The organism is Leifsonia sp. AK011, from assembly GCF_013410945.1.
Lineage (GTDB): Bacteria > Actinomycetota > Actinomycetes > Actinomycetales > Microbacteriaceae > Rhodoglobus.
In genome coordinates this window covers 226738-283866 of record NZ_JACCCH010000001.1, presented here as the reverse complement: position 1 = coordinate 283866, position 57129 = coordinate 226738, and the positions used below count along the sequence as shown (strand labels likewise).

Sequence of the window (57129 nt, the reverse complement as noted above, 5' to 3'; positions counted from 1 at the left end):
CTCCCGGGGCCGGCAGCGGAAGCGCGTGACCTGCTCGCCGAGAAACTCGATGCAGCCGCGGCAGCGGGCCTCCTCCTCATGCCGGTCGCCGCCGCCGCGGAGATCATCCTCGCCGCCAACGTGGGTCTCACGCTCCAACTGATCCGTCAGCCCGCGCTGGATGCCGCGACGCTGAGCCCACTCGCCCGTGAGACGGTCTTCGCCTCCGTGCTCGTGCTCGACCGGGACCGCGCAGCCGACGGAATCGGGCACGCCGCCATCACCCTCCAGGCGGCGCTCGCGGCCGCTCCGCCCACGAATCTGGATCCCGCGGAACGAGCGCTGCTAGACAGCTGGCTCGGCAGGCTGGCCATAAACTCATGACCATGCCCGCCGACGAGACCTACTCCTACCTCGGCCCCGCTGGTACCTTCACCGAGGCTGCACTCAAGCAGGTCCCCGAGGCGGTCGGAAAGCCGTGGCGCGCGGTGAACAACGTCGGCGAGGCCCTCGACGATGTGGTCTCAGGGCGCAGCGTCGCGGCCATGATCGCGATCGAGAACTCCATCGAGGGTGGAGTCAGTGCCACCCAGGATGCGCTCGCGACGATCCCCGGCCTGCGCATCATCGGCGAGTACCTCGTGCCGGTGAACTTCGTGCTCGTCGCCCGGCACGGCACGACCCTCGCCGATGTGAAGGTCGTCAACGCGCATCCGGTCGCGTACTCCCAGACCCACAAGTGGCTGGAGGCCAATTTGGTGGGGCACGGGCACATTCCGTCGACGTCGAATGTGGCTGCCGCGGCATCCCTTCTCGACGGTTCGCTCGCGGATGCCGCGGTCGCGCCCCCCGGAATCACCGACTACCACGACCTCACCGTGCTCGCCGAGGGGATCGGCGACAACCCCAACGCGGTCACGCGCTTCGTTCTCGTCTCGCTCGTGTCGGACGCGACCGCGCTGCCGAGGCCGACGGGCTCCGACAAGACGTCGATCATCGCGGAACTGCCGGATGACACGGCCGGACGCCTCCTCGAGATGCTCGAGCAGTTCGCCACCCGGGGCGTCAACATGTCGCTCCTCGAGTCGCGGCCCATCGGTGACGCGCTGGGACGGTACCGCTTCGTGATCGACCTGGACGGCCACATCCTGGACGAACGCGTCGCTGACGCTCTGCTCGGTCTGAAGCGCTTCTCACCCAACGTGATCTTCTTGGGCAGCTACCCGCGTGCCGACAAGCAGCCCATCACCGTGTCGCCGCGCTACGGCAACGACTCCTTCGTCGACGCCCGCGACTGGCTGCGCGGCCTCCTCTCCGGCGAGCCGGACTAGCACGGGCGCCACCTGCCACCCTTGCTCTGGTGTCACCCCCCCCGCCGAGTGTTCCGATATGGCTGTCATTTGAGCTGAAATAGCAGCCATATCGGAACACTCAGCGTCGGAAGAGCGCCCGGATGCGCGCCAGGAGCTCGGCGGGATCGTGGAGGTCGTCCGCATTGAGCTCCATGACCTTCCAGCCCTGAGCCTCCAGCCTCGCCCGACGCGTCATGTCCTTGCGCCACTGTGACCGCGTGCGGTGGTAATCGCCCTGGTACTCGAGGATCACCATCTGGTCGCGGAACAGGAAATCCGGCCGAACCTGGCGCCCCGTCTCCGTGTTGACGAGGGGGTGGTTGATCTCCGGAGCGGGCAGTCCCGACGTCACGAGCAGCACCCTCAAACGTGACTCCGGCCGTGATTCCGCCCGCTCGCTGAGCAAGCCGAGCGCTTCGCGGGCTGCGCGGATGCCCCGGTGCCCCTCTGATCGCGCCAGGAGGCGAGCAAGCTCGACCCGATCGACGAAGGGTGCGGCTCGATTGATGAGGTAGTCCCCGACAGCTACCAGGTCGTCGAGGCGGAGGATGCTCGCCAGGTCGAACCACGTGCGAGCCGGGGATGTCACGGGCACGCCTCCCCACTCCGTGACGTCGTACGGCTCGATGTGCATCTGATGCCCCACAACGCCGCGCGAGTGCAAGCGCGCCGACGGCGCCGGGACGCCGATGTGGATGCGACGGTCCGCTTCGAGTGTCCACGGCAATGGCGCGCCCCAGACGAGCGCGGCGGTCGAGTGGCTGAGGAAGGCGTGCCCGGGCGCACGCCGGAGAAGCATCCGGCAATGGTCGAGGAACGTGGCATCCTCAATGGCTGACCGCCGCACGCCGTGGACTGAGACATCCAGGTCACGGGACCGCAATCGACCCCGGGTTGCGCCAGCCTGGTAACCCTCTCCCGTCGTGAAGATGCCACCCACCGCAGGGGGAAGTGGCCGGGGTTCGTGCATCCCGAAACCATGCCTGAACCTGCGAGTGCCCCTGCTGAAACTCTCCACAGAGACGCCGAGTGTTCCGATATGGCTGCTATTTCAGCTCAAATGACAGCCATATCGGAACACTCGGCGTCAGTGGGGTGGAAGGAGCACTGGGGGGCGCCGGGCTAGGAGCCCGCGGGCACTCGCACCGTGAGGGCACCCGGGTCCACCGAGACGTGCACGGTGAGGGCCTCGCCGAACTCGTCGCCGTCGAGCTGGAACTCCTGCGGGTGCTCCACGGTCATCGTCATGTCGCGGGTGGTGAAGTACGCGACATCCTTCACGTCGGCGGAGAGGTCGATGATCTTGCGGCCGACCTTGGACTTTCGCAGCACGCCGTTCTCCCACGCGACCTTGCGCCACACCTGGGCCCAGCCGAACGGGCCACGCGGGCGCAGCGCAGCAACGTCGAGGATGCCGTCGTCTGGTTTGGCCTCCGGCATGAGGAGCAGTCCGCCGGGGAGCACGCCGCAGTTGCCGATGAGAATGGTGTGGACGCTCATGGTGCGAGTGGGCTTGCCGTCAAGCGAGTAGGTGAGGCGCACCGGCTTGAGCTCGGGGAGTGACCGCGCGATGCCGTCGATGTAGGCGAGCCAGCCGACGGCCTTCTTGAGCTTCGTCGAGGTGTTCTTGATCATCTTGGCGTCGAGGCCGAGGCCCGCCATCACGAGAAACGCGTGCTCCTCCGTCGACCCGTCCGCTCGCGTGATCTCCGAGATGCCGAGATCGATGACGCGGTCCTTGCCCGTGAAGGCGGCGGCCACCGCAGTCTCCATGTCGGTGAGCGGCAGCTCGAGGTTGCGCGCCAGCAGGTTGCCGGTGCCGGACGCGACGATGACGAGCGGGATGCCCGTGTCACGCAGCGCCTCGGCGACGGCTCGCACCGTGCCATCCCCACCCGCTGCGAGCACCACGGACGCACCACGGCGCAGCGCGGAACCGGTCACACCCTGGCCGGTGTCCTCTTCCGTCGTCTCGAACCACAGCGTGTTGCCCCACCCTGCGGCTGTCGCGGCGTCGATGACGGCGGTCTTGAGCTTCTCGGCATCCACCTTGATCGGGTTGTAGATGACTGCAGCGATGGGCTTGGCATCTGGTTTCCCGGGGTTCGTCACGTGCTAACGCTAGTGCCTCGCTGGGTAGGCTGGGGTGGTGATCGACCCCCAGTTGTTGCGCGAGAATCCGGATGCCGTTCGCCGTTCGCAGGCCTCACGAGGCGCGTCCGTCGACCTTGTGGACAAGGCGGTGGCCGCCGATGCATCCCGACGAGCGTCGATCAACGAATTCGAGACCCTCCGCGCGGAGCAGAATCTCTTCGGCAAGACGGTGGCTGCGGCCCCTAAGGAGGAGAAGAAGGAGCTCGTCGCGCAGGCCCAGGAGCTCGCCGCCCGCGTGAAGGCCGCGCAGCAGGCGGCGACGGATGCAGAACTCGAGTTCACGAAGCTCGCGGGCTCGATCGGCAACGTCACCATCGACGGCGTCCCGGCCGGCGGCGAGGATGACTGGGTGCTCCTGCGTGAGCACGGCACCCCGGCGCAGTTCGACTTCGAGCCGCGGGACCACGCCGAGATCGGCGAGCTCCTCGACGCGATCGACATCGCCCGCGGTGTGAAGGTCTCCGGCAGTCGCTTCTACTTCTTGAAGGGCCTAGGCGCGCGCCTCGAGATCGCGCTCATGAACCTCGGTCTCGATACGGCCCTCAAGCACGACTTCACGCCGCTCATCACCCCGACGCTCGTGCGCCCGGAGATCATGGCGGGCACCGGGTTCCTGGGTGAGCACGCCGACGAGGTCTACCACCTCGACAAGGACGACGACCTCTACCTCACGGGCACGAGCGAGGTGGCGCTCGCCGGTTACCACTCCGACGAGATCCTCGACCTGAGCGACGGCCCCCTGCGCTACGCCGGGTGGTCGACCTGCTACCGCCGCGAGGCTGGCTCTGCGGGCAAGGACAACCGCGGCATCCTTCGTGTGCACCAGTTCAACAAGCTCGAGATGTTCAGCTACGTGCTCCCGGAGGATGCCGAGACCGAGCACGAGCGTCTGCTGAGCTTCCAGGAGTCGATGCTGCAGGCGTGCGGGCTCAGCTACCGCGTGATCGACGTTGCCGCGGGCGACCTCGGCTCGAGTGCTGCCCGCAAGTTCGACGTCGAGGCGTGGGTTCCCACCCAGGGCACCTACCGCGAGCTCACGAGCACAAGCAACTGCACCACGTACCAGGCGCGTCGCCTCGACATCCGGTACCGCACCGAGTCGGGCAAGACGGCTCCGGTCGCGACCCTCAACGGAACGCTCGCGACGACCCGCTGGCTCGTCGCCATTCTCGAGACGCACCAGCAGGCCGATGGTTCGGTTGTGGTTCCGGATGCCCTGCGCCCCTACCTCGGAGGCCTCGAGGTTCTCACGCCGTGAACCAGTCCTCCCCCGACGGCGGACGCTGGCTCGTCGCGCTCGACATCGACGGCACCGTGCTCCACGAGAACGGCCACCTGAGCGACGCCGTCGTATCAGCGGTGCGAGCCGCGCGGGATGCCGGCCACGAGGTCACACTTGCTACGGGTCGCTCCGTCGCGATGACCCTGCCGATCCTCGAGCGCCTCGCCATCGAGCCGGAGTACGTCGTCTGTTCCAACGGCGCGATCACCCTTCGCCGCGACCCGGATGCCGTGCTCGGCTACTCGCGCTTCCACGTCGAGTCGTTCGACCCGAGCGAGGTGCTCGACACCATCCGCGAGAACCTCGGCTCGGCCAACTACGCGGTCGAGGACGAGGACGGGCACTACAAGTACACGGGCTGGTTCCCGGATGGCACGCTCGGAGCGGTCTCGGAGGCGGTCGAGTTCGAGCAGCTCGGCGCGGGCCTCGCGACTCGCGTCGTGGTGATCTCACCCGGTCACGCCATCGAGGACTTCCTCTCCGTCGTTGAGCGGATGGGCCTCCACAAGGTGAGCTACAACGTCGGCTGGACCGCCTGGCTCGACATCGCACCCGACGGCGTGAACAAGTCGACCGCCCTCGAGCGCGTGCGGGCGCTGCTCGATATCCCGCGCTCCCGTGTGCTCGCGGTCGGCGACGGACGCAACGACATCGACATGCTCGAGTGGGCGGGTGCAGAGGGGCGCGGGGTGGCGATGGGGCAGGCGCCGGACGAAGTGGTCGCGGCATCCACCGAGGTCACGGGCACGGATGTCGAGGACGGCGTGGCGACAGCGCTGGGCGGTCTTGCGAAGGATTCCCAGCTTCGCTGAGGCCAGCGCAGGTAGTGTTCCGGCCCTATGAGTGAATTGCGTCCCCGGTCCGAGCTGCGTTCGGCCACTCCCGGAATCGCGCGGCACGGCCGGTTGAAGCGGTCACGGGCCTGGCCCACCGTGCTGGCCATTGTCGCGGCATCCCTCGCGACGGTGCTTGTGAGCACTGCGGCCGTGGGCGCGGTCGTTCTGAACAGCCTCACCTCGGAGATCGAGACGGTGGAATTCGGGGAGCCTGACGCGCCGCCCATCCCGGCCATCGGCGCGATCGAGGGTGGCTTCAACATCCTCATCGTCGGCAGTGACACCCGCCTCGGACAGAACGGCATCGGCGGCAGCTACGACGATGAATCGGGCAACCTCAACGACGTCAACATCCTCATGCACGTCTCCCAGGACCAGACCAACGCCGTGGTGATCTCGTTCCCCCGCGACATGGTCGTGGATATCCCCGAGTGCCCGGCTGACGACGGATCGGTCAAGGGATACACGACCCAGCCCCTCAACGAGGCACTGTCGGCTGGCGGCCTCAATTGCGTGGCGATGACGATCACGGAACTCACGGGCCTGCCGATCCAGTTCGCGGGCACAATCGACTTCACCGGCGTCATCGCGATGGGCGACGCGATCGGCGGCGTTCCGGTGTGTGTCGACGGCCCCATCCACGACGACAACACGGGGCTCGTGATCGACCAGGCCGGCACGTACACGCTGCTGGGTGTGGATGCCCTGGCCTTCCTGCGCACTCGGGAGCACGTGGGTGACGGATCCGACCTCACCCGCATCTCCTCGCAGCAGGTCTACCTGTCGTCGCTCGTTCGTACCCTCAAGAGCGCGGGCACGCTGGGTGATCTCGGCAAGGTCTACAACCTGTCGAAGGCCGCGCTGCAGAGCATGCAGCTCTCGCCGAGCCTTGCCTCGCTCGACACGATGGCGTCCATTGCTCTGGCGTTGAAGGACATCCCCATCGAGAACGTCACGTTCGTGCAGTACCCGGGCTTCACGGGAGGCGACGGGGTCTACGCGGGAAAGGTGGAGCCGGATCGTGCGCTGGGGGATGAACTGATCTCCTACGTGGCGGCTGACCAACCGTTCAAGCCGGACCCCGAGGTTGCGCACGGGACCGTGGCCGACCCGACGGCGCCCGTCGAGACACCGGATCCGACAGCCGAGACGCCCGATCCGACCGTCGAGACCACCGATCGTCCCACTCTCACCGGCCTTTCCGGGGTGACCGCGGACGAGTACCGCTGCTCCGTGTCGAACGACTACTAGCGCGCCTCTGGCCGGATTGTCAGGGTCGACGAGAGCCTTTCGGCTAAACTCGGGCTCTGGTCATGCCGGGAGGGCTGTCCGAGTGGCCGATGGAGCCAGTCTTGAAAACTGGTGGGCAGAAATGTCTCGTGGGTTCGAATCCCACGCCCTCCGCTCTACGTCTACTTCCTGTTGGGTCTGCGTTCTAGCCCCGACAGGATCGTGTGAAGCCCGTTAATGGGCACGAAGGGATAAGTGATGAGCGAGTTGCGACCGAGGGCCGAACTGCGTTCAGCGACGCCCGGCATTGCCCGTCACGGTCAGTTGAAGCGCAACCGCGCGTGGCCGTTGGTGCTCCAGATCGTCGGAGCAGCACTCGCGGTCGTGCTCATCTCCGCGGCATCCGTCAGCGCCGTCGTCGTGAACTCCCTCACCTCGAAGATTGCGCCCACGATCGAGCTCACGCAGCCGACCGAGGGTCCGCTGCCGCAGATCGGTGCCATCGAGGGTGGCTTCAACATCCTCATCGTCGGTAGCGACACCCGCCAGGGGCAGAACGGTATCGGCGGAAGCGAGGAGGAGGAGACGGGTCAGCTCAACGACGTCAACATGCTCCTGCACGTCTCGCAGGACCAGACGAACGCCGTGGCCATCTCCTTCCCGCGCGACATGGTCGTGGACATCCCGGAGTGTGTGGATTCGGATGGCGACACCAAGGGCTTCTCGACCGAACCCATCAACGTCGCCCTGTACTACGGCGGTCTCGACTGTGTCGCACAGACCGTGTCACTCCTCACCGGTCTTCCCATCCAGTTCGCCGGCATGATCACGTTCAGCGGCGTCATCGCCATGGGTGATGCCGTCGGCGGTGTGCCTGTCTGTGTCACCGGCCCGATCGACGACCCCAACACCGGTCTCTACATCGAGCAGGCCGGCACGTACGAGCTGCGTGGTCTGGATGCTCTCGCCTTCCTCCGTTCGCGTGAGGGTGTCGGCGACGGCAGCGACCTGACCCGCATCTCGTCGCAGCAGGTGTACCTGTCATCCCTCGTGCGCAAGCTGCAGGGGGAGGAGACGCTCTCCGACCCGAAGAAGGTCTATGACCTCGCGACGGCGGCCCTGTCGAACATGCAACTCTCGTCGAGCCTGGGAAGCCTCGACACGATGGTCTCGATTGCCCTCGCACTGAAGGACATCCCGCCGGCAAACGTCACGTTCGTGCAGTACCCGGGCACGACCGGCGGTAGCGGTGTCTACACCGGCAAGGTGCAGCCCGACTTCGCCGCGGGCCAGCAGCTCATGGACTACGTCATGGCGGACCAGCCGTTCGCGCTCACCGAGGCAGGGGATGGTCGTGGTTCGGTCACCGACCCGAACGCCCCGGCGCCTGAGCCGACAACACCGGAGACGACGCCCGAGACCGATCCGAGTGCGGCGCCTCCCGCTGAGCCCGTGGAGAAGCCGGTTCTCGAGGGCGTCGACGGGCAGACCGCCGCGGATTACACCTGCTCGGTCGCCAACGAGTAGCTCGAATATTCCGTGTCGCTCGGCCCCTGCCGTGCGGCTATGATTGCTCGAGTACTGGAGACGTCGCATAGTCCGGCCGAGTGCACCACCCTGCTAAGGTGGAGTCCCCTTAATGGGGACCGAGGGTTCAAATCCCTCCGTCTCCGCAGAACGAAAAGACCGCCCTCCGGGGCGGTCTTTTCGTTCTGCTCAGTCGGGTGGACGCGAACCCTCTCGTGGGCCCCCGCCGCGCAGTCCAGACCAACCGCAGGTTGGGCTGGCGGCTCGGTGGGGAGTCAAATCCCTCCGTCTCCGCAGTCGGGTGGACGCGAACCCTCTCGCGGGCCCCTGCCGAGAGTGCACTTGTGCGCGGCAGGGCCGAACGCGACTAGGAGCAACTGCGTAGTCGCGGCGTTGCCCCACGAGCACCCGTCCCTACACGGGGATCGCGACGCCGGCGAGCTGCTGCGACACCTCCCACACACGCGCGGCTTCCTCGGTGCTCCGCAGGGGCTTGTACAGGGCGTGCTCGGCGGGGGCGCCGCCCAGGTTGCCGGGGCCGCTGGGTCCATACAGCACGCCCGGCTTGGCTGCCGGGTCGGTCGCCGCCATGAGCGCTGGGAGACCGGCGCTCTCGACGGTGCCGAGCAGGATGCCCCGAGCCGACAGCCAGCGGATGGCTCGGACCGCAGTCGTGTCGCCCTCCCTGCTGATCTCGGGACGCGCAGCGAGCAGGCTCGTGGGCGCGACACCGGGGTGGGAGAGGTTGCTCGTGATGCCCCATCCTCCGGCCGCACTGCGACGCTGGAGTTCGAGCCCGAACAGTCCGAACGCGATCTTCGACTGGGAGTAGGCGCGCTGGCCGTTGTAGTTTCGCTCCCAGTTCAGGTCGTCCCAGTTGATGGCTCCGCTGCGCGCCGCGATGCTGATCTGCGACGTGACACGTGCGTTCCCCTCCTTGAGGAGCGGCAGGAGCTGGCCGACGAGGGCCACGTGCCCGAGGTGGTTGGTTCCGAACTGCAACTCGAAGCCGTCCGCTGTGGTCTGGCGCGAGGGCGGTGTCATGATGCCCGCGTTGTTGATCAGCAGGTGAATCGGCTTGCCCTCACCGCGCAGGGTCTCTCCGAGGGCGGCGACCGAGTCGAGCGACGAGAGGTCGAGGCTTCTGAGAGACACCGAGGCATCCGGTGCAACCTGGCGGATGGTGGCGAGAGCCTTCTCGCCCTTCACGGGGTTGCGCACGGGTAACACCAGCTCGGCCCCGGCCGCGGCCAGGCGGGCGGCGATGCGCAGTCCCATTCCGTCGCTGGCTCCCGTGACAACTGCGCGGGTGCCGGTGAGGTTGGGGATGGTGATGTCGATGGTGGTACGAGGCATGATGTTCTCCTTCATGGGGTTCTGAGACCACTGTCCGCGCCTTCTCGAAGGTGATCCACGGCCCGCTCATCCGGGGATCGGTAGTCCGTGGCTACGCTGGGCAGCGCCGGGTAGACAGGAGTTGTCCCAGAGAGAGGCAAGTAGGTGATCGACCGCACAGCACTCGCCGAGTTCCTCCGCACGCGCCGCGAGGCGTTGCAGCCGGAGGATGTCGGGCTGCCGCGAGGCGCGCGGCGACGCACCTCCGGGCTGCGGCGGGAGGAGGTCGCGCTGCTGTGCCACATGTCCACCGACTACTACTCGCGGCTGGAGCGTGAGCGCGGCCCACAGCCTTCGGAGCAGATGCTGTCCTCGATCGCTCAGGGACTTCACCTGAGCCGCGCCGAGCGCGACCATCTGTTCCTGCTCGCCGGCCACACACCCCCGGCAACAGGCGTCTCGGGTGAGCACATCAGCCCCGGCCTGCTTCGCATCCTCGACCGACTCGACGACACCCCTGCCGAGATCGTGTCCGAGCTCGGGGAGACCCTCAAGCAGACGCGACTCGGTGTCGCGCTCACCGGAGACACCGCGGGACTCTCCGGGCCAGAACGCAGCCTCGGCTATCGCTGGTTCACCGACGAGGGAACTCGCAGTTTCTACCATCCTGACGACCACAACCATCTGAGTCGCATGTACGTTTCCGGCCTTCGCGAGGTGGTCGCACGCCGTGGCCCGGACTCACGGGCCGCCCAGCTGGTGGGGCTCCTGCGTGACCAGAGCGGCGAGTTCCGTGATCTGTGGGCAGAGCATGTGGTCGGTGTCCGCCCGAACGATGTGAAGCGGTTCATCCATCCCGAGGTGGGCGAGCTGGACTTGCAGTGCCAGACGCTCATCGACCCTGAGCAGTCGCACTACCTCCTCGTGTACACGGCCGTGCCCGGGAGCGAGAGCTACGAGAGGCTGGGGCTGCTGTCGGTCATCGGTGCGCAGACGCTCGGGCGATAGCTCGACGACTGTCACCCGCAGCGAGTACAACGGATGCATGAGTATCCGCGTAGGCAACTGGGTTGACGGCTATCGCAGGGCGTGGGAGTCGAACGATCCCGAGGACATCCGTGCCCTGTTCACCGACGACGCCGTGTACGAGTATCGCCCGAACGATCCGGAGGCGGAGCGCGGCATCGAGGCGATCGTGGCCGGGTGGCTGGATTCGGCGGATTCCCCGGGTGAGACGACGTGGGAGTGGCATCCGCTCGCCGAGGAGGGTGATGTCGCCACCATTCAGGGTCGAACGGTCTACCTCGACGCGGACGGAAATCCCCGAGCCACGTACGACAACCTCTGGGTGATCACGTTCGCGCCCGATGGTCGTGCACGCCACTTCACGGAGTGGTACATGGAGCCGGGTAAGGACTGACTCCTAGCCGAGTGGCGTGTAGTCGATCTCGCGGAAGGCCGCGACCTCCGGCACCCACCGATCGGCCACGAAGGCCGTGTGGTCGGGATGCCCGTTGTATCCGTCGTACGCGACCTGATCGGCGAAGTCCATCGAGAAGGCGTAGTCGAAGTCCTCGGCGTCCAGCACGCGCAGCTGCGCAAAGTTGGTGACGCCGGGGATGTTGGCGAGGGCCAGCGCGTTCTCGAGGAAGGCGGCTTCCGCCTCCGACCCGGCATCGTGGCGGAGTCGGAAGAGCACGGTGTGGCGGATCATCCCTGCAGCGTATCCGGGCGACGACCGAGAGTGCAGTTGCTCCCGCTGGGCGGCGAGCCACTAGTCACAAATGCGTACTCGCCGCGCTACCCCACGAAGCCGAGGATCGTGGATGCCACGAACGCGACGACCCCGACACCGAGCAGTAGCAGCGTCACAAGGCCGAGGGCCTTCTCGTCGTGCGCAACGCGTTCGAGGTGGGGCTCCCAGGGGCGGTGGGAACGGTAGAAGATCTCGAGGTCCGCACCGCTGGTGGCGGCATCCTTCGGGAGGGTCAGGTGCTCGGTCGACCAGCTGTGCACCGTGCCGTCGGGGAGCATCCAGCGCAGCTCCTCGTCGACGACCTCGGCGGGGGCGGACACCCATCGGCCCCGAGCGACGCGGAACACCAGCCACAGCAGTCCCACCATGAGGCCGCCCGTGAGGCCGACGAGGCTCAGCACCTCGGCAATCGTCGCGGCCTCCTTCACCGGTGTTCCTCTCTCACGTGACGGCGGCCGAACTGAACCGGTAGCCCATGCCAGCCTCCGTGAGGATGTGGCGGGGGGCGGATGGTTCGGCCTCGAGCTTCTTGCGCAGTTGCGCGACGTACAGCCGAAGGTACCCGGTGTCGGTCGTGTACTGCGGGCCCCACACCTCGGTGAGGAGGGTTTCGCGGGTCACGAGCCTGTCGTGGTTGCGCAGCAGAACCTCGAGGAGCCGCCACTCGGTGGGTGTCAGGCGCACGGCGCTCCCGCCCCGCGTCACAAGGTGGGCGGCGAGGTCGACGGTCACGTCGCCGAAGGTCACGATGGGCTCGTCGGACGCGGCGGGGCTGCGCCGTGTGAGTGCCCGGATGCGCGCGAGCAGCTCGTCGGCGGAGAAGGGCTTGGTCACGTAGTCGTCGGCGCCGGCATCCAGGGCCTCGACCTTGTCCCACGATTCGCTGCGCCCGGAGACCACGAGGATCGGCACCTGGGTCCAGCCGCGGAGGGCCTCGATCACTTCGATGCCGGTGAGTCCCGGCATCCCGAGGTCGAGCACAACGAGGTCGGGATGCGACGCGATCGCCGCATCGAGCGCCGCTTTTCCGTCGGCGGCGGTGATCACGTCGTAGCCGCGCGCGGCGAGCGTGATGCGCACCGCCCGCAGCATCTGTGCGTCGTCGTCGGCGATGAGGACCTTCATTCGTCGCCGCCCTGAGACGCCGACGGCAGCTCGACGACCATGGTGAGTCCGCCGCCCGGGGTGTCCTCGACGTCGAGCGTTCCGCCCATCGCCTCCACGAATCCTTTCGAGAGGGCCAGGCCGAGGCCGACACCGGTGGTGTTGTCGGTATCTCCCAGTCGCTGGAACGGCATGAACACATCCTCGCGTCTCTCGACCGGAATGCCAGGACCCGCGTCGATGACGCGCAGCTGCACGCGGTCGTCGAACTCGCTTGTGGCGATGATGGGGGGCGTTCCCGTCGGCGAGTACCGCAGCGCGTTGGCGAGCAGGTTGACGACGGCGCGCTGCAGCAGCACAGCGTCGGCCTCGACGGCCGAAGTCTCCCCAAGCTCGAGCTGAACCTCGCCCGGCGCCAGGCCCAGCTCGTCGAGCGCACCGATCACCACCTCGTCGAGCGCGACCGGCGCGAGGCTCACCCCGAGCACTCCCGCCTGCAGCCGGCTCGCGTCGAGCAGCTTGGTGACGAGGGATGCCAGTGACCCCAGGCTGTCCTCGGCGGTCTCCAGCAGCTCTTCCCGATCGGGCTCGCTCAGCGCAACATCCGGCGAGCGAAGGCTGGTCACGGCCGCGGTCGCCACCGCGAGCGGCCGCCGCAGGTCGTGCCCGACCGAGGCGAGCAGCGCGGTGCGGAGTCGATCCGCCTCGGCGACGGGGCGCATGCTCTCGGCCTCGCTCGCGAGCTCGCGCTGGGTGAGGGCGGTCTCGATCTGGGAGAGGAACGCGCCGAGGATGCGCCGATCCGAGTCGGGCAGGCGCCGTCCGCGCAGGTAGAGGCTGGCGTGGTCGCCGAGAGGGAGGTTGGTCTCGACATCGTTGTCGTCGGCGATCGTGGCATCCGTCGCCGTGTAGATCGCGACTCCGCGCGAGCGAAGGATGACGCTCGTCATGCCGAACGATTCGCGCAACCGAGAGACGAGCGCTTCGAGCGCGTCCTGACCGGAGAGCACACTCCCGGCGATGCTCGCGAGCGTCTCCGATTCGGCCGCGGCGCGGGAGGCCACGCGTGATCGTCTCGCCGCCTGGTCAACGACGATCGACACAAGCACAGCGACCACCACGAAGATCACGAGCGCGAGCAGGTGCAGGGGGTCGGCGATCGTGATCGTGTAGAGCGGGTCGACGAAAAAGAAGTCGAGCAGGAAGCCCGCGGCGACGGCGGAGGCAACCGCGGGCCAGATGCCGCCCACGAGGGCGACGATCACGACGAAGAGCTGGAAGGCGAGCACATCGCTCGTGATCGACTCGTCGCTGCGGAACGACGTGAGCAGGAGGGTGAGCAGGGGCAGTCCGAGTGCGGCGAGCGCGAAGCCGGCGATCCGACGCTTCAGTGAGAGCGCCCCACCCAGCGAGGGGAGTCGCCGCGACCCTGCCTGATCGTGCGAGACGATGTGCACGTCGATGTCGCCGGCCTCGCGGATGACGGTGGCCGCCGTCCCGGGACCGGTGAACAGTCGCGCGAGTGTCGAGCGCCTGCTCACGCCAACCACGAGCTGCGTGGCCTCGACGGACCGCGCGAACTCGACCAGTGCCCGCGGGATCTGCTCCCCGACAACCTGGTGGTAGCTGCCGCCGAGGGTCTCGACGAGGGCACGCTGCGCCGCGAGGATCGACGGGTTGGCCTCGGCGAGGCCGTCGGAGGCGCTCACGTGCACCGCGAAGAGTTCACCGCCGCTGGCTCGCGACGCGATGCGTGCGCCCCGGCGCAGGAGGGTCTCGCCCTCGCGCCCGCCCGTGAGGGCGACGACCACACGTTCGCGGGCGTTCCACGCTGAGTCGATGCCCTTCTCGGCGCGGTAGCGACGCAGGGCGGAGTCCACCTCGTCGGCGAGCCAGAGCAGCGCGAGTTCGCGGAGAGCCGTGAGGTTGCCGAGCCGGAAGTAGTTCGAGAGCGCGGCATCCACTCGTCCCGCGGGGTAGACGACGCCCTCCGTGAGTCGGTCGCGGAGGGCCTGCGGGGCGAGGTCGACGAGCTCGATCTGGTCGGCGACACGGAGCGCGGCATCCGGAATCGTCTCGCGCTGCACGACACCCGTGATCTGCCGCACCACGTCGTTGAGTGACTCGATGTGCTGGATGTTGACGGTCGAGATCACGTCGATGCCGGCCTCGAGGAGGGTCTCGACGTCCTGCCAGCGCTTCTCGTGCGCGGAGCCCGGGGCGTTCGTGTGCGCGAGCTCGTCGACGAGGGCGACGTCGGGGTGACGCGCAAGTACTGCCTCGAGGTCCAGCTCGTCGAGGCCGACTCCGCGATGCTCGACGACCCGACGCGGGATCACCTCGAGTCCGTCGACCAACGCGGCAGTGGCCGCGCGCCCGTGGGTTTCCACGATCGCGACGACCACGTCCCGGCCAGCCTCCCGGAGGCGGCGGCCCTCCTCGAGCATCGCGAAGGTCTTGCCGACGCCGGGAGCGGCCCCGAGCATCACTCGAAGCCGACCCCTGGTCATGCGCTACCCATCCATTTCCGCGAGTGCGATGTTGAGCTTCAGTACGTTGACGGTCGGCTCGCCGAGGTAGCCGAGATCGCGTCCCTGAATCATAGACTCGACCAGTTTCGCGACGTCCTCGCTCGGGATGCCACGGGCCGCTGCCACGCGATCGACCTGCAACCGCGCATACTCCGGGCTGATGTGCGGGTCGAGTCCCGACGCCGATGCTGTCACCGCGTCCGCCGGGATCTCGGAGACGGGTACCCGGTCGAGCTCCGCGATCGCGGCCTGGCGCTCGCCGATCGCGGCGATGAGGTCCTCGTTCTCCGGTCCCCAGTTGGAGCCGCTCGAGGCCCCGCCGTCGTAGCCGTCGCCCGCCGCCGAGGGGCGGGACTGGAACCATTCGGGGAGGGCAGCGCCGTCGGCATCCGTGAAGGACTGGCCGATGATGGCGGAGCCGACGACCTCGCCGTCGACCCGCACGAGCTGGCCGTTGGCGTTGTTGGTGAAGGCGAGCTGCCCGATGCCGGTGATGGCCAGCGGGTAGGCGAGCCCGAGGACGACCGTGAGGATGAGCAGTGCGCGCACCGCGGTCCAGGTCTGGCGGAACGATGTCATGTTCGCTTCTTCTTTCTTCTGAAGGGGAGGTTTCGATACGCGCGTTGCGCTACTCAACCCGCACGGCGCTAGAAGCCGGGGATGAGCGCAACGACGAGGTCGATGAGCTTGATGCCGATGAACGGGGCGATGATGCCGCCGAGCCCGTAGATGCCGAGGTTGCGGCTGAGCAGGCGGCTCGCGGACAGCGGGCGGTACCGCACGCCGCGGAGGGCGAGCGGGATGAGCGCGACGATCACGAGCGCGTTGAAGATGATCGCGCTGAGGATCGCGGAGGCCGGCGAGTGCAGTCCCATGATGTTGAGCACCGCGAGCCCCGGGAACACTGCCGTGAACATCGCCGGGATGATGGCGAAGTACTTGGCCACATCGTTCGCGATCGAGAACGTCGTGAGCGAGCCGCGCGTGATGAGCAGCTGCTTGCCGATGCGCACGATGTCGATGAGCTTCGTGGGATCCGAGTCGAGGTCGACCATGTTGCCGGCCTCCTTGGCTGCGGAGGTTCCCGTGTTCATCGCCACGCCGACGTCGGCCTGGGCGAGCGCTGGGGCGTCGTTCGTGCCGTCACCGGTCATCGCGACGAGGTTGCCGCCGGCCTGCTCGCGCTTGATGAGCTCCATCTTGTCCTCGGGGGTCGCCTCGGCGAGGAAGTCGTCGACCCCGGCCTCGGCGGCGATCGCCTTCGCCGTCAGCGGGTTGTCGCCCGTGATCATGACGGTGCGGATGCCCATCGCACGCAGCTCGGAGAAGCGCTCCTTCAGTCCGTTCTTGACGACGTCCTTCAGGTGGATCACACCGAGCACCCTGGCCGTGCCGTTCGCCGAGCGCGTGGCCACGACGAGCGGGGTGCCTCCGGACTCGGAGACGTCGGTCACGACCCGGTCGAGCTCGGCCTTCGTGGCCTCGCTCAGCGAACCCACCCAGGCGGCGACCATCGATCCAGCCCCCTTGCGCACCTGCGTGCCGTCGGGCAGGTCGAGCCCGCTCATGCGCGTCTGCGCGGTGAAGGGCACGATCACGGCGTCGGCCGGGGCGAGATCGGATGCCGCCCCCATCCCATCGGCGAGTGCGACGACCGAACTGCCCTCCGGCGTCGGATCACTGAGCGACGCGAGGCGCGCAGCCGCCACGAGCTCGGGCAGCGTCGCGTCCCCTACCGGCAGGAACTCGGAGGCCTGCCGGTTGCCGTACGTGATGGTTCCCGTCTTGTCGAGCAGGAGGGTCGTGACATCCCCCGCCGCCTCGACCGCGCGGCCGGACATCGCGAGCACGTTGTGCTGCACGAGGCGGTCCATGCCCGCGATGCCGATCGCGCTGAGGAGCGCGCCGATGGTCGTCGGGATGAGCGTGACAAGGAGGGCGATGAGCACGGGGATCGTGGTTGCACCTCCCGCGTAGGAGGCGAGCGGGTTCAGGGTGAGCACCACCACGAGGAAGACGATCGAGAGCGCCGCGAGCAGGATGTTGAGCGCGATCTCGTTCGGGGTCTTCTGGCGCGAGGCGCCCTCGACGAGACGGATCATGCGATCGACGAAGGTTTCGCCGGGCTTCGACGTGATCGCGACGACGATGCGGTCGGACAGCACGCGGGTTCCGCCCGTCACCGCGCTGCGGTCACCACCGTGCTCGCGGATGACGGGCGCCGACTCTCCGGTGATGGCGGACTCGTCGACCGAGGCGATGCCCCACACGATGTCGCCGTCGCCGGGGATGACCTCACCAGCGGAGACCACGACGTGGTCGCCGAGCACGAGGTCGGCCGAGGAGACCTCCACGAGGGTGGCACGCTCTGCGGCGGCATCCGCAGCGCTGTCGTAGCCGCTCACCCGATGGGCGATCGTCGAGGTGCGGGTGTTGCGCAGGCTTGCCGCCTGGGCCTTGCCGCGACCCTCGGCGACCGACTCGGCGAGGTTGGCGAACAGCACGGTGATCCACAGCCACACGGCGATACCGATGGTGAAGGACGGCGCAAGCGTGGTCGGCTCGGCCAGGAACGGCTCCGCGATCACGATGAGGGTGGTGAGCACCGCACCGATCTCCACGATGAACATGACGGGGTTGCGCCACATCAGTCGGGGGTCGAGCTTGCGGAAGGCGCCCGGGAGAGCGCTGACGAACGTGTTCATTTTTACTGGAGCCCTTCCGCTAGGGGACCTAGCGCGAGTACGGGGAAATACGTGAGCGCGGAGACGATGACGATCGTTCCCACGAGGAGGCCGACGAACTGCGGCCGGTGCGTCGGCAGGGTGCCGGAGGTGACGGGCAGCCTGTCCTGCGCGGCGAGGGACCCCGCGAGCGCGAGCACAAACACGATCGGCAGGAACCGGCCGAGCAGCATCGCCACACCGAGCGCGGTGTTCAACCACGGGGTGTTCGCGGTGAGTCCAGCGAAGGCCGAGCCGTTGTTGTTCGCGGCCGACGTGAAGGCGTAGAGCACCTCTGTGAAGCCGTGCAGGCCGGGGTTCCAGATCGAGGTGGTTGTGACATCCTCTCGGACGGCCGGGATTGCGAAGCTCAGGGCCGTGCCCGCGAGCACGAGCGTCGGTGTCGTGAGGATGTAGAGGCTCGCGAGCTTGATCTCGCGTGCCCCGATCTTCTTGCCGAGGTACTCAGGCGTGCGCCCGACCATGAGGCCGGCGATGAACACCGCGATGATCGCGACGACGAGGATGCCGTAGATGCCAGCCCCCACACCACCGGGCGCGACCTCACCCAGCATCATGTTGACGAGGGCCGTGCCACCTCCGAGCGACGTGTAGCTGTCGTGCATCGAGTTGACGGCGCCCGTGGAGGTGATGGTTGACGAGGTGCCGTAGATCGTCGATCCGATGATGCCGAACCGCGCCTCCTTGCCCTCCATCGCCGCACCCGCGAGCTGCGGTGCGGTACCGGCTCCGGCGAGCTCCGCCCAGGTCATGAGAGAGACGGATGCCACGTACAGCACCGCCATCGTGCCCGCGATCGCGTACCCCTGACGGTCGTCGCCGACGATGCGCCCGAACGTGCGCGGCAGCGCGAACGGGATGGCGAGCATGAGGAACACCTGCACGAGCGACGTCCACGGTGTCGGGTTCTCGAAGGGATGCGCGGAGTTCACGTTGAAGAACCCGCCACCGTTGGTGCCGAGGATCTTGATGGCCTCCTGGGACGCCACCGGGCCGCCCGGGATCACCTGGGTGCCGCCGGTGAGCGTCGTGATCTCCTGGAAGCCAGCGAAGTTCTGGATGACGCCGCCGGCCATGAGCACGACCGCGGAGAGCACCGCGAACGGCAGCAGGATGCGCAGCGTGCCACGCGTGAGGTCGACCCAGAAGTTGCCGATAGTTCCCGACCGCCGGTAGGCGAGGCCCCGCATGAGCGCGACAGCAACGGCAATGCCGACGGCGGCCGAGACGAAGTTCTGAACCGCGAGACCCGCGAACTGCACCGTGTAGCCCAGGGTGAGTTCCGGCGAGTACGACTGCCAGTTCGTGTTGGTGACAAACGAGATGGCCGTGTTGAAGGCGAGAGGCTCGCTCGTCGGCGGGAGCCCGAGAGAGTACGGGAGCACCTGCTGCACCCTCTGGAGGGCGTAGACGAGCAGAATGCCGACGGCCGAGAAGGCGAGCACCGAACGGAGATAGGCGGGCCAGCTCTGTTCGGACCCGGAACGCACCCCGATGAGCCGGTAGAAGCCCCGCTCGACAGTGAGGTCTTTCTTGCTCGTGAAGACGGCAGCCATGTAGTTGCCGAGCGGGCGGTAGATGAGGGCCAGCGCCAGGGCGATCGTGGCGAGCTGGGCGAGGAGAAGCCAGATCGTCATCAGAAGCGCTCCGGCTTCACGAGGGCGAACAGCAGGTAGCCGATCGCGGCGAGGGCAAGCACCACGCCGAGGATCTCGAAGACGATCACAGCTTCTCGACCCCCTTCGCGACGAGGGCCACCAGCGCTACGAGCGCGAGGATGCCGGCGATGAAGACGACGTCAAGCACGAGGAACTCCGTCCAACAGGGTGCCCGCGCACGATGGCGCACGGGCGTGACCCGAGGTCACGGAGTTCAGTCAATGCCGGGGGATGCCACCCCCGGCCGGTACTAACGGAATCCTCACGCCGCCGCGCGGAATCCTCGCACCCCTCTTACGCGCGCAGGCTCTCGTACTCGGGGTTGTCCCCGATGAAGGCCTCCACCATCGAGCACTCCACGACGATCGTCGCGCCGCTGTCGCGCAGCTGGTCGAGCACGTGGGCGATGAACGATGTGCCGATGCCACGGTCCCGCACCGCGGGGTCGACGACAGTCGAGGTGAGGGTGACGACGCCCTCGCCGTCGCGCGTCACGTGCATCACGGCGATCTCCTCGCCGCCGAGAGTGGCGCGGAAGGCGTCGCCCGAGTCGTCCGCGGTCACGACGATGTCGGCATCCCGATCGGTGCTCGGCTCGTTCAGCTCCTCGGCCTCGGCGGGAACTCCGGAGCTGCCGGTGCCCTCGTCGAGGGTTCCCTTGCCGTCCGGATAGCCTGCGGCATCGGGGAACTCGTTCGTGCTGTTGTCGGCGTTCATCAGACTCCAGTCGTCTGCGCCGAGGGCGCAGCTACTTGATGGGAAGCACGATCTCGGTGTCCATGACCTCGATCGTGAGTGGTTTCGTCGTGGTGATCGTGCCTGGCGTGGAGAACACGGTCGTGTGTGGCACGTAATCCATCGTGCACACCTTGTCGTCGGGGAGCGCGGGTACATCCGCCGAGATGCGGTTGCCCTCGTCGGCCTCTTCGACCACCGTGATCGAGCTCACGATGTACGGGCAGCCGGAGCTCCCGGAGATGGTGATGGCGAGCTGCGCGCCCTCGTGGAGCCAGAACGCCTGGACTCCGGAGTCCGGGTCCCCGCCGGGCTCGCCCGCGAACTTCTCGGGCTCGCCGCTGAAGTTCTCGACGCTGCCGACGCAGCCCGCGAGCAGGAGGGGCAGAGCGATGAGCGCTGCTCCGAACATCCAGCGTGACTTCTTCATGACAAACCCCTTCGCGTGCGGCAACTACGGAACACTGTGTCAGTATCCCGCAGTCAGTAGGTGCAGCGAAGGGGTTCGACACGCCGCGTTAGTTCTCGACCGTGCCGCGCCACGCGCCATCGGCGATGCCGTGGGCCTCGATGTAGTCCTTGAACTTCGAGAGCTCGGCCTTCACGGCGGCGTTCGGGATGTGAAGTGCCGCACCCGCGCTCTCGATGAAGCCCTCCGGCTCCCAGTCGATCTGCACGGTCACCCGCGAGGTGGTGTCGCTGAGCTTGTGGAAGGTGACGACGCCCGCGTGATCAACCTGGCCGCCGGTGCTGGTCCACGCGATGCGGTCGTCGGGGATCTGCTCGGTGATGACGGTGTCGAACTCGCGCTTGGCGCCAGCGATGGTGACGGTCCAGTGGTTGGTCTTGTCATCCACCTGCGTGATCTCGTCGACCATGCTGAGGAACTTGGGGAACGTCTCGAACTGGGTCCACTGGTTGTACGAGATGTGGACGGGAACGTCCACGTCGATTGCTTCGATTACCTGGGCCACGATGTGAGCCCCTTCCCTTGTTGATTGTCGGTACCTCCACGCTAGGTTCCTGCGCGGCGAGGGGGGAGGGGTTGACAGGGCTACGGCTCCAGCACCACCTTGATGCAGCCGTCCTCCTTCTTGCCGAAGAGCTCGTACATGTCGGGGGCGTCGTCGAGCGAGACACGGTGGGTGACGAGATCGGTCACGCCGAGCGGGTCGGTCGGGTCCTCGACGAGCGGCCACAGGTCGGGGATCCAGCGGTGCACGTTGCACTGGCCCATCGCGAGCGTGAGCTGCTTGTCGAACATCGTCATCATGGGCATAGGGTCGGCGACCCCGCCGTAGACGCCGCTGAGCGAGACAGTTCCTCCACGTTGCACCGATTCGATCGCCATCATGAGGGCGGCGAGGCGGTCCACGGCGAGGGTCTTGGCGAGCTTCTTGGAGGCAGCGCTCGGCAGCATCCCGACAGCGCTCTGGGCGAAGGATGCCACGGGGTTGCCGTGCGCCTCCATACCGACGGCATCGACCACTGAGTGGGGTCCGCGCCCGTCGGTGCGATCGAGGATCTGCTGCAGGAGGTCGTCCGTCAGGTCGAGCGTTTCGATGCCGTGCCGTTCTGCCATGGCGCGGCGCTCCGGCACGAGGTCGACGGCGATCACGCGATAGCCGCGGTGGCGGCCGATGCGCGACGCGAACTGGCCGACCGGGCCGAGGCCCAGCACGAGCAGCGTGCCGCCGTCCGGCACGTTCGCGTACTCGACGCCCTGCCACGCGGTCGGGAGGATGTCGCTGAGGAACAGGTACCGGTCATCCGGCAGGTCGCTGTTGATCTTCATCGCGTTGAAGTCGGCGTGGTGGACGGTGAGCAGTTCGGCCTGCCCGCCGGGAACCTGGCCGTAGAGCTCGGTGTAGCCGTAGAGGCTCGCTCCGGTCTTCTGGTCTCGGTTCTGGGTGGTCTCGCACTGTGTGGTGAGACCGCGCGTGCACATGTAGCAGTAGCCGCAGGCGATCACGAAGGGCACAACGACGCGGTCACCTGGGCGAAGGTTCTGCACCTCGTCGCCCACCTCCATGACGATCCCCATGGGCTCGTGGCCCAGCACGTCGTGCTTGTGCATGAACGGACCGAGCACGTTGAGGAGGTGGAGGTCCGATCCGCAGATGGCCGTCGAGGTGACGCTGATGACGACATCCGTCGGCTCGGTGATGACCGCCTCCGGAACCTGCTCGACGCTCACGGATCCGGTGCCCTGCCAGGTAAGTGCTCTCATGCTTCCTGTCTACGCGGGCTCCCGATTGCTCGGCAGTGGTTGACTTGCGTCCCCGCCGCAGTTACGGTGCCGAGCCGTCGACTGCGGCGATCGACCGGGCTCCTGGCTCTGCGAGGACCGCGAGCCGCACGTCCGCGTCGACGTATTCCGCCAGGGGAATGAGTCCGGATGCCTCGGTCAGGATCTCGTGCACGCGGTCGCCCCGAAGCGGGTAGTCCGGGACCGGATGCCGCCAGTGGCAGGCGAGTACGACGCCCCCTGACGTGAGACTGTCGCGAGCCTGAGTCGCGAGCCGGCCGAGTGACTCCTCATCGAGGTAATAACCGACCTCCGACACCACGATCAGGTCGAAGCGCTCCGAGGGCCATTCGTCGGGCGCCCGCATCACGCGGAACTCGACGTGGTCAGCATCGGGGCCGACGTGTTCCCGGGCGAGGTCGATGGGTCGCTGCGCGATGTCGGTGGAGAGCAAGCGGTCGGAACGCCGGGCGAGCAGTTCGGTGAGCAGCCCGATCGAGCATCCGATCTCCAGTGCGGACGCGTACCGCTCGTGGGGGAGCATCGCCACCGTGAGCGCGCGCTTGCGTCGCTCGTACCAGCGGTCGGCGAGACTCCACGGGTCGTCGCGCTGCTCGTAGAGCTCGTCGAAGTAGCCCGCATCCAGACTCATGGCGCGCTCCTCACGAAGGTCTCCCAGTCACGGGAGAAGTGCGCGAGCATTCCCGCGTGGAGCACGGGCGGCTCGCTGAGATCGCTCGCACTCACCTGGCTCGCGTAAGCGGCGAGTGCCGACTCCTTGGCGCGCCGGTCCGGGCCGGACTGCGGGACGCGCACGAACCCGGGCCAGGGCACCTCGGCGCGGTCGGGGTCCGCCCAGTGCCACAGCCACACCGGGTACTCGAGGAGGACGGCTCCGTAGGATGCCGCAACTCTCGCCGCGGCATCCCCCGCGACCCGGTGGTCACCGTGGGCGTCGCCGCGCCAGGGTGCCACCACGAGGTCGGTGTGACCGACGGCCCGCAACGCCCGCTCGAGCATTCGTTCGTGCTCGTGCAGCGCCCCGTCGGGCAGGCCGAGATCGACGACGGTGCACTCGGGGGCCAGCCGGGAGACCGCCGCGTGGAACTCGGCGACCCGGGTCATGGATGTGTCCGTCGCGTAGGCGCGCTCGCCGCGGGTGGCGAGCGCGATCGTCACGCGCGTTCCCGCGCGGTGCAGGCGTGCGAGGAGTGCCCCGGCTCCGAGCGTCTCGTCATCGGGATGCGCGGCGACGATGAGTGCGCGGCCGAAGCCCCGGGCATCCGACCACGGCACCGATGCCCAGCGAGAACTCGTCGACCACGCTGCCTCGGGCGTACCGGGGTCACGATGGTCGAAGGTCACCATGGCGTCTCGTCCAGCTCAAGCACGTGCGCTCCGAGCCGGGCGAGGTCGCGCTCCGCATGATCCTGCCGGAGGTAGAGGGCGAGGTCCGCGACGCGTCGCGCATGCTCCTCGTCCAGGGCGAGCGGCGCCGGCCCCATCGCGTGACCGACGAGTGTCGACACCCGCTCGGCCGCGTCGCTCACGGTGCTCCGAACGCGCTGGGCGAGGAGCGCGGGATGCCCGACTCCAGCGTCCACGTCGGCCGCTGCCGACGCGAGCACGGCACGACTGGCCTGCAGCAGCACGTCGACCTGGCCGAGCACCATGAGCCCGATCTGGTCCGGCTCGCGCGTGCCGAGCTTCGCGAGGAGTGCGCGCGCGAGCCCGACCGCCCCGCCGTACCAGACCGCTGCGACGCCCATGCCGCCCCAGGCGAAGCCCGCGCGTGTGAGGTACCAGCCGTCGTCCCCGACCGGGCTCGCGGGTACGCGCGTGAGGTCGATGCTCTCGCTGTGCACCTCCGTGAGCCCGCGGGCCACCCAGCCGCCCGTCGCCACGGCAACGCCGGCGTTGCGCAGGTCGATCTCGAACAGGCGGCGCGATGGTGTGCCGTCGCCGGTCGTCGTGTGCGCGGTGATGAGCGCGCGGTCGAGGTGACCGGCGAGCGAGCACCACGGCTTGGTGCCGTCGAGCTGCCACCCGGTGGAATCCTGCGATGCGGTGACCGCGACCCCCGGTCCCTCGGCGGCGAAAACGCCCCACGTGCTGTCCGTCGCGGGTGCCAGGTCCGCCTGCTCTCGGATGGCGAGTGCATCGAGGTGCGGTTCGAGCACGCGCGCCGCCGTGAGGTCGGCACAGCCGGCGGTGGCGAGCAGTTCCCAGAGCCGCCGCGTCTCACCCGATCCGGGCAGCGGCGCCCGGTGGCCGAGGTCTCGGGCAAGCGCGAGGGAGGCGGGGACGTCGCCGGCCGCGTCGGAGGCGCGGCTCGCGACCTCGTCGAGGTGCTCGCGCCACGCAGCATCCGCGGTCGCGCTGAGCAGTACCGCTCCCACTCAGCCCACCGCCACCGGGTCGAGCGCGGTGAGGTACCCCGCGTAGCCCCCCGGCGTGCGACCGATGCTGCGACCGGAGGTCAGGACGGGAGCGCCGCCGAGGTTCACGACGGCACCGCCGAGGTCGCGCACGCTCTCGACGAGGCGCACGTCCTCGTGTTCGGTGCGGGCCTCGAATCCGCCGGCCGCGAGATAGACGGATGCCCGCACCCCGAGGTTCGCCCCGTGCACGGTTCCCACCTCAGCGCCCAGGGGGTGCGCGAGCTCCCACGCGGCGCGCTGGCCGCTCGAGAGCTCGGCGAGCACCGGCTCGACGGCTCCCAGCGTGAGATCCCCACCGCGGTCTGCGAGCTCGAGCTGGTCGACCAGCCACCCGGTGGGAACGGTGGAGTCGGCATCCGTGTTCGCGATCCAGGTGCGTTCAGGCAGACCGCGCAGGGCCTGCAGCGCCCACCGCGCACCCGTCGCACGGGCGGCGCCGACGTTGGAGTAGCCCGTGTGGACGAGCATCACCTCGCCGAACGCCGCCGCGATGTCGTGCGAGTCGTCATCGCACGAGTCGAGCACAACGACGACACGCACGCCCACCGCGGGCATCTCCTGGTGGAGACGCGCCACGGCATCGCGCACCGAACGCAGGCACGCGCCGAGGCGCTCACCCTCGTTCCGGGCCGGGATGACGACCGCGAGATGTTCGATCATGCGCTACTTGGCCTTGGCGGGCGTCCGGTTCTCCGCCGACACCATCCAGGCGAACTGCTCGAGGCGCTCGATGATCGCGTGGAGCAGGTCCGCGCTCGTGGGGTCCTCGTCGTCGACCTCGTCGTGAACGTCGCGGCAGGTCTCGATCGTCGCCTCGAGGCGCTCGGTGATCAGGTCGACCGTCGCGGCGGTGTCCACCTCACCGTTGGGGTATTCGGGAAGCGAGGTGGTGTCCGCCACCGTGTCACTGCGGCCGTCCGGCACACCGTGGAGTGCGCGCATCCGCTCGGCGATCGTGTCGCTGAAGGTGCGGGCATCCTCGATGATTTCGTCGAGCACGCGATGGGTGTCTCGGAAGTTCTTGCCGACAACGTTCCAGTGGGCCTGCTTGCCCTGCATCTGAAGCTCGAGCAGGTCAACGAGGACCTTCTGCATGTTGTCGAGGAGCGTCTTGGAGGCGATGAAGCCCTTCTCGGCGTTCTGGCGACGGGTCTGTCGTGCTCCCGCGCGACCTGACGTCGAGGTCGTGGTGGTGGTCTCAGCCATGGATCTGTCCTTCCCTTACGTGGTCCTTGACGATAGGTCGCGGGCTGCTCGGTGTGGCAGGGGTTGACAAGGTCGCAGCGGTTGACAGGGTCGCGGCGGTGGACAGGGTGACCGGGTAGCCCGATTGAACGAGAGCGCCATTGACGACGAGGGCGGCAGACAGGCTCACGCCGTGGGTGAGCCTCGGCAGGACCTCCTTGGGGATGTCACAGCTGATGATGCCGTCCGCGATCGACACGTTCTGCGGGGGAAGCCCCTGCCGCAGAAGTCGCTCCACGTCCCACAGGTGCACGTCGGTGACCCGACCGCGTTCGAGCCGGATGCCGAACTCAGCGCCCGAGCGGTCGGTGATGAGCAGCACGGCGGTGTCCGCCGCGGTGAGGAGTGCCCTCGTCGTGGCGAAACGCACCAGCACGGTGCCGCGGGGAGAGGAGTCTGCGATGACATCGGCGGAGATGAGGCGGGGCATGCTCACACGTTAGGTCTGGCATCCCCGCGAATATCAGGGGTTGATCACGGGCCAACAGTCCGCTAGCACTGGACATGGCGTGTGCATTACCCTGCCCCCGCCCCACTGGCAAGCCCCTGCTCCTGTTCGGCGGGCAACGTACGCTCGTGCTCTCACCACAACAGTGCAGGCACCGGACCGTGCCTGCACGCAACGCGAGGAGAAGCGTGGAAACCTGGCCCGGATCACCGTTCCCCCTGGGGGCGACACTGCAGTCCGAGGGAACGAACTTCGCACTCTTCAGCGAGGTCGCCGAGAAGGTGGAACTCTGCCTCTTCGACGAGGACGGCACCGAGACCCGCGTACCGCTCCTCGAGGTCGACGCCTACATCTGGCACGTCTTCGTGCCCGGTATCCGTGCCGGGCAGCGCTACGGATACCGCGTCCACGGCGAGTACGACCCCGACAGGGGCTTGCGCGCCAACCCCAAGAAGCTCCTGCTCGACCCGTACGCGAAGGCGACGTGCGGCGACATCGACTGGGACCAGTCGCTCTTCGGGTACACCTTCGGCGACCCGGACTCGCGCAACGACGAGGACTCGGCATCGCACATGATGCTCGGCGTCGTGGTCGACGAGGAGTTCGACTGGTCGGGTGACCGCAAGCCGGGCATCCCCTACAACCGCACGGTGATCTACGAGGCCCACGTGAAGGGCCTCACCGAGCTGCACCCCGACGTGCCTGAGCACCAACGTGGCACCTACAGCGCGGTGGCCCATCCGTCGGTGATCGCCCATCTCCAGAAGATCGGCGTGACGGCGATCGAGCTCATGCCGGTTCACCAGTTCGTCAACGACTCGACCCTGCAGGACAAGGGTCTCTCGAACTACTGGGGCTACAACACGATCGGCTTCTTCGCGCCGCACGCCGGGTACTCGTCGGGGGGCGACCTCGGCCAGCAGGTCGACGAGTTCAAGTCGATGGTGCGCGCCCTGCACGAGGCCGGTATCGAGGTCATCCTCGACGTCGTGTACAACCACACCGCGGAGGGCAACCACCTCGGGCCGACGCTCTCGTTCCGCGGGATCGATAACGCCGGCTACTACCGCCTTGTCGAGGACGACCTGAAGTTCTACATGGACTACACGGGCACCGGCAACACCTTCAACGTGCGTCACCCGCACTCGCTGCAGCTCATCATGGACTCCCTGCGGTACTGGGTGACCGAGATGCACGTCGACGGCTTCCGTTTCGACCTCGCGGCGACCCTCGCCCGCGAGTTCTTCGACGTCGACAAGCTCTCGACCTTCTTCGAACTCGTGCAGCAGGACCCGATCGTCTCCCAGGTGAAGCTCATCGCCGAGCCGTGGGATGTCGGCCCCGGTGGGTACCAGGTCGGCAACTTCCCGCCGCAGTGGACCGAGTGGAACGGCAAGTTCCGCGACACGGTGCGCGACTTCTGGCGCGGCGAGCCGGCCACGATCGGCGAGTTCGCGGAGCGGCTCGGGGGGTCCGCCGACCTGTATGAGGGCGAGGGGCGTCGGCCGGTGGCATCCATCAACTTCGTCACCGCCCATGACGGTTTCACCCTCCGCGACCTCGTGTCGTACAACGAGAAGCACAACGAGGCCAACGGCGAGGACTCGCAGGACGGCGAATCGCACAACCGTTCGTGGAACGGCGGTGTGGAGGGGGAGACCGATGACGAGGCCGTTCTCGCCATCCGCGCTCGCCAGCAGCGCAACTTCCTCGCAACTCTGCTGCTCTCGCAGGGTGTGCCGATGATCGCGCACGGCGATGAGCTCGGTCGCACCCAGCAAGGCAACAACAACACCTACGCGCAGGACTCCGAGATCTCGTGGATCCACTGGGATGACGCGGACGAGGGTCTCGTCGAGTTCACGGCCGCGGTGACCAAGCTTCGCGCGGAGCACCCCACGTTCCGTCGCATCCGCTTCTTCAACGGACGCCCGGTCACGCGTGGCGCCGGCGAACCGCTTCCCGACATCGAGTGGCTCGGCCCGGACGGCGCGCCCATGACCGACGACGACTGGGATGCCGACTTCGTGAAGGCAGCCACGGCCTTCCTCAATGGCCAGGGGATCCGCGGGCGGGATGCCCGGGGTCGGCGTGTGACGGATGCCAACGTGCTCCTGCTCTTCAACGCCTCCGAGGTCGACGTGAACTTCACGCTGCCGCCCTCCGAGTACGCGGAGTCGTGGACCGTCGCGGTCGACACTGCGGACATCCCGGCCGAGAACCTCGGGCGCAAGCTCGACGCTTCGGCCGGGCTCACCCTGACCTCGCGCTCGATGCTCGTGCTCCTGGCGGCATCATGACCGTGCCCGCCCCGCTGTCACGCGTTCCGGTCTCGACGTACCGTCTGCAGATCCGAGAGAGCTTCGACCTGTTCGAGGCGGCGAAACTCGTCGACTACCTGCGCGACCTCGGTGCCGATTGGGTCTACCTGTCCCCGTTGCTCGAGGCCACCGCGGGTTCTGACCACGGCTACGACGTGGTGAACCACTCGCGCGTTGACCCGGCGCGCGGCGGTGCCGAGGGCCTCGCCGCAGCTTCGGCGGCAGCCCGCGATCACGGGCTCGGCGTGCTCATCGATATCGTGCCGAACCACGTGGGTGTCTCGGTGCCGCGCGAGAACTCGTGGTGGTGGGACGTGCTCACGCTCGGTCGCGCCTCGCGCTACGCGGAGGCGTTCGACATCGACTGGGACTTCGGCGGCGGTCGCCTCCGGATCCCGGTGCTCGGTGACCCCTCCGAGGGCTCCGCGTCGGCGATCGACGACCTGAGCATCGTCGACGGAGAGCTCGACTACTACGGACTGCGGTTCCCCATTGCCCCCGGCACACTCGGCGACGACCCTGCCGAGGTTCACGATCGGCAGAACTACGAGCTTGTCGACTGGCGTCGGGCCGACGCCGAGCTCAACTACCGGCGCTTCTTCGCGGTCAACTCCCTCGCGGGCATCCGCGTGGAGGTGCCGTGGGTGTTCGAGGAGTCGCACGTGGAGATCGTGCGCTGGTTCACGGAGGGCCTCGCGGACGGCCTCCGGGTGGATCATCCCGACGGCCTGCTCGACCCCGGCGGCTACCTCGATGACCTCGCCCGCGCGACCGGGTCGCCGTACGTGCTCGTGGAGAAGATCCTCGAGGGCGACGAGCCCCTCCCGCCGCACTGGCAGGCCGCGGGAACCACGGGGTATGACGCGCTCTCGGACATCGATCGGGTGCTCGTCGACCCGCGCGGTCGCGTGCGGCTCGACCGGCTCGAGGAGAGCCTGCACGACGACGAGGCGCCCGCGTGGCACGACCTCATCCATGACACGCGTCGAGGCATCGCCGACGGCATCCTGCGCTCCGAGATCCTGCGGATCGCGCGCCTGGTGCCCGACATCGACACTGCGGCGGATGCCATCGCCGAGGTCACCGCATGCTTCCCCGTCTATCGCAGCTACCTGCCGTATGGCCTCGAGCACCTCGAGACCGCGCTCGCCGAGGCCGCGGAACGTCGGCCGGACCTGGCCGCGACGCTCGGCTCGCTCGGGTCCGTGCTGCGCGACCCCGGGCATCCCGCTGCCCAGCGCCTCCAGCAGACGACCGGCATGGTGATGGCCAAGGGTGTCGAGGACACCGCTTTCTACCGCTACGCGCGGCTGGCCTCGCTCACCGAGGTCGGCGGTGACCCCGCCGAGTTCTCGATCGGCGTCGACGAGTTCCACGCCAGGCAGGAGAAGCGTCAGGCGACCTTCCCGGCATCCCTTACGACCCTCACGACTCACGACACCAAACGCGGCGAGGACGTCCGCGCTCGCATCGACGTGCTCTCGGAGATCCCCGAGCAGTGGCGACGCACCCTCGGTGCCCTGCGCGAGATCTCCCCGCTCGACGACGGCCCGCTCGAGAGCCTGCTCTGGGAGTCCATCATCGGCGCATGGCCCGCGTCCCGAGAGCGGCTGCAGGAGTACGCGATCAAGGCCTCGCGCGAGGCCGGGGTCTCCACGACGTGGACCTCGCCGAACGAGGCGTTCGAGAAGGCGCTCGCCGCCCTCGTCGACTCGGCGTTCGACAACCCCGATGCGCGAGCGGAGGTCGAGGCGATCGTCGCCCTGACCTCGGCCCCCGGCTGGAGCAACTCCCTCTCCGCGAAGCTACTGCAGATCACCGGGCCCGGCGTGCCCGACGTCTACCAGGGCAGCGAGTTCTGGGAGACATCCCTCGTCGACCCCGACAACCGCCGGCCGGTCGACTTCGACGAACGGCGCGCGGCGCTCGCTGCGCTGGATGCCGGCACCCTCCCGCCCATCGACGAGTCAGGCCACGCCAAGCTCCTCGTGACCTCACGTGCCCTCCGTCTCCGTCGGGATCGCCCCGACCTGTTCACCCGCTACGCCCCGATGACCGTTGTCGGCGAGCGAGCCGGGCACCTCGTCGCCTTCGACCGTGGCGGCGCGGTGACCCTCGCCACACGCCTCCCGGTGGGGCTCGCGGATGCCGGCGGCTGGGGTGACACGACAGTGCTGCTACCCCAGCGCGAGATGGTCGACGTGCTGACGGGCGACGTGCACCAGGGCGGCGAGCTGCACGTGGCATCCGTTCTCGGGCGCTACCCCGTTGCTCTTCTGGCGGCATCGTGAACCTGCCGGTGGGTCGCGTGTTCGACCCGAACACCAGCTACGACGTATGGGGCCCGCGAGCTCGAAGCCTGGAGCTCGTGGTTGGCGGGGCCCGTGTGCCCATGCGCCGCCGCGACGACGACTGGTGGGAGCCAGCGGAGCCGCTCACCTGGCGCGCGGGGGTGGACTACGGCTACCTCATCGACGGGTCGGAGACTCCCGTGCCCGACCCGCGCTCGCGCCAGCAGCCGGACGGTGTGCACGGGCTGTCACGTACGTTCGACCACTCCGAGTACGCGTGGGCCGACGGGTCGTGGACCGGTCGTGAGCTCAAGGGTGGGCTCATCTACGAGCTGCACATCGGCACGTTCACCCCGGAGGGCACCCTCGACTCGGCGATCGAGCGACTCGATCATCTTGTGGACCTGGGCGTGACCTTCGTCGAGATTCTCCCCGTCAACGCCTTCAACGGAACGCACAACTGGGGGTATGACGGCGTGCTCTGGTTCGCCGTGCAGGAGACGTACGGTGGCCCGGCCGCCTACCAGCGGTTCGTCGATGCCTGCCACGCGCGTGGTCTCGCGGTCGTGCAGGACGCGGTTTACAACCACCTCGGACCGAGCGGCAACTACCTCGGGATGTTCGGCCCGTACCTCGGCTCGTCGGCCAACACGTGGGGCGACACCGTCAACCTCGATGGCGACGACTCCGCGGAGGTGCGCCGCTACATCATCGACAACGCCGTGATGTGGCTGCGCGACTACCACGTCGACGCCCTACGTCTCGATGCGGTGCACGCGCTGTCCGATGAGAGCGCACTCCACCTGCTCGCGGAGCTCTCCGCGGTGACGGATGCCCTCGCCCTCGAACTCGGACGCCCGCTCGTGCTCATTGCCGAGTCCGACCTCAACGATCCGAAGCTCATCACGCCGCGCGGTCTCGGCGGCTACGGACTCACGGCCCAGTGGGACGACGACTACCACCACGCGGTCCACGTCGCGGTGACCGGCGAGACTTTCGGCTACTACGCCGATTTCGAGGCTCCCGCAGCGCTCGCCAAAGTGCTCCGCGGCGGGTTCTTCCACGACGGTACGTACTCGTCGTTCCGTGAACGGGAGCACGGGCATCCGATCGACACGGCGTCCGTGCCCAGCTGGCGACTCGTGACCTTCACCCAGGACCACGACCAGATCGGCAACCGTGCAGCGGGCGACAGGCCGTCGCAGTACCTCGACGAGGCGTCGCTGCGGCTCGAGGCGGTACTCGCCGTGCTCGGTCCGTTCACGCCCATGCTGTTCATGGGGCAGGAGTGGGGTGCTTCGACTCCGTGGCAGTTCTTCACGTCGCATCCGGAGGCCGAGCTCGGAGCCGCCGTCTCGAAGGGCCGCCTGGCGGAGTTCTCGAAGATGGGCTGGGACGAGTCCGTCGTGCCCGACCCGCAGGACCCCGAGACCTTCGAGCGCTCGAAGCTCGACTGGAGCGAACTGGATGCCTCGGCTCACGCACGCCTACTGTCGCTGTACCGCGAGCTCGCCGCACTGCGGCACGCCAACGCGGACTTCAGCGACCCGTCGTTCCCGTCGGAGGTCGTCTCCGACGAGTCTGGGTGGCTGTGGTTCGGCCGCGGCGGGTTCGCTGTGGTGCTCAACTTCGCGGAGGTCGAGTGCGCGGTCGAGCTCGCGGCATCCGAAGTCGTGGTAGCGACGGCGGAGGGCGTCTCGGTTCGGGATGCCTCGGTGGTGCTGCCCGCGCGCACGGCCGCAGTCGTGCGCCGCACGGCCCAGCCCCGCTGACCCCCGCTGATCACCTCTGACCCCCTGCCCTTTCACTCTTTTCCGGAGGTTGTGGGCGCGAATCACAGTGGCCACACCGACATCCGCCAGAATCCGCTGGTGTGAAAGAGGATGCTCCGGAAAAGAGTGAATGGGCAGGGTGGGGTTAGGTGACCAGGTCCCGCCGCCGGACGGTGACGAGTGCCAGCGCGGTACCGGCGAGTGCCACGGCCACCAGCACGAGAGCGGATGTCGCGTCGAAGGCCTCCGCGGGCGCCGCCGAGCTGTACCGGAACGGGCTCACATTCTGGAGCCACTCCGGGAGTGCGAGCAGGTCGCCGAACTGGCCGAGCACGAGACCCAGCACGAGAAGCCCCCAGCCGAGAGCGATGGTGGCGCGGGGCACGAGGGCGAAGACCAGCGCCGTCACCGCGACGAACACGAGCGCGGCGGGGGCGTGCGCGAGACCCGCCCCCGCGTAGCTGCCGATGGCCGTGGCATCCCCGGAGGATGCTGCGATGAGCAGCCCAGCCGCGCCGCCGCCGAACGCACACACGACAACCACGGACAGGGCGGAGACGAGCAGGGTCGACCCCACCCACACCCCGCGTCCCGTCGGGGTGGCGAGCAGCATCTCCGCCCGGCCCTCCGCTTCCTCCGCGCGCAGACGCAGCACCGCCTGAACGCCGGCTGCCGCGGCCAGCACGCCCGCCATGCCGACGATGCCGCTCGTGAACACGTCGACGATGTCGAGGTCTGCTCCCGTGCCCGGCGCGAGGTTGCCGATGAGGGCAGCGAGAGACTCGTTGCCCTCCACGGCGTCGGCGACGATGGGAGCGACTGCTCCAGCAATGGTGCCGAGCGCCGCAGCGCCGATCGCCCACCCCGCGAGTGTGCCGCGCTGCAGGCGCCAGGCGAGGCCGAGCGTGCTGTGCCCGCCGAGCGTCGCCTCTGCCCGGCCCCCGCGTTCCACGAGCGGGCTCGAGCCGAGGTCCCGGCCCCGGCGCAGGCCCACCGACACCACGGCGAGCAGCGCCAAGGCGCCGAGCGACAGCAGCAACGGCACGAGCGTCGGCTCCGAGAATGGCCGGGTCGCTTGGCCCCACCCGATCGGCGAGAGCCACGAGATGCCGCTGGGCGTGACGCTCGTGAGGGCGTCGTTCGGTGTGCCGAGCGCATCGCCGATGCCGCGGACGACGTAGGCGATGCCGACGGATGCCGCGGCGATTCCGTTCGCGGCTCGTCCGGTGGGCGCGAACTGGGCGACGACGGCAGCGACACCGACGAACACGAGGCCCGTCGCTCCGACAGCCGCGCCCGCGATCGCCGAGCCTCCCAGCGGGAGACCGCCGACAACGTATCCGGCAGTGACCGCCACCGAGAGCACGACATTGGTGGTCACCCCGAGTGTGATCGTGGCGACAAGCGGTGTGCCGCGACCGATCGGGGTGGAGCCGAGGAGCTCGGCGCGACCCAACTCCTCGTCCCCGCGTGTGTGGCGCACAACGAGGAACGTGCTCATGAGTCCGGCGAGGACCGCCGTGAAGGAGAACGCCTGGAAGAACACGAGGGCACCGACATCCACCCCGTCCGGCAGCCCGCGAAGGAAGAGGAAGGCGGGGCTCGCGGCGGCGACAGCGACGATGGATGCCCGCTCCGCCTCTTCCGCGAACTCACTGCCGACGGCGCTCGCCGCGGCAAGCCCGAGGATCGTGATGCCGAGAATCCAGAGCAGGAGAATCCAGCGGTCTCGCCGTGCCTGGGCGCCGAGGAGTCGAAGGAACCCGCTCACCGTGCCACGTCCGCGGTGTCGCTCGCGCGGCTGTAGTGGCGGAGGAACAGCGACTCGAGGGACGCCGGTTCGACCGTCAGCGCCTCGACGGTGTGGGCGGACAGCGCCGAGAGCACCGCGGGGATGGCGTCGGCATCCGCCTCGAACTCGACGGCGTCCCCCGCGGAGCGCGCGTCGTGCACGCCGCCCAGTGTCTCGAGAACGGTCGCTGACACACCGGCGACCCGGAACGTCGTGCGGCTGAGGTGACGCAGCTCGGTGAGCGTTCCGCTCTCGACCGCGACCCCGGAGCGGATGATCGTCACGCGGTCGCACAGGCGCTCGACCTCACTCAGGATGTGGCTCGAGAGCAGCACTGTCGCCCCCTCGCTGCGCGCACGCTGCACCTGCAGGCTGAAGACGGACTCCATCACCGGGTCGAGTCCCGAGCTCGGCTCGTCGAGGATGTAGAGGCGCGCGGGCCGCGCGAACGCGGCGATGAGCGCCACCTTCTGCCGGTTCCCCTTCGAGTAGGTTCGCGCTTTCTTGCGCGGGTCGAACTCGAACTCCTCGATCAGTCGTTCCCGACGGCCAGGATCGGCTCCGCCGCGAAGGCTTGTGAGCAGGTCGATGGCCTCCCCGCCCGTGAGGCCGGGCCAGAGACTCACGTCGCCGGGAACGTAGGCGATTTCGCGGTGGGTCGCGAGTGGCTCTGCCCAGGGGTCGAGCCCGAGCACGCGGGCTCTCCCGCTCGTGGCTCGCATGAGTCCGAGGAGGATGCGGATCGTCGTGGACTTTCCGGCGCCGTTGGGGCCCAGAAATCCGTGAACCTCACCCTCGGCAACGGTGAGGTCGAGCCCGTCGAGGGCGCTGGCCCGTCCGAACTTCTTCGTGAGAGCGTGTGTCTCAATGATGGGTGTGCGTGCAGGGGTCATGGCACGGTCCTTCCGTGGTCGCGCTACAACGCCCACGGCGGTCGCCGAGGCGTTCCGCTTTCGCGGGCCGACCAGGCTTCCCGGCTCTCCGCCGCTCAGTATAGGACTGCGGGGAGCCGCCGTGAAGACTTTTCGCCAGACCTATCGAGCAGCGTGGAGTGAACCCTCGAGCGCCCGACGGAACCCTGGTGTCGCCGAGAGACTGCCTGCCCGGTCGACCGTGAGCACGTCGATGTCGAAGCGATCGGTGAGGTCGACGAGTGCGTCCGGTCCGCCCGCGACGATGGCGGTCGCGAGCACATCGGCGGTCACGATGTCGTCGGCGACAACACTCACCTGAACGAAGTCCGCCGGTCGCAGCCGGCCGCCCAACCAGATGTGGTCACCGCGCTCGGTGCTGCCGGAGGTCGCGATCGCCCGCCGCCGCGCCGAGAGGGGAATCGAGCACAGCAGGGCGGAGCGGTCGGCGGGGTCCGCGATCCCCGTGATCCAGGGCTCGTCTGCGGTGCGGACGAGGATGTCGCCGCCCACGTTGATCGACCAGTGCTGGCATCCCGCCGCATCCAGCAGGCCACCCGCCGCCTCGATGGCCTCGGCCTTCACGATGCCGTCCAGGTCGAGCGCGCCGTCGGGGCGGTGCGGGGTGAAGAGTCCGTTCGTGGCCGACCGCCAGTCGAGCGCTCGCGCGTAGGTCGCGAGCAGCTCGGGGCTCGCATCGAGCAGGTCGAGCGCAACGAGGCTCACCTCCGAGTCGTCGCGGTAGCGGCTGAAGCGCTGCTCGATGCGCTCGAAGTCGCGCTCGATCGCTGGCAGCACTCCTGCAGCGCTCGCGGGCAGCTCGATCGATGCGACCGTGCCCATCGTCTCGACCACGTGGCGCATCAGAAGCCCGCCTGGTCGAGTGCCGACTGCAGGGAGGTCAGGTACCCGCGCGTCGTATAGGTGGCACCACCCACGTTCGACACGTTCGCGGATTGTGAGGCGAGCACCTCCTCTCTCAGGATGGGTGCTGCGCGGTTGCTGATCTGCACCGACTTGCCGTCGGCGTCGGTGAGCTGGAGTGCCTGCACGTCGGTGATAGCTCCGCTGGAGATCACGACGGCGACCTGAACGTTGCCGAAGCGCGTGCTGACACTCGTGCCGGTGTAGGTGCCGTCGGCGGGTGTCGTAGCGGCGGGCACCTCGGTCGTGGGGGCCTCGGTCGCGGTGGGGCTCGGTGTCGTGGTGGTCGGCGCCGACGTGCCCCCGGCATCCACCGGCTGCGAGGTCGTCGTCTGGGTGATGGGCGCGGTGATGAGGGACCCGCCAGCCTGCCAACCGATCACGAGCAGGGAGATCGAGGCGACGATGCTCCCGACGAGTGCGCGTGTTCTCACCAGTCGAACCTCTCTGCGTGGAGTTGGTGTGACGGGATGCCCGCGGCCCGGGCATCCGCTTCGATGGAGTCGAGCCATCCCGTGGGCCCGCACAGGTACAGGTCGGAGTCCGCGAGGTCGGGGAACGTGCTCGTGAGGGTGACGCCACGGTCGGCGTCGCGCTGTGACATCCAGCTCGGGCCGGAGTGGGCGCGATGCCCGAGCATGACGTAGCAGGTGGCGCCCTTGGCGGCCGCGAGCGACTGGATCTCGTCCCAGAGGTAAGTCTCGCTCTCGTCGCTCGCCCGGAGGAGAACGATCGCCTCGCCCGGGGCGAAGTCGGCGTGCTCGAGCAGGGCGCGGATCGGGGTGACCCCGATGCCGGCCGCCGCGATAGCGAGTTTCGGTGCCGTGCGTGCGGCGTCGGAGAAGAGTCCGTACGGGCCCTCCAGCCAGACGCGTGTGCCCGCGGGAACCGCGCTGATGCGCGAGCTGCCAGCGCCGAGGTCGCGCACCGTGATGCGGGCCGAGGTATCGGTGGGCATCGCGGAGAGCGAGATCGGGTGGGAGTGCCACCAGGTCTTGCCGGTCCAGAAACGCCAGATGAAGAACTGCCCGCCCGAGGCACCGAGCGTGCGGAGGTCGCGCCCAGCGAGGTGGATCGAGGTGACGCCGGGTGCGATCTCACGAGTGCCCGCGACGGTGATGCCGTGGCGCAGGCTCGAGACGACCGGCTCGATGAACCGGAACGTGAGGATCGAGCCGAAGGCGAGCACGTACAGCGCGATCCAGTACACACGCTGCACGGTGCCCTCGGCGAGCGTCCCGCCCACGCTCAGCTGGTGCGGAAGCGCGACCGCCACGGCGATGTAGCTCAGGAGGTGCACGAGGTGCCAGCCCTCGTAGCTGAACCTGCGGCGCACCGCGACGAGTGACGTCACGACGACCGCGATGAGCAGGCCCATGGCGATGAAGGCGAGAGGCATGTCGGGGAGGGCGAGCATCGAGCCGATCTCGGCGATGGGATTGATGCCCTCGCTCATGCCGTAGCCGATGAGCAGAAGTACTCCGTGGCCCAGCAGCAGGTACAGCGCCGGCTTGCCGAGGGAACGGTGCACGGCAACAGCGCGATCGTGACCGATGGCGCGGTCGATGAACGGGATGCGCGCAGCGAGCACGAGCATGACGAGGATGAAGTTGGTTCCGAGGAGCCCGGTGACGATGCCAAGACTCGTGATGGCCTCGGCGGGCGAGCCGAACTGGCCCGCGCCACCCGAGGCGAGGAAGAGCGCGACAGATGCCGCGGTCGAGGCCCACAGCCCCACCACGAGTGCGTCGGCACGGCGTGCCCGGCGCGCGTACCGGCGCGCGGGATCGACCGGGGCCGCAAGGCGCGGAACGGCTCCGAGGGTTGGCGTCTGCGTGGTCATGTCACCACTGTCGAACCGGGGACTATGCGCCGACTGGGAACCGGGCCGCACTGGCGTGTGAGTCCTCACATCTTCGGGAAACTGACCTCCACGAGCAGGCCAGGATGCGTGTTGCGGGCCGTGGCGTCGCCACCGGCGTCCCTTGCGATCGCACGGACGAGAGCGAGCCCGAGTCCGCTGCCACCGGTGGCTCCCGTGCGCGAGGAGTCGGCGCGCGTGAAGCGATCGAAGGCGTGCGGCAGGAACTCGTCGGGCATGCCTGGGCCGTCGTCCGCGACCGCGAGCACGAGGGAACCGCCGCGCTCGGCGAGCGTCGCCGCGACCGTGCCGTCCCGTCCGACGGCGGCGATCGCGTTCGCGAACAGGTTGTCGGCGACGCGCCCGAACGCGGACGCATCGATGCGGTAGCGGCCGGCGGAAGGTGCTGCGGCAACATCGAAGTCGACCGTGACGTTGTTCGCGAGCGCGAGCATCCGCGCCCTGTCGACGCTGCCGGTGAACTCATCGACGAGCGTGGTGACCTCGGAGAGTGGCGCGGCCCCCGGCCGGCCCTCGAGCCGGGTGAGTTCGAGAAGGTTGGAGGCGAGCGAACCGAGCCGGTCGACGGATGTCTCGGCAGCCCGCACCTGACTGGCGAGGGCTTCAGCGTTCCCGAAGTCGTCGTGCGCGAGCTCGAGCTGGGTCTTGAGTGCGGCGAGGGGAGTGCGCAGCTCGTGTGCGGCATCCGAGACCATCTGCTTCTCGCGGTCGCGGGCCTGCTGGACCGGTCGCAGGGCCGCAGTTGCGATGAACCACGAGGCTGCGCCGAAGCCGAGGAGTAGCACGATGCCACCGATGACGAGCACGCGGTCAAGCCCTTCGAGCGCGATCTCGCTCGACGAGGTGCTGCGCGCCGACCACAGGGCCCAGGTGCCGTTCTCGCTGTCGATGGCGCGTCCCACGACGACGTACGTTCGGCGCTCGTCATCGCCGAACGTGAACTGCGTGTCCGTGGGAGGCCTGTGTTCGACGACCTCGTCGATGTCATGCGGAAGCGTGTTGACCTGTTCGACTCCGCGCGGGTCGCGCACGAGCACGAGCACACCGGTGCCGGGGTCGTCGACCGGCTCGTCGGGATTCGCCGCGATGTCGGACTCGAACGAGGTGAGGTCGCCACGGGCGAGGCTCACATCGGCGCTCGTGAGGATCGCCGCGACCTGCCCGCGCACGATGACCAGGGCGATCACGAGCAGCACCGCCGCGACCGCGAGGCTTCCGAGGGTGATGCGTGCGCGCACCGAGAGGCGGTCGAGCATCAGGAATCCACCGTCAGCACGTAGCCGACACCCCGCAGGGTCACGATCGTGAAGCCCGTATTGAGAGGCTCGAGCTTGCGGCGCACGTAGCGGATGTACTGGTCGACGATTGTCGGGTCCACGTAGTGGGTGGTGCCCCAGACCTCCTGCAGGATGTCGTTGCGGGATGCCGGTTCCCCGGCCCGCGCGGCGAGCATCCAGAGCAGCGCGAACTCCTTCGCGCTCAGGGCGATCGCGGTGTCACCCATCGTCGCGCGGATGGTCGCGGCATCCAGCGTCACGGTGCCCACGCGCAGGGTGGAGCGGGGCGCAGCCGAATCACGACGGACGAGCGCGCGGATGCGCGCGGTCAGCTCGGCGAAAGCGAACGGCTTGATGAGGTAATCGTCGGCCCCCGAGTCCAGGCCGAGCACGCGATCCTCGACGGCGTCACGTGCGGTGAGGAGGAGGACGGGCAGCGAGTTGCCCTGGTTGCGGATGTGGCGGCAGATCTCGAAGCCGTTCATCTCGGGCAGCATCACATCGATGGCTGCAGCGGAGAAGTCGTCGTTCGCGATCGCGACCAGGGCGTCGACACCGTTGGTCACGAGGGTGACGTCGTAGCCGACCTCCTCGAGGCCGTGGCTGACGAGACCGCCCATGGTCGGGTCGTCCTCCACCACCAGGATCTTCGCCATGGCCACACAGTACGCCCGGTGTCAGGGGGTGCGCCGCCCGGGCTTGTAGGAACTCACCGTGGGGTCGCCGGTAATCCAGTAGCGCCACGGGAACGCGTCACCGTCGCCGCCCGGGCCGCTCACGCCCACGCGTGGTCCAGTGCTGATGCTCGCGGGCCTCTCGTCGGGAACCAGGAGCTGCCACTGGCCGCCGAGGAGGTCGTCGCCATCGTTGCCCAGGTTCGCGCCGAGAGCCTGGGCGAGGTTGCCCGGCCCGCGCGCGAGGTCACGCTCGGGGAGGGCGCTCACCCGCGCGGGTTTGGTACGGCGGCGTCGGGCGAGGTCGGCTCCCTCGATCACGCGACCGGCTCGCACGAGGCATCCGTAGGGATGCCCGACCTCGCCAGCCACGACGTTGATCGCGTAGTGCATTCCGTACGTGAAGTAGGCGTAGAGGTGGCCGGCCTTGCCGAACATGGTGGAGTTGCGCGCCGTCTGGCCCCGGAAGGCGTGCGACCCAGGATCGCGCTCGCCCGTGTAGGCCTCCATCTCGGTGATGACGAGGCCAACAGTTCCGTCGTCGGTCGTGTGCTCGAGGTAGCAGCCGAGCAGGTCCGGTGCGAGCTCGAGCGCATCCCGCGTGAAGAACTCGCGGGATGCTGGCGCGAAGCCCTCCATGGTCACGGTTTCACTGTAACCACGCCTCGCGTCCGCGTCCGCGTCCGCGTTCTCGTTTGTGTTGTCGTTTCTCCGGAGCTTTCGGGCTTCACTCACATCGGCCACGCCGACTTCCGCCTGCGATGTTGACTCTCCAGAGGGAAGCTCCGGAGAAGAGTGAAATTGCAGGCGGGTGTAGCTTCGTCTGCTGCCTAGAACTCCGGCGTCGTGCGGCGGTAGTGGCGGTTGCGGATGCCGAGGATGGCGGACCCGATGAGGGCTGCGATGAGCGAGCCAGCCAGCACACCCACCTTCACGTGGTCGTCGGACTCGCTCCCGACACCGAACGAGAGCTCGCCGACGAGGAGCGAGACCGTGAAGCCGATGCCCGCGACGAACGACATGCCCAGCATGTCGATCCACTTGAGGCTCGGGTCGATGCGCAGGCCCGGCAGCCTCGTGACGAGGAAGGTCGTGCCCGTGATGCCGATGGCCTTGCCGAGAACGAGGCCTGCGATGATGCCGAGCGCGATCGTGTCCTGGAAGGACTCCGCGAGACCCGCGAGGCCACCCACGGAGACACCAGCGGCGAAGAACGCGAAGACGGGAACGGCGAAGGCCGTGGAAACCACACCCCAGCGGTCGGCAAAGTGTGCGGCCATGCCGTCGTAGAGCGGCTCGCCAGCGGCATCCGTACCCACGCGCACGCGCGCTCGCTTGGTCGCCATCACCGGAACCACGAACCCGAGAAGTACACCAGCGACCGTCGCGTGAATACCGGAAGCGTGCACGAGCGCCCACGTTGCGACGGCCAGTGGGATGAGGATCCACGGGCTGCGGATGCCACGGCGCACAGCCAAGGCGAACAGGCCGAGTGGCACGATCGCCAACAGAAGGGGAAGCAGCTCGACGTCGCTCGTGTAGAACACCGCGATGATCGAGATCGCGAGGAGGTCATCGACGACCGCGAGCGTCAGCAGGAACACCCGGAGGGCTGGAGGGAGGAACCGCCCGACCACGGCGATGACCGCGACCGCGAAGGCGATGTCTGTCGCTGCCGGGATCGCCCAGCCGTTCAACGCGGCTGGCCCCGCGTTGAGGTTGATGAGCACGTAGATCAGGGCTGGCAGGATCACCCCGCCGACGGCGGCGGTGATCGGGAGGATGGCCGTGCGGGGGTTGCGGAGCTTGCCGACGACGAACTCCTCCTTGAGCTCGAGGCCCACCACGAAGAAGAAGATCGCGAGCAGGCCGTCCGCGGCCCAGGCGCCCACCGAGAGGTTCAGGTGAAGAGCTTCGGGGCCGAACGTGAAGTCACGCACGCCCTCGTAGACGGGCGCGAGCGGGGTGTTCGCGAGCACGAGGGCGAGAACGGTTGCCCCGAGCAGGAGCGCTCCGCCGATCGTGTCGCTCTGCAGGGTCTGGTGGAGGCCCCGCCACATCGAGTGCGGTGCCTGCTCAGGCGGAGTGTGCGCGTCGGTCGCGTGGGCGACAGTGTTCTCCGCGCTGGAGTTCTCAGGTGTCGTGCCGGGCTCAGGAGTCATGATCCCTTTCGGGGAGGCGAAGAAGTCAGAGCCGTCGTGGAGACCAACCCGCCGACCAGACTTCCCGGCACACCAGGGCTCCAGTTTACCGGGTGGGGCTCACTCGTTCGCCTTGCTTCTCGTGCGCCTGCGTTCGCGGGGTCCCCCGAAACTACGCCAGCGTCGCGAGCAACTCCTCGACGCGGCTCTTCACGTCGTCGCGGATGACACGCACCTCGTCGAGGCTCAAGCCTGCCGGGTCGGTGAGCTCCCAGTCGAGGTACCGCTTGCCCGGGTAGATCGCGCAGGCATCGCCACATCCCATCGTGACGACCACGTCCGCGGCCTGCACGACGTCGTCGGTGAGGGGTTTCGGAAACTCCTCGGCCATATCGAGCCCGAGTTCTGCCATCACGGCAACGACCGCGGGGTTCAGTTCAGCCACCGGCGACGATCCGGCCGATCGAACGTGCACTCGTCCCTCGGACAGGCTCTTCGTGAGCACCGCCGCCATCTGGGAGCGGCCGGCGTTCTGCTCGCAGACGAACAGCACCTCCGGCACCGGAGACTCGATCGCGCCCTTCGCCTGGGCCAGCGCGGTCAGCCGATCCGTCGCGAAGCGGATGGTCTGGGATGCCAGGTGCGCCTTGACCTTCGAGGTGCGCAGCAGGCCGGTGTACGACTCGAGCACGTAGCGCTCAACGGTCTCGGCGCTGAAGATGCCCGCGAACTTCTCGGCGAGCTCGTCGGCGAGGCGCCTGAGGTAGTCCTCGGGATAGGCGAGTCCGGGCATCCCCCGGCGCGTGGAGAGGTCCATGATCAGGCGGCGGGGAGGATCTCGGCGAGGAGGGCCTGGATGCGCTGCTTGATGTCGTCGCGGATGGGGCGCACCTCGTCGATCGTCTTGCCCTTGGGGTCGACGAGTTCCCAGTCCTCGTAGCGCTTGCCGGGGAAGATCGGGCAGACGTCGCCGCATCCCATGGTGATCACGACGTCGGACTCGCGGACCTGCTCGGTGGTCATGAGCTGGGGCACGGCCTGCGAGATGTCGATGCCCTCCTCGGCCATGGCCTGCACGGCGATCGGGTTGATCTGGTCGCCCGGCTCGGAGCCGCCGGAGCGCACCTCGACGGCGCCGCCGGAGAGTTCACGCATGTAGCCGGCGGCCATCTGCGAGCGGCCGGCGTTGTGGATGCAGACGAAGAGGACGACGGGCTTGTCAGTGGTGGTCATGGCTAAAGCATAGACACATGTCTATATGTTCGCGATGGCCTGCGGATGAATTCATCCCGCGTTCACGTCGGCGAGCAGCTCACGCACCCGTCGATCGATCTCGTCACGCACCTCACGGACCCCGTCGAGCGTCATCGTCGCGGGGTCGGGCAGGTCCCAATCGAGGTACTTGCGACCGGGATAGATCGGGCAGGCATCGCCGCATCCCATCGTGATCACGTAGTCGGCTGCACGCACGACCTCGTCGGTGAGCGGCTTCGGGTACTCGCCGCCGACCGGAATGCCCACCTCGTCGAGCGCGGCGACGATCAGGGGGTTGATGCTGCCGGCAGGTTCGGAGCCCGCCGTGAGAACGCGAACGCGGTCGCCAGCGAGAGAGCGGAGGATCGCGGAGGCCAGCTGGGAGCGACCAGCGTTCTGCACACAGACGAACAGGATGTCGGGAACCTCCCCGGTCTCGAGTCCCTCGGCTTCCGCGAGCGCGCGAAGGCGATCACCTGCGAACTGGGCGGTGAGGGAGGGGAGCCGATGCGTGATGTGCGAGCGCTCGGAGAGGAGTGCGGCGCTCTCGGCGACGTAGTCGCGCACCGTCTCGGGGGAGAACGTGCCGCGGAACCGTGTGGCGAGATCCTGGGTGATGCGCGCGAGTGCCTCGGGCGACACGGAGTCGGCGGCATCCCGTGTGCGAACCGCGTCGTAGACCTCCGACACGCGCTGCGGCGCCACCGAGTACCAGACCGTGCGGCCGACCTGCTCGCGATCGAGCACGCCCTCATCGGCCATCGTCTTGAGGTGGTGGCTGACCGTCGGCTGCGAGAGTCCGAGCTCGGTTGCGAGTTCGGTGACCGGTCGCCTGCCGCCAGGAGTGTCGAGGATGAGACGGAGGATCTGGATGCGCGTCGGGTCGGCGATAGCGCGGAGGTTGCGCGCAATGTGCTCGGCTGCTTCGCGGTCGAGTGGGGCGGCATCCATAGACGGGAGTCTATGGGCAGGCGGGGGTCGTACGTGGGCGAGGTTTCGATGACGCCGGGCTTCGCCGCGGCTAATCAACCCCCAGCTCTGGCGGATCCTGTTGGTTGAGTAGCCGCGGGCGCAGCCCCGGCGTTATCGAAACCCCACCGACGCGCTACCTCAGCAGCAGTCCGTGCCATCCGCTGCCACGGTCGAGCACACGCCCGTCGCCGGCAGCTCGAGCCGCACCTCGGTGGCGGCGCCCAGGTCACCCGTGAGGTAAGCCACGATCGACCGCACCTGCTCGTGCCCGGTCGCGAGCAGGAAGGTGGGCGCACGCCCGTAGCTCTTCATGCCGGCGAGGAAGAAGTTCGGCTCCGGCTGCTGCAGCTCGGCGAAGCCATGCGGCTCGACAGTTCCGCACGTGTGCACGTTCGGGTCGATGAGGGGTGCGAGACGGCGCGGTGCCTCGACGATCTCGTCGAGGTCCAGGCGCACCTCGCGCAGCATGCCGAGGTCCGGCCGGAAGCCCGTAGCGCGCACGACGACGTCGGCGGTGCTGTGCTGCAGCTCGCCGTTGCGGAGGCCCGTGACATCCACTCGTCCGTCCTGATCGGACAAAGCAACGATCTCGAACCCGCTCACGAGCTCGATCAGCCCGCGATCCACGTACGTCGCGACACGAGAGCCGAGCGACGCGCGCCCTGGCAGCCCGTCGGACTCGGATGCCGTGACCCTCGCCGCGCTGGCATGACGAATCGCCCACGTCACGGTCGTCGTCGGCTCATCCCGAATCAGGCGGGCCAGGTTGATGAGCGTGTTCGCCGCGGAGTGCCCGGCACCCACCACGAGCACGTGCTTGCCGGCGAAACGCTCACGATCGGCGCCCAGCACGTCGGGCATCGCCGGGGTGACGCGGTCGGCGACCTCCGTGAAGCCCAGGGGATCGAGTCCGTTCGAGCCGAGACTGTTGCTCGTGCGGTAGGTGCCCGACGCGTCGATGACGGCCGCAGCCAGCAGCTCGGTCACGCCGTCGGCGCCACGCACGCGGAGGGCGAAGGGGGTCGTCGCGCGCCCCGGGGTGCGCGTGCGGTCCATGCCCTCACGCGTCACCGCGTCCACGGTGGTGCCGAGGCGCACGCGCGACGCGATGGCGGGCACGGATGCCAGGGGCTCGAGGTACTTCGTCACCAGGTCGATGCCGTAGGGCGCGACATCCGCTGGCGGTGCAACCCAGCCACTGGCCTCGAGGAGCCGTCGCGCGGCGGGATCGACGAGCTCGCTCCACGGCGAGAAGAGACGGATGTGACCCCACTCCCGCACACTGGCGGCAACCGAGTCGCCCGCCTCGAGGATCACGAAGTCGCGCCCGCGCTCCACGAGGTGCGCGGCGGCGGCGAGGCCGATGGGTCCCGCGCCGATGATCGCCACGGGCAGGGCATCGAGCCGCGAGGACGTCTCGGGAGGTGTTGTGAGGTCGATCAGCGTCATGCTGCTCCTTCATCGATGATCGTCGATATCCGAGTATGGCGCGCTATATCGATGACTGTCAATATCCGCTAGCCTGTGTCCATGAGCACCATGACCCTCCTGCCCGTGATCGATGCGGCCGCCTGCTGCGCACCCCTCACGCGCGAGCCGCTCGACCCGGCGCAGGCCGCCGATCTCGCGCGCTCGCTCAAGGCGATCGCTGACCCGTCGCGCCTGCGACTGCTGTCGATCATCGCGGCCTCCGAGGGTCAGGAGGCGTGCGTGTGCGACCTCACCGACGCGCTCGACGTGGGGCAGCCGACCGTCTCGCACCACCTCAAGGTGCTCACCGAGGGCGGGTTCGTCACCCGGTCGCAGCGCGGAACGTGGGCCTACTACGCTCTCGTGCCCGGCGCGCTCGACTCACTCTCGCGCCTGCTCGTCAGCGCATGAACCGGGCAACCGGGGCATGAACACGAGCCTCCTCCGCCGTCTCGCCGCGGAGTTCCTCGGTAGCGCCCTCCTCGCCGCCCTCGTGATCGGCTCCGGCATCGCGGCCCAGCGGCTCTCGCCCGGCGATGTCGGCCTCCAGTTGCTCGAGAACGCGTTCGCCACGGCTCTCGGCCTGCCCGTGCTCATCCTCGTGTTCGCGACCATCAGCGGCGCGCACTTCAATCCGGCCGTCTCGCTCGTCGACTCCGCGATGGGACTGCGGGCATGGCGCGACACCGCGTTCTACATTCCGGCACAGGTCGTCGGATGCATCGCCGGGGCGGTCCTCGCGAACCTCATGTTCGGCGGCTCGGCGATCTCACTCAGCACCACCGACCGGATGTCACCACCCACCTTCCTCGCGGAGGTCGTGGCGACCGCGGGGCTCATCCTCGTCATCTTCGCTCTCGCGAGGACCGGGCGAGCCCATGTCACACCGTGGGCCGTGGGTGCCTACATCGGCGCCGCCTACTTCTTCACGAGCTCCTCAAGCTTCGCCAACCCCGCCATCACGATCGGGCGCATGTTCAGCGACACCTTCGCGGGGATCGCGCCGTCGTCCGCCCCCGGGTACATCGCCGCGCAACTGCTGGGAGCGGCTCTCGCCTGGGGGCTTGTGCGCTGGATGTTCGCCGCCGAGCGGGAGCGGCTGGCGTAGTTCGGGGGGTGAGGTTTCGATACGGCGCTTCGCGCCTACTCAACCCACAGAATCTGCTGTTGGTTGAGTAGCCGCCTACTCAACCCACAGAATCTCCTGTTGGTTGAGTAGCCGCGGCGAAGCCCGGCGTAATCGAAACCTCACGACCCCAACCTTTACCAGCACATTAACGAGCCGTGACTGGCTCGACAACAGTCACTCGAATGCCCGGAGGGCCCTCCGCGGCGATGGAATCATGAACACCATGCGTCCGTTCCATCCCGAATCCGGGCGTCCCGGCGCAGCCGTGCGTGGCCTGGCTCTCGCATCCCTCCTCACGGCGGGACTCGCGTTCAGTGCCCCTGTGGCTGCCCACGCCGAGGACGCACCGACCACCCCGAGTGCTCCCTCCGTCGACGAGATGCCGACCGTTCCGGAGTACGCCGCACCCGGCTACTCCACGCCCGTGGGAGCGCAGACGTTCGGTGACTGCGTCGGTGACCTGTGCGACGGCTTCCAGTGGCTCGGGGCTCGCGGCGCCGACAACTCCGGGTCGTTCTGGGGCATGGATCCCGGCCACAACTGCACGAACTACGTCGCGTGGAAGCTCATCCGCGGCGGCATCGATCGCCCGCCCACCAACCCGGGCAACGCGAGCACCTGGGCGGAGCGCGCCATCGCCGACGGCTTCGCTGTCGACAACGTCCCCACCGTCGGGTCGGTCGCCCACTGGAACGGCGGCAGCTTCGGCTACAGCAGCCTCGGTCACGTCGCCTACGTCGAGCAGGTCAACGCCGACGGCACGATCGTGGTCTCCGAGGACTTCTGGTTCGGCGGCTCGCAGACCGGCGATCTCACCTTCCGCACGGTGGATGCCACGAAGGTCTCCAATTTCATCCACTACGGCGTCCCGGCAGCCGTCGCCGTCGCGCCCACGATGCGCGTCACCGACCCGATCAGCGGCCAGTGGGTGACGACGCAGACCGGTCTCACGCCGGCGGCGACCTCGCTCGCCGCACTCCAGACCGGAAGCGCGCTCGAGATTGTGCTCGTCGAGGAGGGCAAGCTCAAGGTCGCGAGCTACGACACGAACGGCTGGCGGCAGTCCGACACCGGGCTCGACGCGGACGGTGCATCCCTCGCCGTCGCCGACATGGGCAACGGCAAGCCGTACATCATGGCCGGCGCCAACGGCCAGCTCGTGATGATCGTTCGCACGAGCGTCGGCTGGCAGTACATGCCGACGGGCGAGCCCGTCGAGGGTGCGCTCGCGGCCGTCAACATCGGTGGCCTGTGGCCCACGGTCTACTCCGTGAAGGACGGGGCGCTCCAGGAGACCTGGGGCGACAACCAGGGCTGGCACACCGCCTCCACCATGATCTCCGCCGCCGGTCCCGTGACGGCGGCCGTCAACAAGCTCGGCTGGCCCGAGGTCTTCTGGGTGCAGGACGGCGTGATCCAGCGAGCCTGGGCCGACAAGCTCGGCTGGCAGTCTGAGAGCCTCGGCATCTCGACCACCGGAACCCTGACGGCCGTGCGCGTGGGTGACTCCGTGCAGGTGACGGTCGCCGACGCCGATCGCGTCTTCGTGGTCCTGCGGGATGCCGCGGGCGCCTGGACCACGGCGAACCTCGCGCTCAGCCCCGCAACCCTGACCACGGCGCTGGGCTCCGCCGAGGGCCCGAGGATCGTGCAGCTCGGCGGTTAGCCGGCCGCGTGCCCTCCCGCGGCAAGCGCAGCACTACGGCCTGGGCCGGCCTGGCGATTACGGTCCGACGACGCAGGTCGTGGCATCCGCCTTCTCGGCCCAGCCTGAGCCCGCACCGTACTGCTTGCCGAGTTCGGTGATCTCGAAGGTGCAGTCGGAGAGCGTGGCATCCGTCGTGCGGAATCCCCACTGGAGGCCCGTCCAGGCGGTGCGGGATGCCGCGTCACCCGGGCTGCCGACCGCGAGAGCGCCTGCGCCGAGCGTCGAGAAGCTCTTGTCGGTGTGGCACGGCACGGAACCCGAGTCGGCCGGCGTCGCGAGGATGAGACGACCGGCAACGTATCCGGAGCCCGCGGTGGGTTCGACGGCGATCGTCGAGCCGTCCCACTCAGTCTCGGCGTCGACGGGAATCGCGGTGATGTTGCCGCGCGTGAAGCTCCACTGCTCTGCGGCGATACGACTGTCGTCGAGCTCGCCGCCGCAGTCCTGGATGAGTCCGAGTGGCAGGTTCTGCGTGCCCTCGTAGTCCCACGGGGAGGGGAGGTGCACCTGGTACTGGAGCTCGAGGGCAGCGCCCGAGGCATCCGTCGCCGTGGCTCGGATCACGAGCACCGCGTCGTCGCCGATCGGCTCCGCCGTCACCGTCGGCTCCGGGGTGGGTGTGGGGCCCGCGTCGTAGTTCTCGGTCGGGCTCGGAGCGGTCTGAGCGGGGGCGCAGCCCGCAAGAAGCGCGAGGGGCAGCAGGGCGAGACCAGCCGTGCGCCCGAGGATCGGGTAGCTCACAAGGTGCAACAGTGAGCCACCGATATTAACGCCCGGCATCCGGCGCGTGAACGACGGCGACGACACCAATTGTTCACGTTGGCGACTGTTGTTGTACGCGTGCGCGAGGCCCTTAGTTGGGGTCGCGGTCCTTTACTCCAAAGGCCCGCACGCACGTCAACAGGAAGTCACAGAGCCATGTCGGCTGGACCCCGCATCGTCTTCGTGCGCTTCCTCACCCCGGACAGCGCCAAGCTCATGCCCTGGGCGACCCATTCCAGTCGCGTCATCTCGGCGGCGGGGGTTCCCGTGCCCGTCGAGCGGCCCACCGGCAACGTCGTCTGGCAGCTGGTGTCGGCCAACAACCGTGAGCTCGCGCGGGCGGCCGACATCCTGGACAGCTTCGAAGGATCACGTGAGAACGCACAGACGGCGGTCGACCTCGCCGACAGCATCGAGATCGCCATGGTGAGCGAGGGCGGCCGAGGCGTCTACGGCTGGTTCGGCTCCATCGACGGCAGGCCCGTCATCACCTGCGCGCGCTGGTACAACAACGACCGCGACCGCCGCCACTCGATCAAGCTCGCGATCACCGCGCTTGCCGGTGCCCGCCTGCACGACGGTGCCCGCCTCACCGACCCAGCACTGATGGGTGGTGAGCGCAGCCGTGTCGACTAGTACTGAGCTGGAGCGTCCGGTCGAGGACGCGGATGCCACGCCCGAGGCAGGCCTCGCCCCGGAGATCACACCGCGCAAGCTCGTGAGCAAGGACGACCGTTCCGACCTCATCTTCGGGCTGGTCTCGCGGGGCGCGGGAACGATCGTGCTCACGATCATGTCCCTCGTCGGGCTCTTCCTCCTCTACCAGGGCTACCAGGCGCTGCAATCCGCCGGCATCGGATTCCTCACCGTGCAGGCGTGGGACCCGAACTCCGGCAACTTCGGCATCGCCGCGGTGCTTGCCGGCACCTTCTTCATCGCCATCACGGCGATCACCGTCGCCCTACCCCTCGCACTCGGAACCGCGCTCTACATCAGCGAATACGCGCCCCTGCGGATTCGCTCGGCCCTCGTCTCGATCGTCGACCTCATGGCCGCGGTGCCCAGCATCGTCTACGGCCTGTGGGGCCTCTTCTTCCTCACGCCGCTGATCCTGCCGGTCTCCGAATGGATCTCGACCTACTTCGGGTGGATCCCGATCTTCTCCGTCGAGGGCTTCGACCCCGCGGACCCGCTCGCGAGCCCGACAGTGTTCGCGGCATCCACGTTCATCGCCGGTATCGTCGTCGCCCTCATGGTCGCGCCCATCGCGAGCTCGATCATGCGCGAGGTCTTCATGCAGGCGCCCATCGGTGAGCGCGAGGGGGCGCTGGCGCTCGGCGCGACGAAGTGGGGAATGATCGGCAGCGTCGTTCTGCCCTTCGGACGCGGCGGCATCATCGGCGGAACCATGCTCGGCCTCGGTCGTGCGCTGGGCGAGACGATCGCCGTCTACCTCATCATCTCGCCGGTCTTCGTGATCCAGCCCCGCATCCTCGAGAAGGGGTCGAACTCGATCTCGGCGCTCATCGCGCTGCGGTACAGCGAGGCATCCGACTTCGAGATCTCCGCCCTCATGGCCGCGGGCCTCGTGCTGTTCCTCGTCACGCTCGTCGTCAACTTCGGCGCCTCCTCCATCATCGCCCGCAGTCGTTCCGGAAGCTCGAGTGACGCATGACCTCCGTACTCACCACCAAACCAGAGCTCACGGGCCCGGAGCTTCGACGCAACACGTCGACGATCCGTTCCATTGATGTGATCAGGATGCTCGGGGCCGCCGCCGCGTCCCTGGGTCTCACCGCGTGGCTCTACACCTTCGTGCTCCCGCTGCAGGGCGAGCTCGGGTTCTTCCTCATCGCGTACGGCAGCTTCCTGGTGTTCTTCACGCTGCTCACCGCGTTCGACGAGAACCGCCCGACCGTGCGTGATCGCTTCGTCGCCGTGATCATGCACTCGCTCGCGTTCCTGCTGCTGCTCGCCCTCTTCTCCGTCGTGATCTACACGTTCCAGCGGGGCATCGAGGCGCTCAGTCACCTGAACTTCTTCACCCAGGACATGGCGAACGCCGGACCCCTGGACCCGCTGACCGACGGTGGAATCATCCACGCCGTCGCGGGCACGCTCATCATGATCACGATCGCCCTCGCGATCAGCATCCCGCTCGGGCTTGCCACGGCGGTCTTCATGAGCGAGTTCCCCGGGCGCTTCTCGCGATTCGTGCGCACCGTCGTGGAGGCGATGACCGCGCTGCCCTCGATCGTCGCCGGTCTCTTCATCTACGCGACGGTCATCGTCGGGCTCGGCTTCAACCGGTCGGGCTTCGCCGCGTCACTCGCGATCACCGTGATGATGCTGCCCATCATCATCCGCTCGGCCGACGTCGTGCTGAGGCTCGTGCCCGGCACCCTCAAGGAAGCGGCTCGCGCGCTCGGCTCCTCGAACTGGCGCACGGTGTGGACTGTCACACTCCCCACGGCACGGTCGGGACTCACGACCGCGATCATCCTGGGCACCGCGCGCGGCATCGGCGAGACGTCGCCCGTGCTCCTCACGGCGGGCTCGACGACGTTCCTCAACCTCAACCCGTTCAGCGGGCCGATGACCTCGCTGCCGCTCACGACCTTCACGTTCGTGAAGTCGCCGGAGCTGTCGATGATCGCCCGAGGGTTCGGCACCGCCGCCGTGCTGATGATCCTCGTGCTCATCCTCTTCGCGCTCGCCCGAGCGATCGGCGGCCGCGGCCCCGGCCAGTTCTCGGCCCGCCAGCGGCGGGCGAAGACCCGCCAGTCCCGCGACGACGAGTACCGCTTCAAGGCGCGCGAACTCGGGATCGAGATGCCGAGCATGCTCCCGTGGAAGCGGCGACTGGCCAGACCGGCCGCACCCCAGAACGAGCCCACCCCACAGTCACCAGAGAAGGACCACGAGTGAGAACCACAGGCCGTAGTCGCCGACTGATCGCCGCCCTGGCGCTCGTCGTCGTCGTCGTGCCCGCGCTCGTGGGTGCATCCGGTGCATCCGGCGCCCCCGCGGTCGGCACCACCCACTACCCCGTCTCCGGCTCCGGTTCCACGTGGTCGGCGAACGCCCTCCAGCAGTGGATCCGCAACGTGTCCGCGAACTACCAGTGGACGGTCAACTTCGACGCGGGCGGCTCCTCAGCCGGGCGTCAGCAGTTCTCGCAGGGAACAGTCGACTTCGCCGTCTCGGAGATCCCGTACCAGCTGGCGAACAGCGACAGTCCCGACCCGCGCCCGAACCGCCAGTTCGTCTACATCCCGATCGTCGCCGGTGGCACCGCGTTCATGTACAACCTCGTGATCGGCGGTCAGCGCGTCACCAACCTGAGGCTCTCCGGCGATGTCGTGGCGAAGATCTTCACGGGTGTGATCACCAAGTGGAACGACCCGGCGATCCTCGCCGACAACCCCAAGCTCGCGCTTCCGGCCGTGCAGATCGTGCCCGTCGTGCGCTCGGACGGATCCGGAACGACAGCGCAGCTCACCTCATGGATGCGGTCGGAGCACGGCGGCATCTGGCAGGACTACTGCTCGCGCGCCGGCCGCGCGAACTGCGGCATCACCTCGAACTACCCCGTGATCGCGGGCTCGGCCTTCGTGGCCCAGAGCGGCTCCGACGGTGTGGCCGGATTCGTCAAGCAGGACCAGTCGGTCGGCTCGATCACCTACGTCGAGGAGTCGTACGCGCTCAACGCGCGCCTGCCCGTGGCGAAGGTGCTGAACGCCGCCGGCTACTACACAGAGCCGTCGGCATCCAACGTGGCCGTGTCCCTGTTGTCCGCCGTGATCAACTCCGACCCGACGTCGCCCGACTACCTCACGTCCAACCTGGGCGGTGTCTACACGAGTGGCGACCCGCGAACCTACCCGCTGTCGTCCTACTCGTACATGATCGCGCCCACGGCGCTCGAGTCGAACTTCACCGAGAACAAGGGCCTCACCCTCGCGGACTTCACGGCGTACTTCCTCTGTGAGGGCCAGCAGCAGGCGGAGGTGCTCGGCTATTCGCCGCTCCCGGTGAACCTGGCATCCGCAGGCCTCGACCAGGTCAAGAAGATCCCCGGCGGTGACCCGTACGTCAAGGACATCGGCGGATGCAACAACCCCACGTTCTCGCCGGATGGCACGAACAAGCTCGCCAACGAGGCCCCCATGCCGCCAGAGTGCGACAAGAAGGGCGCCGACCAGTGCCTGACCGGCACCGGTGGCGCGGTCGAGGAAACGCCCGACACGAGCGCGACCCGCGCCGACGCGGCCAACACCTCGACGGCCGGCTCCACAACGGCGGGAACCACGGGTGGCTCGGCTGAGTCGGCCAGCGGCGCCGTCGTCGCCGGGTCCGTCGGCGGCGCGACCGCGGGGTCCCTCATCGTGACCGGATCCCCGACGGAGCTGCCAGCCCTCGGCCTTTCCGGAGTGACCATGGCGTTCATGGCGCTGGGAGCCGTGGGCATCCTCGTCGTCACCCTGCTTCCCCCGATCTTCGCCCGGCAGCGGGAGCTCGCGGTCGCGGGCAAGCGGTCGCCGCGCACGCCCGGCAACGGTCGCATCCCGAAGGTTCACCTGCCGTCCTTCGGTAGGAAACCATCCGGTGAGCCCGCGTCAGATGAGGAGGCCTAGCGTGAGCGCCGTGTCAGCCCGAGGTGTAGCCGCGATGTCCCTCGTCGCATTCCTCGTGGGAGCCATCGCGGTCTTCCCCGGCGCAGCACTCCCTGCCCAGGCGGCGACCGCGGCGGTCACGACCGACTCGGCCCTCACGGTCGCGTGGAACGGTGACACCAGCTCCGCGCGGGAGTTCCAGCCGGAGCGCCTGCCCTCGAGCGCGCACTTCAACGACTTCAAGAACCTATCCGTCACGGTCTCGCAGACCACGGGCATCATCGACCAGGCCGTGCGTGTGAGCGTCAGTGGATTCGCCGGGACCCGTTCGTTCAGCAACGACGGCACCATGGTCACGAACGCCCAGAACTTCGTGCAGGCGATGCAGTGCTGGGGTGACCCGGCCTCGGAGGACTTCCGCGAGACCTGCCAATGGGGCGGCCGCGGTCTCGCCGGGTTCGGTTCGATCGTCGTACCCGACAACACGTTCCGCGTCGGACCGGACGCCTGGCAGCCCGACGCGACCAATGTCACCGACGTGCCGTTCAAGCCCCGCGGCGGGGAGCCCGTGACCGGCCGCATCGTGCGGGTGGACGGCAAGGACACCTACCCCCTCCTCGAGGAGATCGGAGCCGCGACCACCAACGAGGTCACCGCGGCTCGCGTCGGAAACGACGGAACCGGGTACTTCGACTTCGAGGCTCAGACCTCCATCCAGGCACCCCAGCTCGGATGCGGCAGCGACGGCAACAACCGTTGCTGGCTGGTCATCGTCCCCCGTGGTACCCACTTCGGAGGCGGAACCTCGTGCAGCAGCTTCCGCGACCCCGGCAACAACTACGCCCCGTACACGAAGGGTCGCGCCGGGTCCGTTCAGGGCGGTAGCCCGATCAGCGACCAGTGCGACTACTGGGACAACCGCGTCGTCGTGCCGCTCGACTTCCAGCCCACGAGCGCGAGCTGCCCGACCGGCAGCAAGGAGAAGGGTGTCATCGGCTCCCAGCTCATGATCAGCGCGATGATCTCGTGGCAGCCGGCACTGTGCCAGTCGACGTCGGTCACCTACAGCTTCGCCACGAACCCGGATTCGGTCGCCCGCGCCCAAGTCATCGCCGAGGGCGCCGGACCGAAGATCGCCTACACGGGCTACCCGGTCAGTCCCGGTGAGTTGCTCAACGAGGACGAGCGCAACCAGCTCGCGAAGACGACGCTCATCTATGCCCCGGTAGGAGTCTCGAGCGTGGTCGTCGGCTTCTTCGCCGAGGGCGCGAACGGTCGGGTCGAGAAGCTGAACCTGTCGCCCCGTCTGGTGGCGAAGCTGCTCACCCAGTCGTACAAGTTCACCGTGCCATCCAACTCGTCCGACGTGCGCCGCCCGTTCGCGCACCTCGGTGAGGTCAACCGTTCGTACAACTATCTCAACCAGGACCCCGAGTTCCGGGAGCTCAACCCCGACAACTACTCCCAGTTCACGAACAACCCGGCGATCGTGCTGCCCGGTCCCTCGGGCGCCGATGCGATCAAGCAGGTGTGGCGCTGGATCGTCGCCGACGCCGACGCGAAGGCGTTCCTCGCCGGCGAGCCCGACGACTGGGGCATGACGGTGAACCCGTACTACCTGCCCAAGGGCAACCCCGGGGCATCCATCCCGTGGTACCTCGACGCGAACGGCGCAGACCTCGGTGACAACCCGGTGACGCGTGAGGTGGGCCTGACCAACCTCGATGGATCGCCACGCAGCCTCTCCGACGTCGTGCTCGACTCGTTCCCCAAGAATGACGAGAGTCTCGTGCCGCTGCACCTCGGACTCGAGAAGTCGCGGTTCGGCAGCATCCAGTTCGCGCCCTACTCCGAGAATCTGCTGTCGGGTGCGCGCCAGTCGTTCCGCGGTACGCCCAACTCGAAGACGGTCTGGGATGCCACCAAGCTCAACTCCGCCGGAGAGACCGGCGACTGGGTGAGCTCCGGTACCCAGCTCCCCGGTGACAAGTTCATGATCACGATCACGGACAGCCCGTCGGCGCACCGGTACAGCCTGAGCATGGCCTCGCTCAAAATTCCGAACAGCGACGAGATCGTGGCACCGGAGAACGACGGGATGACGGCGGCGCTCGCCGCGCTCGCCCCCACGACCCTCGACACGGTCAAGCAGGTCGACCCCGGCAAGGTCTCGAGCGGCGGCTATCCCATGACGATCGTCACGTACGCCGCCGTGAACGTCTCGGGCAGCGACAGCGAGAGCCGCGAGAAGTACGCAGCGATGATCACGGAGGTGACGACGAAGGGACAGGTCACCGGTACGAGCATCGGGCAGCTGCCCAACGGCTACCTCCCGCTCACCCCCGCGCTCGTCTCCGAGGCACAGGCCGCGGTCACCGCGATTCGCGCCTTCGGCGCGCCCGTGGCCCCCGCCTCCGGTGGCACCTCCGTGAAGCAGTCGTCCACGACGAAGTCGTCGACGACGAGTTCCTCGACAACGCCGACGACCAAGGACGACCAGGTCGCGGCAGCCCCAGAGTTCCAGGATTCCGACAACCGGACGGCCGCGACATCCGCCATCGCCAGTGGCGCGCTCGTGATCGCCCTCGTGATCGGATTCCTCGGATTCCTCATCGGCCCCTTCCTGTT

55 protein-coding genes and 2 tRNA genes (2 of these 57 cut by a window edge) are annotated in these 57129 nt (G+C 68.2%); 21 read left to right on the top strand and 36 right to left on the bottom strand.

Features of this window, described 5'->3' with window-relative positions; translation table 11 throughout:
* Both HDC94_RS01380 and pheA read left to right on the top strand, forming a co-directional pair.
* Positions 1-363 carry the 3' portion of a TetR/AcrR family transcriptional regulator gene (locus tag HDC94_RS01380; protein ID WP_179494191.1) on the top strand. 327 nt of this gene lie to the left of the window's left edge, so the window shows 363 of its 690 coding nt (coding positions 328-690); its start codon lies off the left edge, out of view; the stop codon is at positions 361-363.
* Positions 360-1310, top strand: a complete 951-nt coding sequence (pheA, locus tag HDC94_RS01375; RefSeq protein WP_179494189.1) for a prephenate dehydratase — start codon at positions 360-362, stop codon at positions 1308-1310. Before HDC94_RS01380 ends, pheA begins: the two co-directional genes overlap by 4 nt.
* Before the next feature lie 100 nt (positions 1311-1410).
* On the opposite strand, the gene HDC94_RS01370 is transcribed toward pheA, so the two are convergent.
* Positions 1411-2301 carry an endonuclease domain-containing protein gene (locus HDC94_RS01370; protein WP_179494187.1) on the bottom strand — a complete coding sequence of 297 codons (891 nt, stop codon included), beginning with the start codon at positions 2299-2301 and terminating at the stop codon, positions 1411-1413.
* A 152-nt stretch (positions 2302-2453) separates the two neighbouring features.
* Positions 2454-3443, bottom strand: a complete 990-nt coding sequence (locus HDC94_RS14840; protein WP_179494185.1) for a diacylglycerol kinase family protein — start codon at positions 3441-3443, stop codon at positions 2454-2456.
* Between the two features lie 37 nt (positions 3444-3480).
* Here HDC94_RS14840 and serS point away from each other — a divergent pair, with 37 nt between their 5' ends.
* The 6 genes from serS (at position 3481) to HDC94_RS01335 (ending at position 8506) form a co-directional block, all read left to right on the top strand.
* Positions 3481-4743 carry a serine--tRNA ligase gene (serS, locus tag HDC94_RS01360; RefSeq protein ID WP_179494183.1) on the top strand — a complete coding sequence of 421 codons (1263 nt, stop codon included), beginning with the start codon at positions 3481-3483 and terminating at the stop codon, positions 4741-4743.
* Positions 4740-5579, top strand: a complete 840-nt coding sequence (locus tag HDC94_RS01355) for an HAD family hydrolase (RefSeq protein WP_179494181.1) — start codon at positions 4740-4742, stop codon at positions 5577-5579. The genes serS and HDC94_RS01355 overlap by 4 nt, the downstream gene beginning before the upstream one ends.
* Before the next feature lie 27 nt (positions 5580-5606).
* The gene (locus tag HDC94_RS01350) at positions 5607-6854 is read left to right on the top strand and encodes an LCP family protein (protein WP_179494179.1); all 1248 of its coding nucleotides are present in this window, start codon (positions 5607-5609) and stop codon (positions 6852-6854) included.
* Positions 6855-6922: 68 nt separating this feature from the next.
* A tRNA-Ser gene (locus HDC94_RS01345) sits at positions 6923-7007 on the top strand.
* A gap of 84 nt (positions 7008-7091) precedes the next feature.
* Positions 7092-8360: an LCP family protein gene (locus HDC94_RS01340; protein WP_179494177.1), complete on the top strand. Its 1269-nt coding sequence runs from the start codon at positions 7092-7094 to the stop codon at positions 8358-8360.
* A 56-nt stretch (positions 8361-8416) separates the two neighbouring features.
* Positions 8417-8506 (top strand) — tRNA-Ser (locus HDC94_RS01335).
* Between the two features lie 268 nt (positions 8507-8774).
* Here HDC94_RS01335 and HDC94_RS01330 read toward each other — a convergent pair.
* Positions 8775-9716 (bottom strand): SDR family oxidoreductase, encoded by a 942-nt coding sequence (locus tag HDC94_RS01330; protein ID WP_179494175.1) that lies wholly within the window; start codon positions 9714-9716, stop codon positions 8775-8777.
* Between the two features lie 144 nt (positions 9717-9860).
* On the opposite strand from HDC94_RS01330, the gene HDC94_RS01325 reads away from it, so the two are divergent.
* The gene (locus tag HDC94_RS01325; protein ID WP_179494173.1) at positions 9861-10703 is read left to right on the top strand and encodes a helix-turn-helix transcriptional regulator; all 843 of its coding nucleotides are present in this window, start codon (positions 9861-9863) and stop codon (positions 10701-10703) included.
* Positions 10704-10740: 37 nt separating this feature from the next.
* Positions 10741-11115, top strand: a complete 375-nt coding sequence (locus tag HDC94_RS01320; protein ID WP_179494171.1) for a nuclear transport factor 2 family protein — start codon at positions 10741-10743, stop codon at positions 11113-11115.
* Positions 11116-11118: 3 nt separating this feature from the next.
* Here HDC94_RS01320 and HDC94_RS01315 read toward each other — a convergent pair whose 3' ends face one another.
* From HDC94_RS01315 to HDC94_RS01230, 19 genes are all read right to left on the bottom strand, one after another.
* Positions 11119-11409, bottom strand: a complete 291-nt coding sequence (locus tag HDC94_RS01315; RefSeq protein WP_179494169.1) for a Dabb family protein — start codon at positions 11407-11409, stop codon at positions 11119-11121.
* A gap of 86 nt (positions 11410-11495) precedes the next feature.
* Positions 11496-11879 (bottom strand): hypothetical protein, encoded by a 384-nt coding sequence (locus HDC94_RS01310; RefSeq protein WP_179494167.1) that lies wholly within the window; start codon positions 11877-11879, stop codon positions 11496-11498.
* 13 nt (positions 11880-11892) lie between these two features.
* Positions 11893-12576, bottom strand: a complete 684-nt coding sequence (locus tag HDC94_RS01305) for a response regulator (RefSeq protein WP_179494165.1) — start codon at positions 12574-12576, stop codon at positions 11893-11895.
* Positions 12573-15065, bottom strand: coding sequence for an ATP-binding protein (locus HDC94_RS01300; RefSeq protein ID WP_179494163.1), 2493 nt, complete (start codon positions 15063-15065; stop codon positions 12573-12575). Before HDC94_RS01300 ends, HDC94_RS01305 begins: the two co-directional genes overlap by 4 nt.
* A gap of 3 nt (positions 15066-15068) precedes the next feature.
* Entirely contained in the window at positions 15069-15665 is a 597-nt protein-coding gene (gene kdpC / locus HDC94_RS01295; protein ID WP_179494161.1) for a potassium-transporting ATPase subunit KdpC, read from the bottom strand.
* 68 nt (positions 15666-15733) lie between these two features.
* Complete coding sequence (gene kdpB / locus HDC94_RS01290) at positions 15734-17791, bottom strand: potassium-transporting ATPase subunit KdpB (protein ID WP_179494159.1); 2058 nt, start codon at positions 17789-17791, stop codon at positions 15734-15736.
* Between the two features lie 2 nt (positions 17792-17793).
* Complete coding sequence (kdpA, locus tag HDC94_RS01285) at positions 17794-19467, bottom strand: potassium-transporting ATPase subunit KdpA (RefSeq protein ID WP_179494158.1); 1674 nt, start codon at positions 19465-19467, stop codon at positions 17794-17796.
* Entirely contained in the window at positions 19467-19556 is a 90-nt protein-coding gene (locus HDC94_RS14835) for a potassium-transporting ATPase subunit F (protein WP_179494156.1), read from the bottom strand. The genes kdpA and HDC94_RS14835 overlap by 1 nt, the downstream gene beginning before the upstream one ends.
* Positions 19553-19678, bottom strand: coding sequence for a hypothetical protein (locus tag HDC94_RS14480; protein WP_257021609.1), 126 nt, complete (start codon positions 19676-19678; stop codon positions 19553-19555). Before HDC94_RS14480 ends, HDC94_RS14835 begins: the two co-directional genes overlap by 4 nt.
* A 104-nt stretch (positions 19679-19782) precedes the next feature.
* Positions 19783-20205, bottom strand: a complete 423-nt coding sequence (locus tag HDC94_RS01275; RefSeq protein ID WP_179494154.1) for a GNAT family N-acetyltransferase — start codon at positions 20203-20205, stop codon at positions 19783-19785.
* Between the two features lie 31 nt (positions 20206-20236).
* Complete coding sequence (locus HDC94_RS01270; protein ID WP_179494152.1) at positions 20237-20653, bottom strand: hypothetical protein; 417 nt, start codon at positions 20651-20653, stop codon at positions 20237-20239.
* 88 nt (positions 20654-20741) lie between these two features.
* Positions 20742-21197, bottom strand: a complete 456-nt coding sequence (locus HDC94_RS01265; RefSeq protein ID WP_179494150.1) for an SRPBCC family protein — start codon at positions 21195-21197, stop codon at positions 20742-20744.
* An 80-nt stretch (positions 21198-21277) separates the two neighbouring features.
* Positions 21278-22453, bottom strand: a complete 1176-nt coding sequence (locus HDC94_RS01260; RefSeq protein WP_179494148.1) for an alcohol dehydrogenase catalytic domain-containing protein — start codon at positions 22451-22453, stop codon at positions 21278-21280.
* Between the two features lie 61 nt (positions 22454-22514).
* Entirely contained in the window at positions 22515-23123 is a 609-nt protein-coding gene (locus HDC94_RS01255) for a class I SAM-dependent methyltransferase (protein ID WP_179494146.1), read from the bottom strand.
* On the bottom strand, positions 23120-23839 hold the full coding sequence (locus HDC94_RS01250) for a PIG-L deacetylase family protein (RefSeq protein WP_179494144.1): 720 nt from the start codon (positions 23837-23839) through the stop codon (positions 23120-23122). The genes HDC94_RS01255 and HDC94_RS01250 overlap by 4 nt, the downstream gene beginning before the upstream one ends.
* Entirely contained in the window at positions 23833-24870 is a 1038-nt protein-coding gene (locus HDC94_RS01245; protein ID WP_179494142.1) for an acyl-CoA dehydrogenase, read from the bottom strand. The genes HDC94_RS01250 and HDC94_RS01245 overlap by 7 nt, the downstream gene beginning before the upstream one ends.
* Positions 24871-25572: a glycosyltransferase family 2 protein gene (locus tag HDC94_RS01240; RefSeq protein WP_179494140.1), complete on the bottom strand. Its 702-nt coding sequence runs from the start codon at positions 25570-25572 to the stop codon at positions 24871-24873.
* A 3-nt stretch (positions 25573-25575) separates the two neighbouring features.
* Entirely contained in the window at positions 25576-26118 is a 543-nt protein-coding gene (locus HDC94_RS01235) for a Dps family protein (protein ID WP_179494138.1), read from the bottom strand.
* A complete protein-coding gene (locus HDC94_RS01230) occupies positions 26111-26587 on the bottom strand; it encodes a hypothetical protein (protein WP_179494136.1) in 477 nt (158 codons plus the stop codon). The genes HDC94_RS01235 and HDC94_RS01230 overlap by 8 nt, the downstream gene beginning before the upstream one ends.
* Before the next feature lie 206 nt (positions 26588-26793).
* Between HDC94_RS01230 and glgX the strand changes: the two genes are divergently transcribed.
* Genes glgX through treZ form a run of 3 tightly spaced genes read left to right on the top strand, consistent with a single transcriptional unit; the run spans position 26794 to position 32989 of the window.
* A complete protein-coding gene (gene glgX / locus HDC94_RS01225) occupies positions 26794-28905 on the top strand; it encodes a glycogen debranching protein GlgX (RefSeq protein ID WP_179494134.1) in 2112 nt (703 codons plus the stop codon).
* The gene (treY, locus tag HDC94_RS01220; protein WP_179494132.1) at positions 28902-31217 is read left to right on the top strand and encodes a malto-oligosyltrehalose synthase; all 2316 of its coding nucleotides are present in this window, start codon (positions 28902-28904) and stop codon (positions 31215-31217) included. Before glgX ends, treY begins: the two co-directional genes overlap by 4 nt.
* On the top strand, positions 31214-32989 hold the full coding sequence (gene treZ / locus HDC94_RS01215) for a malto-oligosyltrehalose trehalohydrolase (RefSeq protein ID WP_308495596.1): 1776 nt from the start codon (positions 31214-31216) through the stop codon (positions 32987-32989). Before treY ends, treZ begins: the two co-directional genes overlap by 4 nt.
* A 145-nt stretch (positions 32990-33134) precedes the next feature.
* On the opposite strand, the gene HDC94_RS01210 is transcribed toward treZ, so the two are convergent.
* The 13 genes from HDC94_RS01210 to HDC94_RS01150 all read right to left on the bottom strand — a co-directional run bounded on the left by HDC94_RS01210 (position 33135) and on the right by HDC94_RS01150 (position 46265).
* On the bottom strand, positions 33135-34760 hold the full coding sequence (locus HDC94_RS01210; protein WP_179494130.1) for an ABC transporter permease: 1626 nt from the start codon (positions 34758-34760) through the stop codon (positions 33135-33137).
* The gene (locus tag HDC94_RS01205; protein WP_179494128.1) at positions 34757-35674 is read right to left on the bottom strand and encodes an ABC transporter ATP-binding protein; all 918 of its coding nucleotides are present in this window, start codon (positions 35672-35674) and stop codon (positions 34757-34759) included. Before HDC94_RS01205 ends, HDC94_RS01210 begins: the two co-directional genes overlap by 4 nt.
* A 141-nt stretch (positions 35675-35815) precedes the next feature.
* Positions 35816-36556 (bottom strand): FAD:protein FMN transferase, encoded by a 741-nt coding sequence (locus HDC94_RS01200; RefSeq protein ID WP_257021608.1) that lies wholly within the window; start codon positions 36554-36556, stop codon positions 35816-35818.
* Positions 36556-37050 (bottom strand): FMN-binding protein, encoded by a 495-nt coding sequence (locus HDC94_RS01195; RefSeq protein ID WP_308495595.1) that lies wholly within the window; start codon positions 37048-37050, stop codon positions 36556-36558. The genes HDC94_RS01200 and HDC94_RS01195 overlap by 1 nt, the downstream gene beginning before the upstream one ends.
* Complete coding sequence (locus HDC94_RS01190) at positions 37047-38459, bottom strand: ferredoxin reductase family protein (RefSeq protein ID WP_179494124.1); 1413 nt, start codon at positions 38457-38459, stop codon at positions 37047-37049. Before HDC94_RS01190 ends, HDC94_RS01195 begins: the two co-directional genes overlap by 4 nt.
* Before the next feature lie 65 nt (positions 38460-38524).
* Positions 38525-39754, bottom strand: coding sequence for a cell wall metabolism sensor histidine kinase WalK (locus HDC94_RS01185; RefSeq protein ID WP_179494122.1), 1230 nt, complete (start codon positions 39752-39754; stop codon positions 38525-38527).
* A complete protein-coding gene (locus HDC94_RS01180; protein ID WP_179494120.1) occupies positions 39754-40431 on the bottom strand; it encodes a response regulator transcription factor in 678 nt (225 codons plus the stop codon). The genes HDC94_RS01185 and HDC94_RS01180 overlap by 1 nt, the downstream gene beginning before the upstream one ends.
* Before the next feature lie 21 nt (positions 40432-40452).
* A complete protein-coding gene (locus tag HDC94_RS01175; RefSeq protein WP_179498752.1) occupies positions 40453-41088 on the bottom strand; it encodes a DNA-3-methyladenine glycosylase in 636 nt (211 codons plus the stop codon).
* A gap of 191 nt (positions 41089-41279) precedes the next feature.
* Entirely contained in the window at positions 41280-42509 is a 1230-nt protein-coding gene (gene nhaA / locus HDC94_RS01170; RefSeq protein WP_179498751.1) for a Na+/H+ antiporter NhaA, read from the bottom strand.
* A 253-nt stretch (positions 42510-42762) separates the two neighbouring features.
* The gene (locus HDC94_RS01165; protein WP_179494117.1) at positions 42763-43407 is read right to left on the bottom strand and encodes an arsenate reductase ArsC; all 645 of its coding nucleotides are present in this window, start codon (positions 43405-43407) and stop codon (positions 42763-42765) included.
* 2 nt (positions 43408-43409) lie between these two features.
* Positions 43410-43823, bottom strand: coding sequence for an arsenate reductase ArsC (locus HDC94_RS01160; protein ID WP_179494114.1), 414 nt, complete (start codon positions 43821-43823; stop codon positions 43410-43412).
* A 51-nt stretch (positions 43824-43874) separates the two neighbouring features.
* Positions 43875-44795 (bottom strand): metalloregulator ArsR/SmtB family transcription factor, encoded by a 921-nt coding sequence (locus HDC94_RS01155; protein ID WP_179494112.1) that lies wholly within the window; start codon positions 44793-44795, stop codon positions 43875-43877.
* Positions 44796-44954: 159 nt separating this feature from the next.
* Positions 44955-46265, bottom strand: a complete 1311-nt coding sequence (locus HDC94_RS01150; RefSeq protein ID WP_179494110.1) for an FAD-dependent oxidoreductase — start codon at positions 46263-46265, stop codon at positions 44955-44957.
* Between the two features lie 81 nt (positions 46266-46346).
* On the opposite strand from HDC94_RS01150, the gene HDC94_RS01145 reads away from it, so the two are divergent.
* From HDC94_RS01145 to HDC94_RS01135, 3 genes are all read left to right on the top strand, one after another.
* A complete protein-coding gene (locus HDC94_RS01145; protein WP_179494108.1) occupies positions 46347-46697 on the top strand; it encodes a metalloregulator ArsR/SmtB family transcription factor in 351 nt (116 codons plus the stop codon).
* 16 nt (positions 46698-46713) lie between these two features.
* Positions 46714-47394, top strand: a complete 681-nt coding sequence (locus tag HDC94_RS01140) for an MIP/aquaporin family protein (protein WP_179494106.1) — start codon at positions 46714-46716, stop codon at positions 47392-47394.
* A 235-nt stretch (positions 47395-47629) separates the two neighbouring features.
* The gene (locus HDC94_RS01135; protein ID WP_179494104.1) at positions 47630-49081 is read left to right on the top strand and encodes a CHAP domain-containing protein; all 1452 of its coding nucleotides are present in this window, start codon (positions 47630-47632) and stop codon (positions 49079-49081) included.
* Between the two features lie 57 nt (positions 49082-49138).
* On the opposite strand, the gene HDC94_RS01130 is transcribed toward HDC94_RS01135, so the two are convergent.
* Complete coding sequence (locus tag HDC94_RS01130) at positions 49139-49903, bottom strand: hypothetical protein (protein ID WP_179494102.1); 765 nt, start codon at positions 49901-49903, stop codon at positions 49139-49141.
* A gap of 138 nt (positions 49904-50041) precedes the next feature.
* Here HDC94_RS01130 and HDC94_RS01125 point away from each other — a divergent pair, with 138 nt between their 5' ends.
* The 5 genes in view from HDC94_RS01125 to HDC94_RS01105 are tightly spaced (at most 10 nt apart) and all read left to right on the top strand, a layout consistent with a single transcriptional unit that may run on beyond the window.
* Complete coding sequence (locus HDC94_RS01125; protein ID WP_179494100.1) at positions 50042-50521, top strand: hypothetical protein; 480 nt, start codon at positions 50042-50044, stop codon at positions 50519-50521.
* Complete coding sequence (pstC, locus tag HDC94_RS01120; RefSeq protein ID WP_308495594.1) at positions 50511-51560, top strand: phosphate ABC transporter permease subunit PstC; 1050 nt, start codon at positions 50511-50513, stop codon at positions 51558-51560. Before HDC94_RS01125 ends, pstC begins: the two co-directional genes overlap by 11 nt.
* Positions 51557-52813 carry a phosphate ABC transporter permease PstA gene (gene pstA / locus HDC94_RS01115; protein WP_179494098.1) on the top strand — a complete coding sequence of 419 codons (1257 nt, stop codon included), beginning with the start codon at positions 51557-51559 and terminating at the stop codon, positions 52811-52813. Before pstC ends, pstA begins: the two co-directional genes overlap by 4 nt.
* A complete protein-coding gene (pstS, locus tag HDC94_RS01110; RefSeq protein ID WP_308495593.1) occupies positions 52810-54522 on the top strand; it encodes a phosphate ABC transporter substrate-binding protein PstS in 1713 nt (570 codons plus the stop codon). The genes pstA and pstS overlap by 4 nt, the downstream gene beginning before the upstream one ends.
* Positions 54523-54532: 10 nt before the next feature.
* Positions 54533-57129 carry the 5' portion of a hypothetical protein gene (locus tag HDC94_RS01105; protein ID WP_179494096.1) on the top strand. Its footprint extends 16 nt past the window's final position, so 2597 of the gene's 2613 nt are visible here — the first part of the coding sequence; its start codon is at positions 54533-54535; the stop codon falls past the right edge of the window.

Coding starts and splice junctions, on each gene's coding strand:
- pheA (WP_179494189.1), top strand. CDS start 360: ATGACCATGCCCGCCGACGAGACCTACTCCTACCTCGGCCCCGCTGGT.
- HDC94_RS01370 (WP_179494187.1), bottom strand. CDS start 2,301: ATGCACGAACCCCGGCCACTTCCCCCTGCGGTGGGTGGCATCTTCACG.
- HDC94_RS01350 (WP_179494179.1), top strand. CDS start 5,607: ATGAGTGAATTGCGTCCCCGGTCCGAGCTGCGTTCGGCCACTCCCGGA.
- HDC94_RS01340 (WP_179494177.1), top strand. CDS start 7,092: ATGAGCGAGTTGCGACCGAGGGCCGAACTGCGTTCAGCGACGCCCGGC.
- HDC94_RS01330 (WP_179494175.1), bottom strand. CDS start 9,716: ATGCCTCGTACCACCATCGACATCACCATCCCCAACCTCACCGGCACC.
- HDC94_RS01320 (WP_179494171.1), top strand. CDS start 10,741: ATGAGTATCCGCGTAGGCAACTGGGTTGACGGCTATCGCAGGGCGTGG.
- HDC94_RS01315 (WP_179494169.1), bottom strand. CDS start 11,409: ATGATCCGCCACACCGTGCTCTTCCGACTCCGCCACGATGCCGGGTCG.
- HDC94_RS01305 (WP_179494165.1), bottom strand. CDS start 12,576: ATGAAGGTCCTCATCGCCGACGACGACGCACAGATGCTGCGGGCGGTG.
- HDC94_RS01300 (WP_179494163.1), bottom strand. CDS start 15,065: ATGACCAGGGGTCGGCTTCGAGTGATGCTCGGGGCCGCTCCCGGCGTC.
- kdpC (WP_179494161.1), bottom strand. CDS start 15,665: ATGACATCGTTCCGCCAGACCTGGACCGCGGTGCGCGCACTGCTCATC.
- kdpB (WP_179494159.1), bottom strand. CDS start 17,791: ATGAACACGTTCGTCAGCGCTCTCCCGGGCGCCTTCCGCAAGCTCGAC.
- kdpA (WP_179494158.1), bottom strand. CDS start 19,467: ATGACGATCTGGCTTCTCCTCGCCCAGCTCGCCACGATCGCCCTGGCG.
- HDC94_RS01275 (WP_179494154.1), bottom strand. CDS start 20,205: ATGAACGCCGACAACAGCACGAACGAGTTCCCCGATGCCGCAGGCTAT.
- HDC94_RS01270 (WP_179494152.1), bottom strand. CDS start 20,653: ATGAAGAAGTCACGCTGGATGTTCGGAGCAGCGCTCATCGCTCTGCCC.
- HDC94_RS01260 (WP_179494148.1), bottom strand. CDS start 22,453: ATGAGAGCACTTACCTGGCAGGGCACCGGATCCGTGAGCGTCGAGCAG.
- HDC94_RS01255 (WP_179494146.1), bottom strand. CDS start 23,123: ATGAGTCTGGATGCGGGCTACTTCGACGAGCTCTACGAGCAGCGCGAC.
- HDC94_RS01250 (WP_179494144.1), bottom strand. CDS start 23,839: ATGGTGACCTTCGACCATCGTGACCCCGGTACGCCCGAGGCAGCGTGG.
- HDC94_RS01240 (WP_179494140.1), bottom strand. CDS start 25,572: ATGATCGAACATCTCGCGGTCGTCATCCCGGCCCGGAACGAGGGTGAG.
- HDC94_RS01235 (WP_179494138.1), bottom strand. CDS start 26,118: ATGGCTGAGACCACCACCACGACCTCGACGTCAGGTCGCGCGGGAGCA.
- HDC94_RS01230 (WP_179494136.1), bottom strand. CDS start 26,587: ATGCCCCGCCTCATCTCCGCCGATGTCATCGCAGACTCCTCTCCCCGC.
- treY (WP_179494132.1), top strand. CDS start 28,902: ATGACCGTGCCCGCCCCGCTGTCACGCGTTCCGGTCTCGACGTACCGT.
- HDC94_RS01205 (WP_179494128.1), bottom strand. CDS start 35,674: ATGACCCCTGCACGCACACCCATCATTGAGACACACGCTCTCACGAAG.
- HDC94_RS01200 (WP_257021608.1), bottom strand. CDS start 36,556: ATGCGCCACGTGGTCGAGACGATGGGCACGGTCGCATCGATCGAGCTG.
- HDC94_RS01190 (WP_179494124.1), bottom strand. CDS start 38,459: ATGACCACGCAGACGCCAACCCTCGGAGCCGTTCCGCGCCTTGCGGCC.
- HDC94_RS01185 (WP_179494122.1), bottom strand. CDS start 39,754: ATGCTCGACCGCCTCTCGGTGCGCGCACGCATCACCCTCGGAAGCCTC.
- HDC94_RS01180 (WP_179494120.1), bottom strand. CDS start 40,431: ATGGCGAAGATCCTGGTGGTGGAGGACGACCCGACCATGGGCGGTCTC.
- HDC94_RS01175 (WP_179498752.1), bottom strand. CDS start 41,088: ATGGAGGGCTTCGCGCCAGCATCCCGCGAGTTCTTCACGCGGGATGCG.
- nhaA (WP_179498751.1), bottom strand. CDS start 42,509: ATGTGGCGGGGCCTCCACCAGACCCTGCAGAGCGACACGATCGGCGGA.
- HDC94_RS01165 (WP_179494117.1), bottom strand. CDS start 43,407: ATGGACCTCTCCACGCGCCGGGGGATGCCCGGACTCGCCTATCCCGAG.
- HDC94_RS01160 (WP_179494114.1), bottom strand. CDS start 43,823: ATGACCACCACTGACAAGCCCGTCGTCCTCTTCGTCTGCATCCACAAC.
- HDC94_RS01155 (WP_179494112.1), bottom strand. CDS start 44,795: ATGGATGCCGCCCCACTCGACCGCGAAGCAGCCGAGCACATTGCGCGC.
- HDC94_RS01150 (WP_179494110.1), bottom strand. CDS start 46,265: ATGACGCTGATCGACCTCACAACACCTCCCGAGACGTCCTCGCGGCTC.
- HDC94_RS01145 (WP_179494108.1), top strand. CDS start 46,347: ATGAGCACCATGACCCTCCTGCCCGTGATCGATGCGGCCGCCTGCTGC.
- HDC94_RS01140 (WP_179494106.1), top strand. CDS start 46,714: ATGAACACGAGCCTCCTCCGCCGTCTCGCCGCGGAGTTCCTCGGTAGC.
- HDC94_RS01135 (WP_179494104.1), top strand. CDS start 47,630: ATGAACACCATGCGTCCGTTCCATCCCGAATCCGGGCGTCCCGGCGCA.
- HDC94_RS01130 (WP_179494102.1), bottom strand. CDS start 49,903: ATGCCGGGCGTTAATATCGGTGGCTCACTGTTGCACCTTGTGAGCTAC.
- HDC94_RS01125 (WP_179494100.1), top strand. CDS start 50,042: ATGTCGGCTGGACCCCGCATCGTCTTCGTGCGCTTCCTCACCCCGGAC.
- pstA (WP_179494098.1), top strand. CDS start 51,557: ATGACCTCCGTACTCACCACCAAACCAGAGCTCACGGGCCCGGAGCTT.